Annotated in this window: 50 protein-coding genes, 1 tRNA gene and 2 pseudogenes; 29 read left to right on the top strand and 24 right to left on the bottom strand. The window is 71.6% G+C overall.

Features of this window, described 5'->3' with window-relative positions; translation table 11 throughout:
- Positions 1-300, bottom strand: a pseudogene (locus tag NIE79_RS12970) (chromosome partitioning protein); the annotation flags it as partial.
- 91 nt (positions 301-391) lie between these two features.
- On the bottom strand, positions 392-1,465 hold the full coding sequence (locus NIE79_RS12965) for a diacylglycerol kinase family protein (protein WP_238678777.1): 1,074 nt from the start codon (positions 1,463-1,465) through the stop codon (positions 392-394).
- A 125-nt stretch (positions 1,466-1,590) separates the two neighbouring features.
- Here NIE79_RS12965 and NIE79_RS12960 point away from each other — a divergent pair, with 125 nt between their 5' ends.
- From NIE79_RS12960 to NIE79_RS12945, 4 genes are all read left to right on the top strand, one after another.
- Complete coding sequence (locus tag NIE79_RS12960; protein WP_238678776.1) at positions 1,591-2,880, top strand: adenylosuccinate synthase; 1,290 nt, start codon at positions 1,591-1,593, stop codon at positions 2,878-2,880.
- Positions 2,881-3,056: 176 nt separating this feature from the next.
- Positions 3,057-3,983, top strand: a complete 927-nt coding sequence (locus NIE79_RS12955) for a type IV toxin-antitoxin system AbiEi family antitoxin domain-containing protein (protein WP_238678775.1) — start codon at positions 3,057-3,059, stop codon at positions 3,981-3,983.
- An 83-nt stretch (positions 3,984-4,066) separates the two neighbouring features.
- Positions 4,067-5,317, top strand: a complete 1,251-nt coding sequence (purD, locus tag NIE79_RS12950) for a phosphoribosylamine--glycine ligase (protein WP_238678774.1) — start codon at positions 4,067-4,069, stop codon at positions 5,315-5,317.
- Positions 5,318-5,378: 61 nt separating this feature from the next.
- The gene (locus NIE79_RS12945; RefSeq protein WP_238678773.1) at positions 5,379-5,867 is read left to right on the top strand and encodes a SigE family RNA polymerase sigma factor; all 489 of its coding nucleotides are present in this window, start codon (positions 5,379-5,381) and stop codon (positions 5,865-5,867) included.
- 7 nt (positions 5,868-5,874) lie between these two features.
- On the opposite strand, the gene NIE79_RS12940 is transcribed toward NIE79_RS12945, so the two are convergent.
- The 3 genes from NIE79_RS12940 to NIE79_RS12930 form a co-directional block, all read right to left on the bottom strand.
- The gene (locus tag NIE79_RS12940) at positions 5,875-7,437 is read right to left on the bottom strand and encodes an AMP-binding protein (protein WP_238678792.1); all 1,563 of its coding nucleotides are present in this window, start codon (positions 7,435-7,437) and stop codon (positions 5,875-5,877) included.
- Positions 7,438-7,633: 196 nt separating this feature from the next.
- Entirely contained in the window at positions 7,634-8,848 is a 1,215-nt protein-coding gene (locus NIE79_RS12935; protein ID WP_238678772.1) for an acyl-CoA dehydrogenase family protein, read from the bottom strand.
- Position 8,849: 1 nt separating this feature from the next.
- Positions 8,850-9,302, bottom strand: a complete 453-nt coding sequence (locus NIE79_RS12930) for an SCP2 sterol-binding domain-containing protein (RefSeq protein WP_238678771.1) — start codon at positions 9,300-9,302, stop codon at positions 8,850-8,852.
- 67 nt (positions 9,303-9,369) lie between these two features.
- Between NIE79_RS12930 and NIE79_RS12925 the strand changes: the two genes are divergently transcribed.
- Positions 9,370-10,008, top strand: a complete 639-nt coding sequence (locus NIE79_RS12925) for a TetR/AcrR family transcriptional regulator (RefSeq protein ID WP_238678770.1) — start codon at positions 9,370-9,372, stop codon at positions 10,006-10,008.
- On the opposite strand, the gene NIE79_RS12920 is transcribed toward NIE79_RS12925, so the two are convergent.
- A complete protein-coding gene (locus NIE79_RS12920) occupies positions 9,983-10,648 on the bottom strand; it encodes a DedA family protein (RefSeq protein ID WP_274523993.1) in 666 nt (221 codons plus the stop codon). The two genes, NIE79_RS12925 and NIE79_RS12920, sit on opposite strands and share 26 nt — an antisense overlap.
- 170 nt (positions 10,649-10,818) lie before the next feature.
- On the opposite strand from NIE79_RS12920, the gene NIE79_RS34005 reads away from it, so the two are divergent.
- Both NIE79_RS34005 and NIE79_RS12910 read left to right on the top strand, forming a co-directional pair.
- Positions 10,819-11,970 carry a sensor histidine kinase gene (locus NIE79_RS34005; RefSeq protein WP_238678769.1) on the top strand — a complete coding sequence of 384 codons (1,152 nt, stop codon included), beginning with the start codon at positions 10,819-10,821 and terminating at the stop codon, positions 11,968-11,970.
- On the top strand, positions 11,967-12,608 hold the full coding sequence (locus tag NIE79_RS12910; RefSeq protein ID WP_238678768.1) for a response regulator: 642 nt from the start codon (positions 11,967-11,969) through the stop codon (positions 12,606-12,608). Before NIE79_RS34005 ends, NIE79_RS12910 begins: the two co-directional genes overlap by 4 nt.
- 24 nt (positions 12,609-12,632) lie before the next feature.
- Here NIE79_RS12910 and NIE79_RS12905 read toward each other — a convergent pair whose 3' ends face one another.
- From NIE79_RS12905 to NIE79_RS12875, 7 genes are all read right to left on the bottom strand, one after another.
- Complete coding sequence (locus NIE79_RS12905) at positions 12,633-13,253, bottom strand: DedA family protein (protein ID WP_238678767.1); 621 nt, start codon at positions 13,251-13,253, stop codon at positions 12,633-12,635.
- Between the two features lie 139 nt (positions 13,254-13,392).
- Positions 13,393-14,655, bottom strand: coding sequence for an adenylosuccinate synthetase (locus tag NIE79_RS12900; RefSeq protein WP_238678766.1), 1,263 nt, complete (start codon positions 14,653-14,655; stop codon positions 13,393-13,395).
- Complete coding sequence (locus NIE79_RS12895) at positions 14,652-15,611, bottom strand: hypothetical protein (RefSeq protein WP_238678765.1); 960 nt, start codon at positions 15,609-15,611, stop codon at positions 14,652-14,654. Before NIE79_RS12895 ends, NIE79_RS12900 begins: the two co-directional genes overlap by 4 nt.
- 9 nt (positions 15,612-15,620) lie before the next feature.
- Entirely contained in the window at positions 15,621-16,589 is a 969-nt protein-coding gene (locus tag NIE79_RS12890; RefSeq protein ID WP_238678764.1) for a BUD32 family EKC/KEOPS complex subunit, read from the bottom strand.
- On the bottom strand, positions 16,586-17,338 hold the full coding sequence (locus NIE79_RS12885; RefSeq protein ID WP_238678790.1) for an NUDIX hydrolase: 753 nt from the start codon (positions 17,336-17,338) through the stop codon (positions 16,586-16,588). Before NIE79_RS12885 ends, NIE79_RS12890 begins: the two co-directional genes overlap by 4 nt.
- Positions 17,339-17,466: 128 nt before the next feature.
- The gene (locus tag NIE79_RS12880) at positions 17,467-18,333 is read right to left on the bottom strand and encodes a MaoC/PaaZ C-terminal domain-containing protein (protein ID WP_238678763.1); all 867 of its coding nucleotides are present in this window, start codon (positions 18,331-18,333) and stop codon (positions 17,467-17,469) included.
- Complete coding sequence (locus NIE79_RS12875; protein ID WP_238678762.1) at positions 18,333-19,703, bottom strand: 3-oxoacyl-ACP reductase; 1,371 nt, start codon at positions 19,701-19,703, stop codon at positions 18,333-18,335. Before NIE79_RS12875 ends, NIE79_RS12880 begins: the two co-directional genes overlap by 1 nt.
- 55 nt (positions 19,704-19,758) lie before the next feature.
- On the opposite strand from NIE79_RS12875, the gene NIE79_RS12870 reads away from it, so the two are divergent.
- From NIE79_RS12870 to purB, 5 genes and pseudogenes are all read left to right on the top strand, one after another.
- Positions 19,759-21,051 carry an acetyl-CoA C-acetyltransferase gene (locus tag NIE79_RS12870; RefSeq protein WP_238678761.1) on the top strand — a complete coding sequence of 431 codons (1,293 nt, stop codon included), beginning with the start codon at positions 19,759-19,761 and terminating at the stop codon, positions 21,049-21,051.
- A 334-nt stretch (positions 21,052-21,385) separates the two neighbouring features.
- Positions 21,386-21,580: pseudogene (locus tag NIE79_RS12860) on the top strand (GntR family transcriptional regulator); the annotation flags it as partial.
- 191 nt (positions 21,581-21,771) lie between these two features.
- Positions 21,772-22,803 (top strand): glycosyltransferase family 2 protein, encoded by a 1,032-nt coding sequence (locus tag NIE79_RS12855; protein ID WP_238678758.1) that lies wholly within the window; start codon positions 21,772-21,774, stop codon positions 22,801-22,803.
- Positions 22,796-25,192, top strand: a complete 2,397-nt coding sequence (locus NIE79_RS12850) for a hypothetical protein (protein WP_238678757.1) — start codon at positions 22,796-22,798, stop codon at positions 25,190-25,192. Before NIE79_RS12855 ends, NIE79_RS12850 begins: the two co-directional genes overlap by 8 nt.
- A gap of 71 nt (positions 25,193-25,263) precedes the next feature.
- Complete coding sequence (purB, locus tag NIE79_RS12845; protein WP_238678756.1) at positions 25,264-26,688, top strand: adenylosuccinate lyase; 1,425 nt, start codon at positions 25,264-25,266, stop codon at positions 26,686-26,688.
- Between the two features lie 96 nt (positions 26,689-26,784).
- On the opposite strand, the gene NIE79_RS12840 is transcribed toward purB, so the two are convergent.
- Together NIE79_RS12840 and NIE79_RS12835 are read right to left on the bottom strand one after the other, a co-directional pair.
- A complete protein-coding gene (locus NIE79_RS12840) occupies positions 26,785-27,348 on the bottom strand; it encodes a YbjQ family protein (RefSeq protein WP_238678755.1) in 564 nt (187 codons plus the stop codon).
- A 24-nt stretch (positions 27,349-27,372) separates the two neighbouring features.
- Positions 27,373-28,053, bottom strand: coding sequence for a S1 family peptidase (locus NIE79_RS12835; protein WP_238678754.1), 681 nt, complete (start codon positions 28,051-28,053; stop codon positions 27,373-27,375).
- A gap of 358 nt (positions 28,054-28,411) precedes the next feature.
- On the opposite strand from NIE79_RS12835, the gene purS reads away from it, so the two are divergent.
- From purS to NIE79_RS12815, 4 genes are all read left to right on the top strand, one after another.
- Positions 28,412-28,675: a phosphoribosylformylglycinamidine synthase subunit PurS gene (purS, locus tag NIE79_RS12830; RefSeq protein WP_030491392.1), complete on the top strand. Its 264-nt coding sequence runs from the start codon at positions 28,412-28,414 to the stop codon at positions 28,673-28,675.
- Positions 28,672-29,355 (top strand): phosphoribosylformylglycinamidine synthase subunit PurQ, encoded by a 684-nt coding sequence (gene purQ, locus NIE79_RS12825; protein WP_238678753.1) that lies wholly within the window; start codon positions 28,672-28,674, stop codon positions 29,353-29,355. Before purS ends, purQ begins: the two co-directional genes overlap by 4 nt.
- 67 nt (positions 29,356-29,422) lie before the next feature.
- Complete coding sequence (gene purL, locus NIE79_RS12820; protein WP_238678752.1) at positions 29,423-32,092, top strand: phosphoribosylformylglycinamidine synthase subunit PurL; 2,670 nt, start codon at positions 29,423-29,425, stop codon at positions 32,090-32,092.
- 4 nt (positions 32,093-32,096) lie between these two features.
- Positions 32,097-32,852 carry a 2-phosphosulfolactate phosphatase gene (locus tag NIE79_RS12815; protein ID WP_238678789.1) on the top strand — a complete coding sequence of 252 codons (756 nt, stop codon included), beginning with the start codon at positions 32,097-32,099 and terminating at the stop codon, positions 32,850-32,852.
- A gap of 167 nt (positions 32,853-33,019) precedes the next feature.
- Here the strand turns inward: NIE79_RS12815 and NIE79_RS12810 are convergent, their stop codons facing one another.
- Complete coding sequence (locus NIE79_RS12810; RefSeq protein ID WP_238678751.1) at positions 33,020-35,014, bottom strand: carboxypeptidase-like regulatory domain-containing protein; 1,995 nt, start codon at positions 35,012-35,014, stop codon at positions 33,020-33,022.
- Positions 35,015-35,175: 161 nt separating this feature from the next.
- Between NIE79_RS12810 and NIE79_RS12805 the strand changes: the two genes are divergently transcribed.
- The 5 genes from NIE79_RS12805 to amcA all read left to right on the top strand — a co-directional run bounded on the left by NIE79_RS12805 (position 35,176) and on the right by amcA (position 39,920).
- Complete coding sequence (locus NIE79_RS12805; RefSeq protein ID WP_238678750.1) at positions 35,176-35,529, top strand: sterol carrier family protein; 354 nt, start codon at positions 35,176-35,178, stop codon at positions 35,527-35,529.
- A gap of 168 nt (positions 35,530-35,697) precedes the next feature.
- The gene (gene purF / locus NIE79_RS12800; RefSeq protein WP_238678749.1) at positions 35,698-37,236 is read left to right on the top strand and encodes an amidophosphoribosyltransferase; all 1,539 of its coding nucleotides are present in this window, start codon (positions 35,698-35,700) and stop codon (positions 37,234-37,236) included.
- 57 nt (positions 37,237-37,293) lie between these two features.
- A complete protein-coding gene (gene purM / locus NIE79_RS12795) occupies positions 37,294-38,448 on the top strand; it encodes a phosphoribosylformylglycinamidine cyclo-ligase (protein WP_196920530.1) in 1,155 nt (384 codons plus the stop codon).
- A gap of 172 nt (positions 38,449-38,620) precedes the next feature.
- Positions 38,621-39,724, top strand: a complete 1,104-nt coding sequence (gene amcB, locus NIE79_RS12790; protein WP_308193173.1) for a cyclophane-forming radical SAM peptide maturase AmcB — start codon at positions 38,621-38,623, stop codon at positions 39,722-39,724.
- The gene (amcA, locus tag NIE79_RS12785; protein WP_238678747.1) at positions 39,693-39,920 is read left to right on the top strand and encodes a multiple cyclophane-containing RiPP AmcA; all 228 of its coding nucleotides are present in this window, start codon (positions 39,693-39,695) and stop codon (positions 39,918-39,920) included. Before amcB ends, amcA begins: the two co-directional genes overlap by 32 nt.
- Before the next feature lie 136 nt (positions 39,921-40,056).
- Here the strand turns inward: amcA and NIE79_RS12780 are convergent, their stop codons facing one another.
- Positions 40,057-40,272: a DUF3073 domain-containing protein gene (locus NIE79_RS12780; RefSeq protein ID WP_030332207.1), complete on the bottom strand. Its 216-nt coding sequence runs from the start codon at positions 40,270-40,272 to the stop codon at positions 40,057-40,059.
- 300 nt (positions 40,273-40,572) lie between these two features.
- On the bottom strand, positions 40,573-41,655 hold the full coding sequence (locus NIE79_RS12775; RefSeq protein ID WP_210784156.1) for a Leu/Phe/Val dehydrogenase: 1,083 nt from the start codon (positions 41,653-41,655) through the stop codon (positions 40,573-40,575).
- A 193-nt stretch (positions 41,656-41,848) separates the two neighbouring features.
- Here NIE79_RS12775 and NIE79_RS12770 point away from each other — a divergent pair, with 193 nt between their 5' ends.
- Both NIE79_RS12770 and NIE79_RS12765 read left to right on the top strand, forming a co-directional pair.
- Positions 41,849-42,688 carry a DUF8083 family protein gene (locus NIE79_RS12770; RefSeq protein WP_238678788.1) on the top strand — a complete coding sequence of 280 codons (840 nt, stop codon included), beginning with the start codon at positions 41,849-41,851 and terminating at the stop codon, positions 42,686-42,688.
- A 250-nt stretch (positions 42,689-42,938) separates the two neighbouring features.
- Positions 42,939-43,148 carry a BldC family transcriptional regulator gene (locus tag NIE79_RS12765; protein WP_007073996.1) on the top strand — a complete coding sequence of 70 codons (210 nt, stop codon included), beginning with the start codon at positions 42,939-42,941 and terminating at the stop codon, positions 43,146-43,148.
- 87 nt (positions 43,149-43,235) lie between these two features.
- Here NIE79_RS12765 and NIE79_RS12760 read toward each other — a convergent pair whose 3' ends face one another.
- On the bottom strand, positions 43,236-43,625 hold the full coding sequence (locus NIE79_RS12760) for a PPOX class F420-dependent oxidoreductase (protein WP_238678746.1): 390 nt from the start codon (positions 43,623-43,625) through the stop codon (positions 43,236-43,238).
- A gap of 54 nt (positions 43,626-43,679) precedes the next feature.
- Between NIE79_RS12760 and NIE79_RS12755 the strand changes: the two genes are divergently transcribed.
- On the top strand, positions 43,680-44,459 hold the full coding sequence (locus NIE79_RS12755) for a class I SAM-dependent methyltransferase (RefSeq protein WP_238678745.1): 780 nt from the start codon (positions 43,680-43,682) through the stop codon (positions 44,457-44,459).
- 49 nt (positions 44,460-44,508) lie between these two features.
- Here NIE79_RS12755 and NIE79_RS12750 read toward each other — a convergent pair whose 3' ends face one another.
- Positions 44,509-44,796 (bottom strand): hypothetical protein, encoded by a 288-nt coding sequence (locus NIE79_RS12750; protein WP_238678744.1) that lies wholly within the window; start codon positions 44,794-44,796, stop codon positions 44,509-44,511.
- 177 nt (positions 44,797-44,973) lie between these two features.
- Between NIE79_RS12750 and NIE79_RS12745 the strand changes: the two genes are divergently transcribed.
- Both NIE79_RS12745 and NIE79_RS12740 read left to right on the top strand, forming a co-directional pair.
- Positions 44,974-45,831: a 3-hydroxyacyl-CoA dehydrogenase family protein gene (locus NIE79_RS12745; RefSeq protein WP_238678743.1), complete on the top strand. Its 858-nt coding sequence runs from the start codon at positions 44,974-44,976 to the stop codon at positions 45,829-45,831.
- Positions 45,828-46,571: an enoyl-CoA hydratase/isomerase family protein gene (locus NIE79_RS12740; protein WP_238678742.1), complete on the top strand. Its 744-nt coding sequence runs from the start codon at positions 45,828-45,830 to the stop codon at positions 46,569-46,571. The genes NIE79_RS12745 and NIE79_RS12740 overlap by 4 nt, the downstream gene beginning before the upstream one ends.
- A gap of 67 nt (positions 46,572-46,638) precedes the next feature.
- Here the strand turns inward: NIE79_RS12740 and NIE79_RS12735 are convergent, their stop codons facing one another.
- Positions 46,639-47,982: an ABC transporter substrate-binding protein gene (locus NIE79_RS12735; RefSeq protein ID WP_238678741.1), complete on the bottom strand. Its 1,344-nt coding sequence runs from the start codon at positions 47,980-47,982 to the stop codon at positions 46,639-46,641.
- Positions 47,983-48,138: 156 nt separating this feature from the next.
- On the opposite strand from NIE79_RS12735, the gene NIE79_RS12730 reads away from it, so the two are divergent.
- Positions 48,139-48,528, top strand: coding sequence for a hypothetical protein (locus NIE79_RS12730; RefSeq protein WP_238678740.1), 390 nt, complete (start codon positions 48,139-48,141; stop codon positions 48,526-48,528).
- A 57-nt stretch (positions 48,529-48,585) separates the two neighbouring features.
- Here the strand turns inward: NIE79_RS12730 and NIE79_RS12725 are convergent, their stop codons facing one another.
- Positions 48,586-49,026 (bottom strand): hypothetical protein, encoded by a 441-nt coding sequence (locus NIE79_RS12725; protein ID WP_238678739.1) that lies wholly within the window; start codon positions 49,024-49,026, stop codon positions 48,586-48,588.
- Positions 49,027-49,155: 129 nt separating this feature from the next.
- Between NIE79_RS12725 and NIE79_RS12720 the strand changes: the two genes are divergently transcribed.
- The gene (locus NIE79_RS12720) at positions 49,156-49,860 is read left to right on the top strand and encodes a DUF2786 domain-containing protein (protein ID WP_238678738.1); all 705 of its coding nucleotides are present in this window, start codon (positions 49,156-49,158) and stop codon (positions 49,858-49,860) included.
- Positions 49,861-49,872: 12 nt separating this feature from the next.
- On the opposite strand, the gene NIE79_RS12715 is transcribed toward NIE79_RS12720, so the two are convergent.
- Complete coding sequence (locus NIE79_RS12715; protein ID WP_238678737.1) at positions 49,873-50,400, bottom strand: SRPBCC family protein; 528 nt, start codon at positions 50,398-50,400, stop codon at positions 49,873-49,875.
- Between the two features lie 46 nt (positions 50,401-50,446).
- Between NIE79_RS12715 and NIE79_RS12710 the strand changes: the two genes are divergently transcribed.
- Positions 50,447-51,739, top strand: coding sequence for a hypothetical protein (locus tag NIE79_RS12710; protein ID WP_238678736.1), 1,293 nt, complete (start codon positions 50,447-50,449; stop codon positions 51,737-51,739).
- 252 nt (positions 51,740-51,991) lie between these two features.
- On the opposite strand, the gene NIE79_RS12705 is transcribed toward NIE79_RS12710, so the two are convergent.
- Positions 51,992-52,065 (bottom strand) — tRNA-Phe (locus NIE79_RS12705).
- Between the last annotated feature and the right edge of the window lie 79 nt (positions 52,066-52,144).

Below are 52,144 nucleotides of genomic sequence, written 5' to 3'. Positions count from 1 at the left end.
CCCCCACCCCCCGGGCGCCGGGACGGCGCCGGTGAGCGACGGGTAGTCCGACGGCGAGGGCGGCGACTGGGCCGCGGCGCCGGGCTGGCCGGGGACCGGCGGTCGCCCCGTCGGTGGCGCGGCCACCGGTGGCGTGACCGGTGGCGTGACCGACGACGGCCCACCCCGCTGCTCGGCGACCGCAGCCCACGGCGGCACCGCGCCCCGGTCGCCCGGATCTGGTGGCCAGAGTGGTTCGACGTCCCGCTCCGGCACCGGCTGCTGGCCGGGCACCTGCGCCCGGTCGGCGTTCTCGTCCATTACGGCCCTCCCCAGTCCTCCTGCGAGGATAGGCCCAATCGCCCAACAGGGCCGATCGGTGCAGGCAGGTCGGCTGGTCGGTGCGGTCGAGTCAGATCGACCAGACCGCCCAGGCGCCCGGCTCGACCCACCAGGAACGCTTACGGGTCAGCTCGCCCTCGACACCATCGTCGAGGTACGGCACCTTGCCCTCCCTGGGCAGCACCGACACCGCCCGCCCACGGGCCCGCCGAACTTCGAGGCGTACCCGCTTGCGCCCCCACGCCGAGCGGACGACCACCGGCACGGCCACCGCGACCTCGACCTGGCCGTCGGCCGGGTCCGGCGCGGTCAGCAGCGTCACGTCGTTGAGAGTCGCGTACCCACCGGCGTTGCCAACCGCGCAGGCCATCAGCGGTTCCGCACCGTCGGTGAGGATGGTGTCGTCGACCTCCACCCGGGCCCGCCAGTGCAGTGGCCGGCCGGCGTCGTCGGCCGCGCCGAGGAGCGCGCCGTCCAGGGTCACCGAGCCGCCGTCGTTGCGCAGCAGGTCCAGCCGGCGTGGCGTGCCGTCCAGCACCGCGGCGGCCACCGCCGCCGGGTCGCGGGGCAGCCCGAGCTGCGCGGCCAGGTCCCGGTGGGTGCCGCCACGAGCCGGGTCGAGCGGGAGTACGGCCACCGGCGGCAGGTCGGGCAGGGTCCGGTTGCCGGGCAGATCCGCCGGGCGCTTGCTCGGCGCCGGGGCGTACCGCTTGACCAGCCGGCGCAGCACGGCGCGCAACTGCCCGTCGCTGGCCGTGGCGACGACCAGCCGGATCTTGCTGTCCGGGTCCGGCCAGGTGAGGCCGTCCGGGCGGGCCGGGCCGTCGAGCCGGGCCAACACCGCGTCGATCTCCGCGTCGGAGCGGGCGGTGACCGTCTCCACCCGGGCGCCCCGGGCGTTCAGCGCGTCGGCGCACGCCAGCACCGGCACCCGTGGCCGCTCCGTCGTGCACTGCTCGGTATCGGCCTGGTCGTTGTTGGCCTGGTCGCTGTTGGTCTGGTCGGTGTTGGCCTGGCCGGTGTCGGTCTGGCTCGTCGAGGCGGTGTCGGCCCCGGTCGCGCCGCCGCAGCAGGCCCCTCCGCTGCCACAGCCCCCGGGAGCGTCCCGCTCCGAACCGAGGGTGAGCAGCACCACGTCGTACACGGAAGGAGCCTCCTGCCTCTCGACGCGAACCCCTGCCGGCCGCGCCGTCACTACTTGTTAACCTGACACCCCGGGCTCGCCGAGCGGTCGCCACCTGGCACCCGAGCCTTCTGGAGGCGGAAAAGATGCCAGCGATCGTGCTCATCGGCGCTCAGTGGGGCGACGAGGGCAAGGGCAAGGTTACCGACCTGCTGGGTGAGCGGGTCGACTACGTCGTGCGCTACTCCGGCGGCAACAACGCCGGGCACACCGTGATCACCCCGGACGGCCAGAAGTACGCGCTGCACCTGATGCCGTCCGGCGCGCTCTCACCGAACGCGATGATCGTCATCGGCAACGGTGTGGTGGTCGACCCGAAGGTGCTGCTCGCCGAGATCGACGGCCTGGCGGAGCGCGGCGTCGACGTGTCCCGGCTGCGGATCTCCGGTGACGCGCACCTGATCATGCCGCACCACCGGGCGCTGGACCGGGTCATCGAGCGCTACCTCGGCTCGTCCCGGATCGGCACCACCGGCCGCGGCATCGGCCCGGCGTACGGGGACAAGGTCGCCCGGATCGGCATCCGCCTCCAGGACCTGCTCGACCCGGGTATCCTGCGCAAGAAGCTGGAACTCGCGCTGCGCGAGAAGAACCAGATCCTGTTCAAGGTCTACAACCGCAAGGCGATCGACCTCGAGGCCACCGTCGAGGAGTACCTGGCGTACGCGGAGCGGCTCAAGCCGTACATCGCGGAGACCCGGGCGATGCTCTGGGACGCCCTGGACCGGGGCGAGACGGTGCTGCTGGAGGGTGCCCAGGCCACCATGCTCGACATGGACCACGGCACGTACCCCTTCGTGACCTCGTCCAACCCGACCGCCGGCGGCGCCTGCGTGGGCGCTGGCATCCCGCCGACCGCGATCAACAAGGTCATCGCGGTGAGCAAGGCGTACACCACGCGGGTGGGTGCCGGGCCGTTCCCGACCGAGCTGTTCGACGCCAACGGTGACCACCTGCGCAAGATCGGCGCGGAGTACGGCACCACCACCGGGCGGGAGCGCCGGTGCGGGTGGTTCGACGCTGTCGTCGCCCGGTACGCCTGCCGCCTCAACGGCGTCACCGACCTGGTCATCACCAAGCTGGACGTGCTCACCGGCCTGCCCAAGGTGCCGATCTGCGTCGGCTACGAGATCAACGGCGTCCGGGTCGACGACATGCCGATGAGCCAGACGGACTTCCACCACGCCAAGCCCGTCTTCGAGGAACTCGACGGCTGGTGGGAGGACATCACCAAGGCCCGCACCATCGACGACCTCCCGGAGAACGCCCGCCGCTACATCGCGAGGGTCGAAGAACTCTGCAACACGAAGGTGAGCGTCGTAGGGGTAGGCCCAGGCCGAGAAGAAAACGTGGTCCTCCACCCCCTACTCCCCTAACCCACCTGTCTCGCGCCGCCCCGCGCTCCGCTTCGTCTCGGTGATCATGGGGTTGACGGGCTGTTCGATCTACAGCAGTCCCGCTAACCCCATGATCACTGGGATGATGGGCGCCCTTGTCCACAGGGTTATCCACAGGGCTGGTGGTTGGTTGGTGGAGCAGTCAGCGTGGGCTTGTGGATCGCGCAGAATTTGTTCGCTCGGTTGCTGCCCGACAGGATGACCTGATCACCCGAGCGCAGGCGCTGAGAGCCGGCTTCAGCCGGCACGACATCGATCATCTGCTGGCTGTCGGCCGTTGGCGGCCACTTGCTCGAGCGGTCTATCTGACGCGCGGCCCGGACGGTGACCCGCCTGCTCGCCGGTGCCGCATTCGTGCTGCCGTGCTCTCGCTGGGCCCGGCGGCTCATGCGGTGTTCGGCACCGCGGCTGAGTTGTACGGCATCGCCGGGCTGCCGCGTCGGGACGAGATCCATGTGGCGCTGCCGGGCAGGGCGGCAAGGCTGGCACGGGTGTCGGACCCCGCGATCGTGCTGCACCAGCTCGAACACCCTCTGGGTGCGGTCGCGAAGGTGAACGGGATCGCGGCTACGGAACCACGGCTGACCGTTTCCGAGATAATCCTGCGAGAGTGCCGCTACGCGGCGGTCTCGGTGCTCGATTCCGCCCTCAATCGAGGGCTAGTCACGCCCGAATGCCTAACAACCATTCCAGCGCTGATTCGAGGTCGACGCGGTGCGGTCGCAGCACGCGGCTATCTCGCTGAGGCGGATGGCCGAGCGCAGTCGCCTCTGGAGACCCGTTCTCGACTGCGATGCGTTGACGGGGGAGTTCCACCGGACACGCTGCAGTTGGAGGTTCGTGACGATGACGGCTATCTGCTCGGCATTGGCGACCTGGGCTGGCGCGGCCGAAGGTTGATCGCCGAAGCGGACGGCCGAGACGCGCATGGCACTCCGGAGGCCGCCTACGCCGACCGCCGTCGCCAGAACCGCCTGGTCAACGCCGGCTGGACCATCCTCCGTTTCACCTGGCAGGACACCCTCCACCCCACCTACATCCCCCACACGGTCCGCGCAGCCCTTCATGTCCGTCGATCATGAGGTTGGCGAGCCGGTGGATCACCAAATGGCCCGTCAACCTCATGATCAACGGTGGGGTGGTGGGGGACAGTAGGATCTCGGGCGTGCGGGTTCTCTTGGTGGGTGGTGGCGGGCGGGAGCATGCGCTTGCGCTTGGGCTGGTAGCGGATTCGGGGGTTTCCGCGCTCGTTGCGGCGCCGGGTAATCCGGGGATCGCTGGCGTGGCTGAGCTGCGGACTGTCGCTCCGACAGACCCGGCCGCGGTGGCCGCGTTGGCAGTGGAGGTGGCGGCCGACCTGGTGGTGGTCGGCCCCGAGGCGCCTCTGGTCGCCGGGGTCGCCGATGCGGTACGCGCCAAGGGCATCGCCGTGTTCGGTCCATCCGGTGCTGCCGCGCAGTTGGAGGGTTCCAAGGCGTTCGCCAAGGACGTGATGACCGCCGCCGGCGTGCCGACCGCCCGGGCGTACGTCTGCACGGACGAGGAGAGCACCGCTCGGGCGCTGGACGAGTTCGGCGCGCCGTACGTGGTGAAGGACGACGGTCTCGCCGCCGGCAAGGGAGTGGTGGTGACCGACGACCGGGCCGCCGCGCTGGCGCACGCCAACGAGTGTGGACGTGTCGTGGTCGAGGAGTTCCTCGACGGCCCGGAGGTCAGCCTCTTCGTGGTCACCGACGGCGAGGCGGCGCTGCCGTTGGTGCCGGCACAGGACTTCAAGCGGCTCGGCGACGGCGACACCGGGCCGAACACCGGTGGCATGGGGGCGTACGCGCCGCTGGCCTGGACCCCGTCCGGCCTGGTCGACGACGTGATGCGCGATGTGGTCCACCCGACGCTCGCGGAGATGCGTCGCCGGGGCACCCCGTTCGCCGGCCTGCTCTACGTGGGGCTGGCGATTACCGCCGCCGGCCCTCGGGTGATCGAGTTCAACGCGCGCTTCGGCGACCCGGAGACCCAGGTGGTGCTCGCGTTGCTGGAAACCCCGCTGGGTGGGCTGCTGCACGCGGCGGCCACCGGCTCGTTGGCCGAGCACCCGCCGCTGCGGTGGCGCGACGGCAGCGCCGTGACCGTTGTGGTCGCCTCGGCGGGCTACCCGGTGGCCCCGCGCACCGGCGACGTGATCACCGGCGCGGACGGTCCGGGCATCATCCACGCGGGCACCGCCCGCCGGGCCAGCGACGGCGCGTTGCTCTCCGCCGGCGGCCGGGTCCTCTGCGGTACGGCCACCGGCGCCGACCTGACTGCCGCGCGGGACGCCGCGTACGCGCTGGTGGACGGGGTGGAGCTGGCCGGCTCGCAGCACCGCACCGACATCGCCGCCGCCGCGATCGAGGATCGGATCACGATTCCCGGCTGAACTCGGGCAACCCCCGGCCGTTCCACCGCCGTTTGACCGGTGAGACGAGGGGGTGGCCGGAATGCCGGTCGATGTCGAGGGTTACCGCGACTACGTCGGTGCGCGGCTGGAGCCGTTGCGCCGCACGGCGTACCTGCTCAGCGGTGACTGGCACACGGCCGACGATCTGGTGTCGGCGACGCTGGTCAAGTTGCTCCGGCACTGGTCGCGGGTGTCCGTGCCGATCCAGCTGTCCCGGGGCGGTGATCGTGGCGATCTGGTCATCGGGCTGAGTCCGGCCCTCGGGGCGGTAGCTGGATGCACGTTGGCGATGGATTCGACGAAAGATTGCTCAACAGCTCAGCTCCCGGACGGCACCCAGATGGCGTTGGGCACCGAGGTCGACGCGGCGGCGGGCACCAGCCGCCGCTCTGCGACGGTGCTGCGCCCCGACGGGACGGCGGTGGGGGTCAGCCTGGTTCAGCCCGGTGCGTCACTGGACGAGATGTTGCTGACCGAGGACCAGTTGGTGACCTTTGGCCGGTGGCCGGGTTTCAACCTGTACCCGTGAGCGACCGTCAGCCGTAGTAGCGGCGCAGTTCTCGGGTGAGCACCTTGCCGGTGGCGTTGCGGGGCAGGTACTTCACGAAGATCACGTCCCGGGGGACGCTGAACCGGGCGAGGAAGTGCCGGACGTACTCGCGGACCGCCTCGGGGTCGAGGGTCTCGCCGGGGTGCAGGGCGAGGAACGCGGAGAGGCGCTGGCCGTACTCGGGGTCGGGCACGCCGATCACGGCCGCCTCGCGGACCTGCGGTAGTTGCGCGAGCAGGTCCTCCACCTCGGACGGGAAGACGTTCTCGCCGCCGGAGACGATCATGTCGTCGGCTCGGCCGTCGACGAAGAGCAGCCCGTCGGCGTTCAGCCGGCCGAGGTCACCGGTGTCGAGCAGGCCGTCGCGGGTTTCCCGGTTGGCACCGGAGGTGTAACCCTCGAAGAGCATCTCGTTGCCGACGAAGATCCGCCCGACCCGTCCGTCCGGTACGGCCTGGCCGTCCTCGTCGAGCAGTTCCAGCCGGGTGCCGTGCGGCGGACGACCAGCTGTGGTGGGTGCCTGACGCAGGTCCTGCGGGCCGGCGATGGAGGCCCAGGAGACCTCGGTGGAGCCGTAGAGGTTGTAGAGGACGTCGCCGTAGACGTCCATGAATTTCGGGGCCAGCCCGCCGGGCAGGGCCGAGCCGCTGACCGCGACGACTTTGAGCGGGGGGCGCGGGTCCGGCGGGGGCACCTCCAGCAGTCGCTGCATCATCACCGGTACGGCGAAGAGCGCGTCGCACCGCTGCGCGCTCAGGGCGGCGAGCGTGGCGGCCGGGTCGAAGCGGCGGTGCAGCACGATGGTGGCCCGTAGTGCCAGGCAGACCTGGAGGGCGGCGAATCCCCAGGTGTGGAAGATCGGCGCGGCGATCATCACCCGGTCCCGGGCGTGCAGGGGGATGCGGTCGATGATGGACACCAGTGGGCCGAAGCCGCTGGGCGTCGGTCGGCGAGCGCCCTTGGGCGTGCCGGTGGTGCCGGAGGTGAGCACGATGATCCGGCCGTCGCGCTCGGGCGGGTGCAGGTCACCCGGCAGTGCCCCGGCCACCAACTCCTCACGGGCGCGTTCGTCGAGCCGGGGCAGTTCGGCGGGGAGGCCGAGGACCCGCTCGGCGAACTCGTCGTCGTGCACGAGGAGCCGCAGCCGCTGCTCCTCGGCGACGGTGCCCAGTTGGGCGGCGCTGAGCCCGGTGTTGACCAGTACCGCGTCGACGCCGAGCAGGGTGGCGGCGACGATCGTCTCGATCAGCCCGTGGTGGTTGCGGCAGAGCACGCCGATCCGGTCGCCGGCCTGTACGCCGAGCCCGGCCCGCATCGAGCGGGCCATCCGTTCGGCCCGGTCGAGCAGGTCGTGGTAGGTCAGCTCGACGCCGTTCTCGTCGATGACGGCGGGACGGCCCGGGTCCCGGGCGGCTGCTTGGCGTAGCTCGCCTGCCAGGCTCCACCCCCACGTCCGCAACGCGTTGAGCTGCGAGGCGACCCGGACCGGGCTGCCGGGGGTGAGCAGCCCGCGACGGGTCAGCGTGGCAACGATGAACGGCAGGTCCATGCCGCAGACCTCCTCGGGGTGGTGCGCGGACGGGGCTGTCGCCGGCCCGTCCATCAGGGCTTCTTTCCTTGATCATGCACTGGGCGCGGCTGAAGGCCCAGTTGGCGTCGGCGTGGGGTGACAAAGACGGCACAGATCGTGGGATCCGGGCCACCGTCGGCCCGACCCCGTGGAGAAGGGGCTGGGCCGACGGCGGTCAGCGGATCTGCATCCCGGAGATCGCCCGGGAGATGACCAGTCGTTGGATTTCCGAGGTGCCCTCGAAGATGGTGTAGATCTTGGCGTCCCGGTACCAGCGCTCGACCGGGTGGTCACGCAGGAAGCCGGCTCCGCCGAGCAGTTGCACTGCCTTCTCGGTGACCGACACGGCCACCTCGCCGGCCTTGAGCTTGGACATCGACCCTTCGCCGGCGGTGAACGGGCGGTTGTTGCGGCCCATCCACGAGGCCCGCCAGACCAGCAGCCGCGCCGCGTCGATCTCCATCCGCATGTCGGCCAGCGCGAACGCGACAGCCTGGTTCTCGATGATTGGGCGTCCGAACTGGACGCGGTCCTTCGCGTAGTCGAGGGCGTACTCGTAGGCGGCCCGTGCCACGCCGAGCGCCTGGGCGCCGACGGTGGGTCGGGACAGCTCGAAGGTGCGCATCGCGGCCTGTCCGGTGGCCCGCTGACCGGAGCGGGCCCGGTCCAGGCGTTCCAGCAGGGCTTCCCGTCCGCCGAGCAGGCAGCGGCCGGGGACGCGTACCCCGTCGAGGAAGACATCAGCGGTGTGTGACGCGCGGAGGCCGAGTTTGCGCAGCTTGCGGGTGGCGGCCAGGCCGGGGGTGCCCGGGGGTACGACGAACGCCGCCTGGCCCCGGGAGCCGAGCGCGGGGTCGACGGAGGCGGTGACCACGTGTACTCCGGCGATTCCGCCGTTTGTGGCGTACGCCTTCTGGCCGGTGAGCACCCACTCGTCGCTGGCCTCGTCGTAGTTGGCCCGGGTGCGCATCGCGCCGACATCGGAGCCGGCTTCGGGCTCGCTGGTGCAGAAGGCGGCGACGGCCGGCGAGTCCACGTCGCCGAAGCACTGCGGCACCCACTCGACCATCTGGTCGGGGGTGCCGGCGCCGTAGATGGCGGCGACGGCGAGCGACGTGCCGAAGATGCTCATGCCGATGCCGGCGTCACCCCAGAAGAGTTCTTCGCTGGCGATCGGCAGGGAGAGCCCGGTCGGGTCGGCCCAGCAGGTGGCGAGGAACTCGAAGCCGTAGAGGCCGACCTTGGCGGCTTCCTGGATCACCGGCCACGGGGTGTCCTCGCGCTCGTCCCACTCGGCGGCGGCCGGGCGCACGACCTCGGCGGCGAAGCCGTGCACCCAGTCGCGTAGATCCCGCTGTTCCTCGTTCAGGTCGAGCGAGAACTCAGCCATGTCAGGCCTTGGGGATGTCGAACAGGTTGGCGATGTTGGCGGCGAGGCCGAGGTCGCCCTTCGCCTTCAACTTGCCGGTCATGAACATCATCACCGGGTTGGCGCCACCGGAGACGATCTTCAGGAACTCGACCGGGCCCATGGTGAGGCTCAGCTTCGGGTCGTGCTGCGGGGGCTCGTTCACGACGCAGGTGCCGTCGGCGATGACCACCTCGTAGGTGTCGCTGCCGCCGTCGGGGCGACCGGTGACGACCCAGTGGATGACCGCGTTGGTGGAACCGGCCCGGTCCGCGCGGAACAGCGACGGCATCCGGCCGAACACCTCGCCCAGGACCTTGTCGCGCAGGTCGCCGGACATCACCTGGGCGATCTTGTCGTCCGGGGTGGACTTGACCAGCTGGGCGAACTCCTTGGGGCCCACGTTGGCGAAGGTGGCCGGGTCGAAGTCAGTCATCAGGTGCGCCTTCCGGAAGATTGGCTACTCGCGCGTAACCCTACGCACGAGTAGGTATGCTCGCAAGGTGTCCAGCGTCCCCGCCTTCAAGCGCCTGCCTCGCGCCGTCCGCGAGCAGCAGATGCTCGACGCGGCAGTCAAGGTCTTCTCCCGACGTGGCTTCCACGCCGCCAGCATGGACGAGATCGCCGAGGACGCCGGCATCTCCAAACCCATGGTGTACGCGTACCTCGGCACCAAGGAGGAGCTCTTCGTCGCCTGCCTGCACCGGGAGGGCACCCGGATGATGCAGGCCATCGCCGGGGCGGCGGCCCCCGACCTGCCGGCCGACGAGCGGCTCTGGCGTGGGCTGAGGGCGTTCTTCGGCTTCGTGGGCGCCTACCGGGACGGTTGGGCGGTGCTCTACCGGCAGGCCCGGGGCGAGCAGCCGTTCGCCGGCGAGCTGGCCACCATGCGGGCCCGGCTGGTCGAGGTGGTCGCCGGAATGCTCGACCACGCGCTGCGCGCCGAGGGCCGCGAGATCGCCGCCATCGACCTGGAGGTCGTCGCGTACGCCCTGGTCGGCGCGACCGAGTCGTTGGCCGACTGGCTCGCGGACCACCCGGACGCCGACCCGGAGAAGACTGCCACCCGGATGATGAACGTGGCCTGGCTCGGTGCCGCCCAACTGCTGCACGGCGTCACCTGGCGTCCGCCGGTCGACTGACCGCCCCGGCGGAGAGAGCCTCGGTGCCCGGCTCGCCGGCCCGCGCCGCGCGGCGGCGGTTGCGGAGCCAGCGGACCACCTCGACGACGACAGTCACCGTCAGGGCGAGGCCCAGACCGAGCAGGAGGCCACGCAGCGGGTCCTGCTCGAAGGCCAGCCCTCCGACATAGCCGACCAGCGCGGAGTAGAGCCCCCACGAGCTGGCGGCCAGCGCGTCGAAGGCCAGGAACCGTCGCCGGGGATACCGCACCGCACCCATGGTGAGTGTGACAGCGGTCCGACCGCCCGGAATGTAGCGGGCCACTGTGAGGATCAGACCGCCCCGGGTGGAGATCCCCCGACGGGCCCGGTCGATGGCGGCTCGGCGTCGACCGTCGGGCGGCAGCCGGTCGAGCAGGCGGGTGCCGCCACCCCGCCCGATGGCGTACGAGATGTGGTCACCGACCAGCGCCCCGGCGGCGGCCACCAGGATCACCGCCGGCAGGTACGGCGCTCCGGAGGCCGCGAACACCCCTGCGGTGATCACCGCAGTCTCGCTCGGCACCACCGGGAAGAAGCCGTCGAGCACCGCGATCGCGAAGATCGCCAGGTACACCCAGGGTGAGGACATCGTGTCGTGCAGCAGGTCGAGCAGATCCATGATCCCGATGCTGGTCGGGGCGGCGGCTTCCGACATCGGCCAGTGGTCAGGTGGGCGGCACTACTTAGGTAGCGGCCGGCCCGGACGGCGGGTAGGGGTCATCCCCCAGCTCACCCGGGTCCCGGGGCGCGGGACGGCCCCTTGCGCCCAAAGGGCCCTAGGCTCGCTGCGTGGCCTCCAGCGCCGTCGCCGTCCGACGGGTCGTCCATCGGTACGCCCCGCCGCTGCTCGCCGTCCTGGTCGCCGCGGCCGTGGTGGCCAGCGCGACCGGTGACATCGGGGTCCGTTCACCGCTGCCGGGCGCGGCCGTGCTGCTGATCGCAGCGGGCTCTGCGTGGGCAGCCGGCACGGTCCGGACCCGCCGTTGGCCGTTGTTCCTGGCCGCGGCCGTCGGCTGGTTGGTGCTCGCCGCGGCGGCTGCCGGGGTGCTGGCCTCGTACCAGGCGGGTCTGCGGTTGCGCGGTCGCCAAGTCGCCGGATACCTCGCCGGGGTGGCCCTGGTGCTGACGGGCGGGGTGCTGGTCGGGCTGGCGGTGGGTGGCACACGCCGGATCACCACCGCCACCACCGGCAACGTGTTGCTGCTCGCCGCCTGTCTGGTGGGGCTTCCGCTGGTCTTCGGCCTCTGGGTGCGGGCCCGCCAGGACACGCTCGCCGCTCTGCGGGACCGGGCCGAGCGGCTGGAACGCGAGCAGGAGGCCCGCGCCGACCGGGTCCGTGCCGAGGAGCGGACCCGGATCGCCCGGGAGATGCACGACGTGGTGGCACACCGGGTCTCGCTGATGGTGGTGCACGCCGGGGCGCTGGAGGTGACCGCCGTGGACCCGGCGACCGTCGAGGCCGCGGCGCTGATCCGGACGACCGGCCGGCAGGCGCTCACCGACCTGCGCGAGGTGCTGGGTGTGCTGCGCCAGGCCGGCCCGGTCGTGACACCGGAGCGAGGGCTCGACACGTTGGACGAGTTGATCGGGGAGTCCCGTGCCGCCGGGCTGCGGGTGTCCCGGCAGGACGAGGGCGTGCCAACGGCGCTACCCGCGACGCTGGGGCGTACCGCGTACCGGGTGGTCCGTGAGGCGCTGACCAACGTGCGCAAGCACGCGGCCGACGCCGAGACGACGGTCTGCCTGCGCTATCTGCCCGATGGGCTGGAGGTGCTGGTCCGCAACGGCCCGTCCGAGGGCGGGTCGGCGCTGCCCGGTGCCGGGCAGGGGTTGCTCGGGCTGCGGGAGCGGGTAGAGCTGCTCGGCGGACGGTTGGAGGCGACTCCGGTGGACGGCGGCTTCCTGGTCCGGGCCCTGATCCCGCTGGCGGGTGCGGCGTGATCCGGGTGGTGGTGGTCGACGACGAGCAGCTGGTCCGCGCCGGGCTGCGGCTGATCCTCGAGGCGGCGGAGGACATCACAGTCGTCGGTGAGGCGGCGGACGGCGCCGGCGCGTTGGAGCAGGCCCAGCGGTTACGCCCCGACGTGGTGCTGCTCGACGTGCGGATGCCGGGCATCGACGGGCTGACCGTCGCGCCCGACGTGGTCGCCGCCGGCCCGAAGGTGATCATGTTGACCACCTTCGACCTCGACGAGTACGTGCACCGGGCGCTGCGGGCCGGCGCTGTCGGCTTCCTACTCAAGGACACCCCGCCCCGCGAGTTGGCCGCCGCCGTTCGTACTGTGGCCGCCGGTAACGCGATGCTCGCCCCGACGGTGACCCGGCGCCTGATCAGCTCGTTCGCCGAGCGTGGTCCGGCCCGCCGGGACGCGGCCCGTGAGCGGCTCGCACCGCTGACCGAGCGGGAGCTGGCGATCGTCCGGGAGGTGGCGCGCGGGCATGGCAACGCGGAGATCGCCCGGCGGCTGACGATGAGCGAGGCAACCGTCAAGGCTCACGTCAGCCGCGCGCTGGCGAAACTCCACGCCGGCAACCGGGTGCAGGTGGCCATCCTGGTGCACGACGCCGACCTGCTGTGACCTGTTCCGACGACCCGACCCGGGTCAGTCCCGGGAGGAGGCGTGTCGGCGGGCCCGGCGGCGTAGCCACCGGATCCCCTCCAGCCCGAACGTGACGATCAGCGAGAGCCCGACGCCGACCAGCACGCCCTTGACCGGGTCACGTTCGAAGGCCAGCCCGCCGAAGTAGCCGAGCAGCCCGCAGTACAGCGCCCAGGTGACCGCGCCGATGCTGTCGTACAACAGGAATGACCGGCGGGGATAGCGCACCGCGCCCATGGTGAGGGTGACGGCCGTCCGCCCGCCCGGCACGTACCGGCTGGTGGTCAGAATGATTCCGCCGCGCCGGTCCACGGCCCGGCGGGCCCACTCGGAGCTGGCCCGCCGACGGCTGCCGTCGGGGAGGCGGGCCAGTCGGCGGGCGCCCCCGCCCTGCCCGATGGCGTACGAGACGTGGTCGCCGACCAGCGCGCCGATGGCGGCGCTCACGATCACCAGGGTGAGGCTGGGGTGCCCCCCGCTCGCCGAGAGCACCCCGGCGGTGATCACCGCCGCCTCGCCCGGCACCGCGGGGAAGAACGCGTCGACCGCGGTGAGCCCGAAGATCACCAGGTAGACCCACGGCGACGTGACCGTCCCACGGAGGAGGTCGAGCAGGGCGTCCATGCCCCCATGCTCGCCGGGTGCGACCCGCCCGGTGGCCGAAGCCGCTGGATCACCCCCACCTCTCCCCGCGCCGGTCTTGCACCTTGTGTCCGACCGACGGCCGAAAGTGCAAGATCGACGAGGTTGGGGTGGGGTGTTGTCAGGCCGTTCGGGCCAGGGCCCCTGGGGCTAGCAGCGATCCGTGCGGGGTCTTGTCGTCGGCGGTGGGGCCGTGGGAGGTGAGCACCACCGGGGTGTTCAGCTCCACGCGTACCGCCTCGGCCCAGTCCGTCGGCGGTTCGTCGTACACCGGGCGGGAGCGCAGCAGACGGGCGGTGAGCGCGGCCTGTCGGTCCAGGTCACCGGGCGGGCCCGGGGTGAGCCGGTCGGTGGTGTCGTAGCGGCGGCAGATCCGCAGGTCGGGGCCGGCCACGTCGAGGTGGGTCAACGCCAGGCCGTCCACGCCGCCGGCCGCGGCGAGGGCGTACCGGTGGGCGACCGCGTCGAAGTGGCCGAACCGGAACCGGCCCTGCCACGGGTTCGTGGCGTTGTGCGCGTCGACGAACGGCAGGCTCGGGTCCTCGGTCACCAGCGGGCCGTGCCCGTGCCGGGTGGTGACCACGCGGAGCACCCCGATCCGGGTCACGTCGCCGGGCCGGCCCGCCTCGGCGAGCAGGCTGTCGACGTTGGCGAACGTGGTGGTGCTCCAGGTGGTGTACGGGTGGAAGCCGTGCCACTCGTCGAGCAGCACCCCCTGCGCGCCCTCGAAGACGCAGGTACCGGTGCGCAGCGCCCCGGCGAGCCACCTGCCGTCGACGATGGCGACCCGCCCGGCGAACCCGGTGAACGCGGGCAGGCAGTCCTCGATCGGTGGCGCGTCCAGCGGGCCCAGCTCGGCGGTCAGCCGGTCCCGCAGGGCGGTCAGCCTGCGGCGCAGCAGTGCCGGGTGGTGGCAGTCGGCGACCCTGGGCGCGTCGTCGGGGTGGGCGAGACCGTACGCGACGGCCTCGCCCACCCCCAGCCCGCAGGAGCCGTGCCGGTCGGCTCCCCGGGCGATCTCGCGGGCCCGGTTGGCGGCCCGGTGGTACGGGGTGGCGAGCAGCGCGTCCCCGTCGACGGTCAGCCGGTCGAGCGCGTCGGGCACCCCGACAGTGGCGAGGTGGTCGGCCTCGGCGGCCAACGCCAACGGGTCCACCACCACGTGCCGGGACAGGTGCGTACGCACACCGGGATGGAACGTGCCGGCCCCGAACTGCGCGAACGTGTGGTGCCGCCCGTCGCGCAGCACGACGTTGTGTGCCGCCTGCGCGCCCCCGTTGAAGCGGACCACCGTGTGCACCTGACGGGTGGCGCAGAGCCAGTCCACGACGGTGCCCTTGCCGGCGTCGCCGTAGCCGAGGTCGACCACCGCCACGTGGTTCACAGCCGGGTCACCCCGCTGGCGGTGTCGCGGAACGCCGGCAGGGTCGACACCTCGGCCCGCCGGTCCCGGCCGAGGCGGGCCAGCGCCTTCGACACGGTCCCGGTGGCTCCGGATCCGGCGCGGTCCAGGTCGCGCAGGCCCTCGTCCAGGTTGATGGCCTGTTCGCCGAGGCCGATGGTGAGCGCGATGGTCTCGCAGACCGCGTCGAGGTCGTCGAGCACTACGGCGTTCTGCCCGAGCAGGTCCCGCCAGAAGTCGAGCACCGTGGCGTTGCCGGCGTAGTGGCTGCCGGCGGGGAGCAGGTAGTAGGTGTCCCAGCGGCGGGTCACCTCGTCGACGACCTGCCGCAGCGGCACGTCCTCGGAGAGGTCGTCCCCGATCAGGCCGGCCACCTCCCGGGCCTTCACCCGCTGGTACGCCAACTCGTCGCCGATGATGAACAGGTAGCCGCGCCGGCCGCGCTTCTCCCAGTTGTCGGTGACTGTGTGCCGGGCCATGAAGTACATGGCCAGCTCGTACGACTCGCTCATCTGCCCGCCGCCACCGCCTTCCAGCACGATCCGGCCGAGGTCGTCGTCCATCCGGTTGTCCGACTCGAACTGGCCCACCTGCAACGGCACCCGGTCGCAGGTGGCGTCGCCGATGGCACCGAACATGATCTGCGGGTCGCTGGCGTAGCCCTGCCGTTGCAGCAGCCCGAGCAGCTGCGGCAGCTTGGTCTGGAGGACCCGCGGCACAGTGCGCATCGAGCCGGTCACGTCGAAGAGCACAGCGACGGGCGTCGACCGGGGGTGCTCGTCGGAGTCGCGGCTCTCGCGGGTCGTGTCCCTGGGGTCGAGCGCGGGGTGCACTGTGCGCGCCCCGCTGTCGCTGTAGGAGAAGGCGCTCTTGCCGGTGGACCGGCGGTAGCGGTCGGCGGCGTCGTACACGTCGGTGGACCAGATTCCACTGCCCATGACAGCTCCTTACGGGGTGAGGGTGAAGGGTCGGAAGGTGCGTGGCCCGTAGAGCCGGTCCAGCACCTGGTCGAGTTCGCGCAGCAGGCGCCAGGCGTCGTCGGGCCGGGCGTCCAGGGAACGTTGCCGGCAACCCTGCGCGAAGGTGTGCAGCTCGCGGGGTGCACGTGCCCCCATCAGCCAGCTCATGCAGTGGCTGGCCATCGCGATGTCGGTGCCCGGCCCGCACTGCTGCTTCTTGAGGACCTCCTCCGGGTCCCAGCCGTGGCCTGGCACGACCGCGGGGATCGTGCTCCCGACGGTCGCGGAGAAGCACCAGTCGATCAGCACCACGCCGTGGGCGTCCGGCTCGATCAGCACGTGTCGGGGCAGTACCGCGCCGTGCACCACGCCCGCCCGATGGGCCAGGCCGAGCACCACCAGCAGCCGCCGCCACATCCAGGCCACGTCCCGGGCGTCCAACCCGTCGGGGTACGCGCGCCGCACCTCGTCGAGGTCGTGCAGGCCGGGTGCGGTGGCGAGTACGTTGATCCGCCGCTCCGCGCCGGTGCTGGCGTCGCGGTGCCGGAACTCGTCGACGAGCCGGGGCACGTACGGCAGGTAGCGCGGGTCGCCGTGCTCGGCGATGGTGCGCAGGGCGTGCGCCTCGCGGGCCATCAGGTCGTTGTCGGTGGGCCGTCGGGGGAGCTTGAGCAGCCGGTCGTCGCCGACGTCGTAGAGGTCGGCCAGGTCACCCGAGTGGACCGGCGCGCCGAGCCGGTAGTCGCCGAGGACTGTGAACTGCCGTGCCTGCCACCTGGTGGTGACGTGGATGAACGCGTCGAGGGCTTCGGCGCGTACCGCCGGGTCGGTCGGCAGGCGGTCGGGGTGCAGGGCCGCGACCAGCTCGCGGTAGCGGTGGGCCGGCCGGTCGGCGCCGAACAGGTCCGCGTCGGTGCGGGCGGCCGCGACCAGGCGGATGGCCTCCGCGGCCCTCACCGCACCGTCTCCTCGTGGGCGGGGCGCAGCAGCGCCGGGTGCAGCAGGCGGGCGTCGCCGGCCCGGTAGAGCCGGGCGCGCGGGCCGCCTCGGGCCCCACCGCGCTCGGTGCTGGTGCCGGTGCTCTCCACGAAGCCCGGCACGGAGAGCACCTTGCGGTGGAAGTTGCCGGCGTGCAGCGGGTGCCCCCAGACCGTCTCGTAGACGGCACGCAACTCGCTGATCGTGAACTCGGCGGTGAGGAAGCGGGTGGCGAGCGGGGTGTACTCCAGCTTGGACCGGGCCCGTTCCAACGCGTCGTCGATGATCCGGCCGTGGTCGAAGGCGAGCTGTCGGCTGGTCAACGCTGTCACCGGCAGCCAGATCGCCTCGTCGGCGTCGCTGCCGGCGGCCGGGTTCGGCAGGTCGGGTGCGAACGCGAGGTGGGCGATCGAGACGACCCGCATGCGCGGGTCACGGTCGGGAGCGCCATAGCTGCCCAACTGCTCCAGGTGTACGCGGCGCAGCGCCTCGCCGCCGAGCCCGGTCTCCTCGGCCAGCTCCCGTCGGGCGCCGGCGGTCAGGTCCTCGTCGGGGCGGACGAAACCCCCGGGCAGCGCCCAGTGCCCGGCGAAGGGTGCCTCGCCACGCCGGATCAGCAGCAGGTGCAGTGCGCCGTCGCGGATGGTCAGCGCCACCACGTCGACTGTCACGGCGACCGACGGGTAGGCCCGAGGGTCGTACGCGGCCAGGAACTCCTGCTCGTTCATCACGTCTCTCTCATTCTGAGAACATCTCGCTGTGAGAACAACTTAGCGCAGAAGTGCGCGCCTGCCAAGGGTCGAGTCAGCGCACGACACCGCCGAGTGCGCTCAGCGCGCTAAGCCAGCCGGTGCGCTCAGCGCACGAGACCCGTCAGGTGCGGTCGGCCGCGCGAGTCGTGCACTGCGAACCCGCCGTCGGGCAGGAGCGCGAAGCTCACGGTGCTCGGCAGCGGAATCGGCAGCTTGAAGGCGACCTCGACTGTGTACGCGTCCGGCAGCCGGGCCTCCAGCGCGGCCAGGCAGCGCGCCTTGCTCCACATGCCGTGCGCGATCGGTCGGCGGAAGCCGAACAGCCGCGCCCCGAGTCGGGAGGTGTGGATCGGGTTGTGGTCGCCGGAGACCCGCGCGTACTCCGTACCGACGCGCGGTTCCACACGCCAGCGGGCGGTGGCCGTCGGCGCGGCGGGCCGTTCGCCCGGGTCGCGCCCGCCCGGCTTGCGCTCCCGACCGAGGTACGTCGAGACGCCGCGCCACACCTCCACCCCGGCGACCGAGCCGATGAGCACCACGTCCACCTGCCGCCCGCGGTCGTGGGGACGCAGGTTCTCCGCGTACGTGGTGAAGTCGAGGGTTTCGTCGGCGGTGATCGGGCGGTGCGTGGTGATCCGGTTGCCGACGTGCACCAGGCCGATCAGCGGGATGGGGAAGTCCGGCGCGGTCATCAGGCGCAGGGCCAGCGGAAAGCCCATGACGTGCGGGAACGTCGCGGGCAGTCGATCGCTGAGCCGGAACCCGCAGACCCGGTCGTAGTCGGCCAACTGCGCCCGGTCGACGTTCACCCCGCCCACTGTCAACTCGACCGCAGGCAGGTCGGGCCCGCGCCGCCCACCGCCGAGGCCCGGTAGCGCCCCGAGCAACGCCCGTCGGTGCAGCGCCCCGGCCGCCGGCATCCCTGCCAGTTCGACACGGGTACGGCTGCCCGACTCCGGCATCACGCCCATCACGCCCCCAGCAGGCTCTGGCCGCAGACCCGGACCACGTTTCCGCTCACCGCGCCGCTGGCCGGCCAGGCCAGCCAGCCGATCGTCTCGGCCACGTCGACCGGCAGCCCGCCCTGGGCCAGGCTGTTCATCCGCCGGCCCGCCTCGCGAACCACCAGCGGGATGCGCGCGGTCAGCCGGGTCTCGATGAAGCCGGGGGCCACCGCGTTGACGCTGATCCCGTGCTTTTGCAGGGCCGGTGCGAGTGAGTCGACCAGCCCGATCACGCCGGCCTTGCTGGTGGCGTAGTTGGTCTGCCCCCGGTTGCCGGCGATACCGGCGATCGACGAGACCGAGATGATCCGCCCGCCGGCCGGGATCAGCTCCCGCGCCAGCAGTACGTCGTTGATCCGCTCCTGGCTGGACAGGTTGACGTCGATCACCTGGTCCCACCGGTCGGCGTCCATCCGGCCGAGCGTCTTGTCCCGGGTGATGCCGGCGTTGTGCACCACCACGTCGACCCGGCCGTACCGGCTGGCCAGGTGCTCGGCGAGTCGGGTCGGCGCGTCCGGCGCGGTCAGGTCGAGTTGGACGGCGGTGCCGCCGATGTCGTTGGCCACCGCGGCGAGCGCGTCACCGGCGGCCGGGATGTCCAGGGCCACCACCTGCGCGCCGTCCCGGGCGAGAACCTTCGCCAGCGCCGCGCCGATGCCCCGCGCGGCGCCGGTGACCAGCACGACCTGCCCGTCCAGCGGGCGGTCCCAGTCGGCCGGGACGCTCGCCGCGCCGGGGCCGACCCGGATGACCTGCCCCGACACGTACGCGGACCGGCCGGACAGCAGGAACCGGACTGTCGATTCGAGGCTCGTGATCGTGCCAGCGGAGTGGGCCGGATCGTCCGCCGCGTCACCGCTCACGTAGACGAGCTGCGCGGTGGTGCCCCGGCCGAACTCCTTGCCGATGCTGCGGACCAGCCCTTCGAGGGCGCGCTGGGCGGTCGCCTCGCGGGGTGTCGGGCACTCCTGCGGTGCTGTGCCCAGCACAATCACCCGGCCGCTGGGCAGCACGGCCCGGGCCTGCGGGTGGAAGAAGTCGTAGAGCTGGCGCAGGTCGGTCGAGTCGACGATCCCGGTGGCGTCGAAGAGCAGTGCCCCGTACCGCTGCGGGGTGGTGGCGGTCGGGTCAGCCAGCTCGACCCCGGCGGCGGTCAGGATCCTGGCGATCGGCTCGGCGAGCCGGCCGCCGGTGGCCGCGCCGAGCAGGGCCGGGCCGGGCAGCAGCGGGTCGCCGGGGTGGTGCCGGCGCAGTCGGGGCGGGTCGGGCAGCCCGAGGCGCTTGACCAGCGCGCGGCCGGCGGCCGATTGGACGAAGCTCGCGTACCTGTCGGTCATGGGCGTAGCCTACTGGCGAGTAGGGTTCGAGCAACACATGTCGAGGAGGCGGATCGTGCAGAGCACCCGGCGGGTCGCGGTCATCGGGGGCAACCGCATCCCCTTCGCCCGTTCCAACTCCCGCTACGCGGACGCGTCGAACGCCGACCTGCTCGGCGCGGCGCTCGACGGCCTGATCGCCCGCTACGGGCTGGCCGGGCAGCGCATCGGCGAAGTGGTCACCGGGGCGGTGCTCAAGCACTCCCGCGACTTCAACCTCACCCGCGAGGTGGTCCTCGGCTCCCGGCTCGATCCGCACACCCCGGCGTACGACATCCAGCAGGCCTGCGGCACCGGCCTGGAGGCGGCCATCCTGGTCGCCAACAAGATCGCCCTCGGTCAGCTCGACGTGGGCATCGCCGGTGGTGTCGACACCACCTCCGACGCCCCGCTCGCCGTCAACGAGGAGATGCGCCGCACGCTGCTCAAGCTCAACTCGGCCCGCACGCTGGGCGAACGGCTCAAGATCGCGGCGAAGCTGCGCCCGCTCCAGCCGTTCAAGCCGGAGATCCCGCGCAACGCCGAGCCGCGTACCGGCCTGTCCATGGGCGACCACGCCGCCCGCACCGCCCTGCGCTGGCAGATCGACAGGCGATCCCAGGACGAGCTGGCGCTGCGCTCACACCAGCGACTCGCCGCCGCGTACGACAGGGGTTTCTTCGACGACCTGATGACGCCGTACCTGGGGCTCACCCGGGATCAGAACCTCCGCCCGGACAGCAGCCTGGAGAAGCTCGCCTCGCTGAAGCCGGTCTTCGGCAACCGCGGCCCGGACGCCGAGCAGGCCACCATGACGGCCGGCAACTCGTCACCCCTGACCGACGGCGCGTCCACTGTGCTGCTGGCCAGCGAGGAGTGGGCGGCGGCGCACCACCTGCCCGTGCTGGCCTGGTTCAGCTGGTCGGAGACGGCGGCGGTGGACTTCGTGCACGGCGACGAGGGGCTGCTGATGGCACCCGCGTACGCGGTGCCCCGGATGCTGGCCCGTGCCGGGCTGACGTTGCAGGACTTCGACTACTACGAGATCCATGAGGCGTTCGCGTCGCAGGTGCTGGCCACCCTCGCCGCCTGGGAGTCGCCCGAGTTCGCCAAGGACCGGCTCGGCCTGGACGCGCCGCTGGGCGCGATCGACACCGACCGGCTCAACGTCAACGGCTCGTCGCTGGCCGCCGGGCATCCGTTCGCCGCCACCGGCGGGCGGATCGTGGCCACCCTGGCCAAGCTGCTCGCCGAGCGGGGCAGCGGGCGCGGGCTGATTTCCATCTGCGCGGCGGGCGGCCAGGGTGTGACAGCCATCCTGGAGCGCTGACACAGCGGGCCCACACTCCTCCGCGATCTTGCACTTTCTGTCGCGGCATAGGGGGCATGTCGTGCTTATCGACTACCGAAACTGCAAGATCGGCGAGGGCGTTATACGCCACGGTGTTGATGTCCACCCGGGACCGATCGCGATGGGCGGAACCGGGCCCAGCCGAGGAAGCGGGCGTGCAGGCTGTCGGCGGGGAGGCCAGGCAGGTCGGCTGCCGCGTCCGCCAGGCGCAGGCCCAGGTAGAACGCCAGCGAAAGCCGGTCGTCCGCGTACTCGATGAGCAGCCGGCGCCGACGGTCTGGGCACGGCCACTCCTGTCCACAGCCGGCGCAGCGACCGACTGTCCGTCCGCATGCCGACCACCCAAGAGCTGGAACTCCTGTCGTTGCCACCACAGGTGCCGGTGATCCGCCAGTTTCGGGTGGTTCGCTCGGTGCACGGGCAGCCGGTCGAGGTGTCAGTCCTGATCAAGGGCGGTCACCTGCACGAGCTGAATTACCACCAGCAGGTCCGGCCTGGGAGTGGATAGCCGGCACAGCGTGACAGCCATCCTGGAGCGCTGAATACGAGATCGTCCCTTACCGGGGTGACCGCCAGCAGGCGTTAACGGGCCGTTCAGGAGTTGTCCCGCTGGCAGAGGGTTTACCACGCGAACGTGATCGTTGCCGCGCCTCTGGCGCGTTTCGATCACTCCTGCGTGCGGAACGGGGCCGTATCACCATGGAGTCCGTCGTTCCACGGACGACCACCCTGTCGGTGGTCATCCCGATGTTCAATGAGACAGCTGTCATTCCGGCACTCGTCGCCCGGCTGCGGCCGGTGCTCGACGCGCTCGGCGTCGACTACGAGGTGGTCGCCGTCGACGACGGCAGCCGGGACGACACAGTGTCGGTGCTCTTCGACCACGGCCGGGACTGGCCGCAACTGCGGGTGCTCCGGCTGCGGCGCAACAGCGGCCACCAGGCGGCGTTGACAGCCGGCCTGCACCGGGCCGTCGGCCAGTGGGTGGTCAGCCTGGACGCCGATCTCCAGGATCCGCCGGAGACCATCGCCGAGATGCTCCGCGTGGCCCGCGAGGACGGGGTCGATGTCGTCTACGGCGTTCGCGCCGACCGCAGCACCGACACGGTCTTCAAGCGCAACAGCGCCCGTGGCTACTACTGGGCGATGCGCCGGCTCGTCGGCGTCGACCTGCCCGCGCAGGCCGGCGACTTCCGGTTGCTCAGCCGGGACGTGATCGAGGTCCTGCGCCGGTTGCCCGAACGCTCCCCTGTCTACCGGCTGCTGGTGCCGTCACTCGGGTTCCCCAGCGCCGAGGTGCGCTACGACCGCGAGGCCCGCGCCGCCGGCGAGACGAAGTACCCGCTGCGCCGGATGGTGGCCCTGGCCTGGGAGAGCACTGCGAACTTCTCCGCCTCGCCACTGCGCCTGGCCACCTGGCTGGGGATGTCGAGCTTCCTGCTCTGCCTCGCGCTGATCGTGTTCGGCATGGCCGCCCACGTCTCGGGCACCACCATCCCCGGCTGGACCTCGATGTTCGTCGCGGTACTGCTGCTCAGTGGGGTGCAGCTGGTCTGCCTCGGCCTGCTGGGCGAGTACGTCGGCCGGATCTACGCCACAGTGCAGAACCGGCCCGCGTTCCACATCGGGTTCGACTCCCGGGACGAGGCCCCGGGCGCGGAGCCGGTCACCCGCGGCGATGACCTCTCCCGTACGCCGAGCTTCGATTCGGTGGTCGGCATCCGTGGCTGACACCCTGTTGGCCGAGCGGATCGACGCTCCGGCCCCGACGTCGCGCCGGAACGCTCTCGTGCCGGTCCTCAGCACGCTCCCGTGGGTGCTCGTGATCGCCGCGCTGCTCGTGGTCTGGTCCCGCGGCAGCGTGCCCACCCCGGACCTCGCGCGGTTCTCGGCGTACTGGGTCCTCGCGTTGGTGCTCCCCGGGACCCTGGTGCACCGCGCGCTGCGCGGCAGCCGGGGCAACCTCCCGGAGGATCTCGGCTACGGCGCGGCCACCGGTCTGCTGCTGGAGATCATCGCCTGGGCGTTGGCCGCCGCGACCGGTCAGCAGTCAGTGCTGCGGTGGTGGCCGTTGCCCGTTCTCGTCGCGTTCGTGGCCGTCCCCGGGCTGCGCCGGCACTGGCGGGTAGGCGAGCGCCGTCCGCTGCCACTGGCCTGGCACTGGGGGATGGGCGCTGCGCTGCTGGTGGTGCTCGCCTGGGGATACACCCAGTGGCGGATGGTCCCGCTGCCTCCCGTGTACGGCGGTTACTACCAGGACGTGCTCTACCACCTGGGTCTGGTGCAGGAGCTGACCCGGGCGATGCCGTTCGAGTTGCCGCACGTCGCCGGGGAGGCCCTGCGCTATCACTACCTGTCCGACGCGCACATCGCCAGCGGCAGCATGATCACCGGAGTTCCGCCGGCAGTGGTGCTGCTGCGGCTCTGGCTGGTGCCCGTGATCGGTACCGCGGTGCTGCTCGCGGCCGGGCTCGCCCGCGACCTGAGTGGGGCCGTCTGGGCCGGTCCGGTGGCAGCCCTCGCCGCCTTCATCGGAGCGGGGGTCACGCTCGGTTCTCCGGTGGGGGCGACCGGCGAGATGCCGCTGTCGTACGGCAGCCCCTCCCAGACGTACGTGCTGGTGCCGTTGCTGCTGCTCGCCGGGCTCATCGTCGACGTGGTCCGGGGGCGTTCCCTCGGTCGGGCCTGGCCGCTGGTTCCGGCGCTCGGGCTGGTCTGTGCGGGGGCGAAGTCCAGTGCGTTGCCGCCGGTGATCGCCGGCCTGGGTCTCACCGCCGTCGTGTTCTGGTGGCGGAAGCGGCAGGCTCCGCGACCGGCCCTGCTGGCGCTGGTCTGCCTCGTGGCGGCGATGGCGCTCGGCTTCCGGTTGTTCGCCGGTGGTGGGGCCTCCACGCTGCGCGTGCAGGCGTTGGCGTTGCTGCACTTCATCGCCCCGTACTCGGAGACCCTCGGAACCGGTGACGGAATCTGGCCGAGCGCTCCGCTGCCACCGGGCATCAACGACGGTGGCCTCGTCGGGTGGCTGCTGGCGTTCGCCGTTGTCGCCTGGTGGGTGCTCGGTCAGACGCCCCGGTGGGTGGGCATGAGCCTGCTCGTCGACGGTGGGCACCGGGCCGACCCGGCCGTCTGGCTGCTCGCCGGCACGGTCCTGGCCGGCGCGGCCACCACCTGGGTGTTCCAGCACCCGTCGATCAGTCAGATCTACTTCTGGATGGGCGTCATCCCGGTCGGCGTCGTGCTGACCACCTGGTCCCTCGCCCAGGCCCGAGCGCCCTGGCCGGCGCTGGTGGTGCCGGCCGTGGCCGGCGCGCTGGCGGGGCTCGCCACGGCCGGCACTGTGGTGGGCCTCGCCGTGCCGAGGATCAGCCGTCCCGGCACCCCCACCACCTCGACGGTCGAGGGGTGGCTGCGGGTGCTGGGTCTCTCGGCCGCCCGGTACGTGCTGTTCGTGGCGGTGGCCGCCGCGCTCGCCGTCGGGGTGGCCGCCCTGTGGCGGCGCCGCGTCCCGGTGCCGGCGGCTTCGGCGGCGGGCTCGGGAGGCCGTCGGCGGGCGGCGACGATCGCCCTGGCCGGGGTCACCGCGGCGATGCTCGGTGCCAGCGCCGCCGTCGTCGTGGGCGGGACCGTCCGCTCGGTGCTGACCGAGCCGGTGCCGGCGACCGGGCCGCAGCCGTACGCGCTGACCGCCGACGAGATGCGCGCCGCGCTGTGGCTTGACGACAACGCCGCCGCCGACGACGTGGTCGCCACAAACGTGCACTGCCGGCCGGTGCGCACCACCCCGCACTGCGACGCCCGTGCGTTCTGGGTGACCGGCCTGGGTGGGCACCGCACTGTGGTGGAGAGCTGGGGCTACACCGACGCGGTCGTCGCCGCGCACGGCGTCGAGAACCTCGGGTACGCCCGACAGAGCTTCCCCGACCCGGCGCTGTTGGCACTGAACGACGGGGTGTTCAGCGCGCCGACCCAGGCCGACCTGGATCGGCTCCGCACGGAGCACGGGGTCAGGTGGCTGTTCGCCGACACCAGGGCGGGTGCGATGTCGGCGGAGCTGGCGGCGCTGGCCCAGGTCCGGCTGGTGGCCGGCTCGGTCACCGTCTACGAGCTGAACCGCCCCTGACGGCCTGAGGTTCCGCTGGTCGACCCGGCCCGGTCCCGGTGTCGACCAGCGGGTGCGGGACAATGAGGTACGTGACGACGATCCCCAACGTGCTGGCCAACCGGTACGCCTCGCCCGAACTGGTCGCCCTCTGGTCTCCCGAGGAGAAGGTCCGGATGGAGCGGCGGCTCTGGCTCGCCGTTCTCCGCGCTCAGCGCGACCTGGGCGTGCCGGTGCCGGACGGCGTGGTCGAGGCGTACGAGCGGGTGCTCGACCAGGTCGACCTCGCCTCGATCGCCGAGCGGGAGCGGGTCACCCGGCACGACGTGAAGGCCCGGATCGAGGAGTTCAGCGCGCTCGCCGGGCACGAGCACGTGCACAAGGGGATGACCTCCCGGGACCTCACCGAGAACATCGAGCAGCTCCAGGTGCGCGCCTCGCTGGAGCTGATCCGCGACCGGGTGGTGGCCACCCTCGCCCGGTTGGCCTGGCTGGCCCACGAGCACTCCGAGCTGGTCATGACCGGCCGTTCGCACAACGTGGCGGCGCAGGCCACCACGCTGGGCAAGCGCTTCGCGTCGGCGGCTGAGGAGTTGCTGATCGCGTACGAGCGGCTGGAGGAGTTGATCGCCCGCTACCCGCTGCGGGGGATCAAGGGACCGGTCGGCACGGCCGCCGACCAGCTCGACCTCTTCGACGGCGACGCCGACAAGGTGGCCGAGCTGGAGCGGCGGGTCGCCGAGCACCTGGGCTTCTCCCGGGTGCTGGACAGCGTCGGGCAGGTCTACCCGCGCTCGCTCGACTTCGACGTGCTGGCCGCGCTGGCCCAGACCGCCGCCGCGCCGTCGTCGCTGGCCACCACGATCCGGTTGATGGTCGGCCAGGAGTTGGCGACCGAGGGCTTCAAGCCGGGTCAGGTCGGCTCCAGCGCGATGCCGCACAAGATGAACACCCGCTCCTCGGAGCGGGTGAACGGCTTCGCTGTGATCATCCGGGGTTACCTGTCGATGGTCGGCGAGCTGGCCGGTGACCAGTGGAACGAGGGGGACGTGTCCTGCTCGGTGGTCCGCCGGGTGGCGCTGCCGGACGCGTTCTTCGCCGCCGACGGGCTGTTCCAGACGTTCCTCACAGTGCTTGACGAGTTCGGCTCGTACCCGGCGGTGATCAACCGGGAGCTGGAGCGCTTCCTCCCGTTCCTGGCCACCACGAAGATCCTGGTAGCGGCGGTCCGGCGGGGCGTCGGCCGGGAGGTCGCCCACGAGGTGATCAAGGAGCACGCGGTGGCGGTGGCCCTGGCGATGCGCGAGAAGGGCTCACCGGAGAACGACCTCTTCGACCGCCTGGCGGCGGACGGCCGGCTCGGCCTGTCCCGCGCCGACATCGACACCCTGGTCGCGGACCGCAACGCCTTCGTAGGCGCCGCCCAGGCCCAGGTGGCAGCGGTCACGAGCCGCATCACCAGAGTGGTCACAGCTCACCCGGAGGCCGCCACCTACAGCCCACCCCCCATCCTCTAAACCCACCCCCCTCTCCCGGGTGATCAAGAGGTTTGCGTCATTTTCGATCTCCCTGATGACCGAAATCTCTTGATCAACAGGGGGCAGGGGCGCGGGTTATTCGCCGGTTGGGGTTTCGGCGGCGGTTCTCAGGTTGGGTGCGCTGGCCGGTTCGGCGATGCCGCCGGGCGCCTCCGTGATGCCCGCGACCTCCGCGGTCTCGGCAGCGACCGCCGGCTGGTCGGCCGGCATGACCTCGGGCATCTTGGGTACGGCGACCACTGCCGTCCCGTACGCGCAGATCTCCATCCACATCTCACCGCAGTCCCGGCTGTCGAACCGCATGCCGATCACCGCGTTCGCGCCGAGCCGTAGGGCCTCCTCGCCGAGGCGGGCCACCGAGTCGGTGCGCCACCGGGTCAGGTTGTCCGGGGCCATCGGGTCGTACGCGCCACCGCGCAGGTTCTTCACACCCTCGCGGTACGGGTTGCGCGTCCTGGCCATCGATGACACCACCTCACCGAGAATCTGGCGGATCTCGTAACCGGGCAGTTGCTCTGTCGTCACGACCAGCACGGTTCCGATGCTGTCAGGAGTGGCGCGACCCGATCGTGTGCATTGTTCACCTGATCGGATGCTGCAAAACGACGCGGCGCGGACGGCCGGCACGTGGCCGACCATCCGCGCCGCGCGGGGCGCTAACCGTCAGACACCGGCCACCGAGGTGATCCAGGCCCGGTTGTACGCAACGCTGCCGTAGTTCTGGATGCTCGACCCGTCGGCGGTGGAGGCGACGCCGACCTGCTGACCGTTGTAGAACTGCGGGCCGCCGGAGTCACCGCGCCAGGCGTTGCCGTTGATCCGGGTGCTGCGGATCGCCTGGCCGCCGTACGCGTCGGTGACGCTGTTGCTGGTCACCCGGACGGTGGCGGTCTTCAGCTGGGTGGACGCCGAGCAGCCGCTGTAGCAGGTCATGCCCCAGCCGTAGATCGAGTTCGTCGAGTTGATCGGTGGGTTGCTGTTCGCCAGGGTCACGGTCGAGGTGCTGACGCTGGTGGAGAGCCGCATCAGGGCCAGGTCGCTGCGGGTGTAGGTGGCGCTGACGGTGCGGGTGACCCCGCCCGAGGTGCGGTTGACGCTGCCGATCCGCACCGACATCGTGCCGTTGATGCAGTGCCGGGCGGTGAGCACCCACTGCGCGGCGATGACGCTGCCGGAGCAGGTGAACGAGCCGTTGCTGAGCACCGCGGCGGCCCAGGGGGCGGACGAGACGGTGCCGCCACCGATGATGTTCGGGCTGGGCGGGGAGGCGGACGCGGCGGAGGTGACGCCGAGGGCGCCGACCAGCGCGGTGCTGAGTACGGCGAGCAGGGGGCGGATGCGCATCGGGTGGACTCCTTGGACGGGGCGGGCCCGGGGTCGCCGGGTGCGGATGGGGCCGGGCGGCGGGGGTTTCCGCAGGCGGCCAAATCGACTTACGTCGATGTAGAGTAGGGCCCGGCGCTGTCGTTATCAAGGGAGTGATCGAGGTTGCCCAATGTAACGATTCGGCCACCCGGCGCGCCGTATATGTCCTGCTGAGGCCACCTGTCGCGCCTGGCGGGTCCGCCTGAGCGTCAGTAATGTCGATCACTGCCTGAACTGCACCCGGCCGGTGCGTCCGCGGCGATATCTGCCAGGTACGCTGGCTGCGCTCGCCCATTGTGGGTCGGCACCCAACTGCGTACACAGTCAGGAGTGCCCAGTGCCTCGCGTCGTCGTCGACGTCATGCTCAAGCCCGAGATCCTTGATCCGCAGGGCCAGGCCGTCGCAAACGCGCTGCCCCGACTCGGCGTCGGTGACGTCGCCTCGGTTCGGATCGGCAGGCGGATCGAGATCGAGTTCACCGGTGAACCGGACCTGGACCGCGCTCGGGAGATTGCCGACAAGCTGCTCGCCAACCCGGTCATCGAGGACTTCACCGTCCGCCTGGTCGAGGCCGACGAGACTGCGGACGCCCGCTCGTGACCGCCCGGGTCGGTGTGGTCACCTTCCCCGGCTCGCTCGACGACGGGGACGCGGCCCGGGCCGTCCGGATCGCCGGCGCTGAGCCGGTCCGGCTCTGGCACGGCGACCCGGAGCTGCACGGCGTCGACGCTGTCGTCCTGCCCGGCGGTTTCTCCTACGGTGACTACCTGCGGTGCGGTGCCATCGCCCGGTTCGCCCCGGTGATGGAGACGATCGTGGACGCCGCCCGGGGTGGTCTGCCCGTGCTCGGCATCTGCAACGGCTTCCAGATCCTGTGCGAGGCGCACCTGCTGCCCGGCGCGCTCACCCGCAACCAGCACCTGCACTTCCGCAACCGGGACCAGGTCCTGCGCATCGAGTCGGCCGGAACGGCGTGGACCAACACGTTCCAGCCCGGCCAGGAGGTGCTCATCCCGGTCAAGAACGGCGAGGGCTGCTACGTCGCGGACACCGCGACGCTGGATCAGCTCGAAGCCGAAGGTCGGGTCGTCGCCCGCTACGTCGGCGGCAACCCCAACGGGTCCCAGCGCGACATCGCCGCGATCACCAACGCCGCCGGCAACGTGGTCGGCATCATGCCGCACCCCGAGCACGCGGTGGAGGCGCTCACCGGCCCTTCGCTGGACGGCCTCGGCTTCTTCACGTCGGTCCTCAAGCACCTGGTGGGGGCGCCGGCATGACCGGCGGCACGATCATCGGTCAGCTCAACCGCCGGCCTGGCGGGCACGAGCGCAGCGAGGAGAGGTCATGACCACCCATCCGGACCCGGTACGGGACACACCGGAGGCGTACTCCGCCCCGGCGCAGCCGGCCGAGCCGAGCGCGGCGCAGCCGGTCGCACCGGCGACCGCTCCCGCCCAGCCGGCCGCCGCCGTCTGGACCGAGGGCGTGGACACCGTGCCGCGCGCCGGTGGCACCCCGGGCGAGCTTCAGCCGTACACCGAGCTGGGCCTGCGCGACGACGAGTACGACCGGATCCGGCAGATCCTCGGCCGCCGGCCCACGCAGTCCGAGCTGGCGATGTATTCGATCATGTGGAGCGAGCACTGCTCCTACAAGTCGAGCAAGGTGCACCTGCGCCAGTTCGGCGAGAAGGCCCCGCCCAGCGACCGGATGCTCGCCGGCATCGGTGAGAACGCCGGTGTCGTGCAGATCTCCGACGAGCTGGCGGTGACCTTCAAGGTCGAGTCGCACAACCACCCGAGCTTCGTCGAGCCGTACCAGGGCGCGGCGACCGGCGTCGGTGGCATCGTCCGGGACATCCTCGCCATGGGCGCCCGCCCGGTCGCGGTGATGGACCCGCTGCGCTTCGGTGCCGCGGACCACCCGGACACCGCCCGGGTGCTCACCGGCGTGGTCGCCGGCGTCAGCGGCTACGGCAACTGCCTGGGCCTGCCCAACATCGGTGGCGAGCTGGTCTTCGACCCGTCCTACCAGGGCAACCCGCTGCTCAACGCGCTCTGCCTGGGCGTGCTGCCGGTCAGTCGGCTGCAGAACAAGGCCGCCGCCGGCCCGGGCAACGTTGTCGTGCTGATGGGCGCCAAGACCGGCCGCGACGGCATCGGCGGCGTCTCGGTGCTGGCCAGCGCGACCTTCGACGAGGGCAGCGAGGCGCGCCGCCCCGCCGTGCAGGTCGGCGACCCGTTCACCGAAAAGCTGCTGATCGAGGCCTGCCTCGAGCTGTACGACGGCCAACTTGTCGTCGGCATCCAGGACCTCGGCGGCGCCGGTCTGACCTGCGCGCTCACCGAGACCGCCGCCGCTGCCAGCACCGGCATGCGGGTCTGGCTGGAGCGGGTGCCGCTGCGCGAGCCCTCGATGGACCCGCACGAGATCCTGGCCAGCGAGTCGCAGGAGCGGATGCTGCTGGTCGTCGAGCCGGACAAGCTCGACGCGGTGCTCAAGACCTGCGAGAAGTGGGGCGTCATCGCCACCGCGATCGGTGAGGTCACCGCACCGGAGCCGGACGGCAGCCCGGGCCGCCTGCTGATCACCTGGCAGGACCACCTGGTCGTCGACGTGCCGCCGGGTTCGCTGGTCGACGACGGCCCGGTCTACGCCCGACCGATGCGTGAGCCGGCCGACCTGATCCTGCTCCAGGCAGACCGGGCCGAGACGCTGCCCCGCCCGGCCGACCCGGAGGCGCTGCGGGAGACCGTGCTGCGCATGATCGCGTCGCCCAACCTGGCCGACAAGAGCTGGGTCACCGAGCAGTACGACCGCTACGTGCTGGGCAACACAGTGCTCGCCCAGCCGGAGGACGGCGGCGTGATCCGGATCGACGAGCGGACCGGTCTCGGCGTGGCGCTGTCGGTCGACGGCAACGGCCGGTACGCCCGACTGGACCCGTACAACGGCACCAAGCTGGCCCTGGCCGAGGCGTACCGGAACGTGGCGGTGACCGGCGCGAAGCCGATCGCCGTGACCGACTGCCTCAACTTCGGCTCGCCGGAGGACCCGGGCGTGATGTGGCAGTTCGCCGAGGCCGTGCGCGGCCTGGCGGACGGCTGCCTGGAGCTGGGCATCCCGGTGACCGGCGGCAACGTCAGCTTCTACAACCAGACCGGCGCGGCGGCCATCCACCCGACCCCGGTGGTCGGCGTGCTGGGCGTGCTGGACAACGTCGCCGACCGGGTGCCGATGGGCTTCGTGCCCCGTGCCGGTGGCGACCACGACCAGCTCTACCTGCTCGGCGAGACGAACGTGGAGTTGTCCGGCTCGGAGTGGGCCTGGGTGACGCACGAGCACCTCGGCGGTATTCCGCCGCAGGTCGACCTTCTCCGCGAGAAGGCACTCGCCGAGTTGTTGGCCGAGGCGGCCCGCGTCGGTCACCTGGCCTCCGCGCACGACCTCTCCGACGGTGGGCTCGCCCAGAGCCTGGTCGAGTCCTGCCTGCGTCGCGGCGTCGGTGCCCGGGTCGCGGTGCCGGAGCAGTTCGCCGAGGGCTCGATGCCGTTCGTCTACCTGTTCAGCGAGTCCGCCACGCGGGCGCTGGTCTCGGTGCCGCGCGGCCACGACAAGGCGTTCGCGGCGCTCTGCGCCGAGCGGGGCGTGCCGTTCGAGCTGATCGGCGTCACCGACCCCTCCGGCGGGGCGCTCGAGGTGCACGGTCAGTTCCGGATCGGCCTGGACGAGCTGCGCACCGCGCACACCGAGACGTTGCCGCGCCTCTTCGGGGGCTCGGCGGCCGTCGAGGTGCCCGCGCCGGCTGCCGGTGTGGCGGGTGCTGTCGAGGCCGTCCCGCTGCCGGTCGCGCAGGCCGAGCCGGTCGACGCGGCGGCGGTGGTCTCCGAGCCGATCGCTTCTTCGGGTCCTTCCCCGGAGACCGGCGCTGTCGAGCCGATCGGGTCGGAGCAGCCCGGCGGGGCGTCCGAGTCTGACTCCGGTGTCACCGAGCCGTCGCCTGACGAGCGCTGAGGCGTTGACGGCCGCCGTCTACGGCCAACCCGGATCGGGTGCCCGGTTCGACTGGGGGCTGACCGGGGCGGCCGAACTCGGCCGGGTCTGCGCGGCACTGGTGGTGGTGGACGTTCTGTCGTTCACCACCGCCGTGGAGGTGGCGGTTGCCCGGGGCATGCGGGTGCACCCGTTCCCCTGGGGTGAGCAGGCCGCCGAGTATGCCGTCCGGGTGGGCGCGACAGCTGCGGTCGGGCGGCGGCAGACGACAGCTGAACATCCGTGGTCGCTCTCGCCCGCCGCGCTGAGCAGCGCACCCGTGGTGGCGGACCTCGTGCTGCCCTCTCCGAACGGCTCCGCCATCAGCGCCGCCGCCAGCGCCACCGGCCTGCCGGTGGTCGCGGCGTGCCTGCGCAACGCACGCGCCGTCGGGCATTGGCTGCGCCGCCAGGGGTACGGCACGCTGGACGCCCCGATCGGCGTGATCGCCTCCGGGGAACGGTGGCCGGACGGGTCGCTGCGGCCGTCGGTGGAGGACCAACTCGGCGCCGCCTCGGTGCTGGACGCCCTTTCCGGTGTGCCCGGTGGACTCTCGGTGGAGGCGGCCATGGCGCTCGCCGCGCTGGCGAGCACCCCGGATCTGCCCGCCGCGGTGCGCGGCAGCGTCTCCGGGCGGGAGCTGACCGAGAGTGGCTTCGCCGCTGACGTGGACGTCGCCGTCCGGATCGGCGTGTCGGACGTCGTGCCGGTGCTCCACCAGGGCGTCTTCGCCGCCGCCTGACCCGCCCCTCGATTCCGCGATCTTGCACTTTCTGTCCCGACGTACGGGGCATTCCGCGCGTATAGACGACCGAAACTGCAAGATCGGCGCGGGTCTCGGCTTGGTCCTGTGAGAGCGAAACGGCCACCCGGAGATCCGGGTGGCCGTTTCCGTGCAGTGTGGTGGGGTCAGTCGTCCAGCCAGTCGAGGCGGCGACCGCCGCGCTCGGTCGGCGGCGGCGGCGGGGTGTCCGGTCGGTTCCGCCCGGCGGGCTGGCCGTAGCCGCCCTGGTCGTAGCCCCGGTCGTCGTAGCCGCCGCGCTGCTGCGGGGGCTCCTGGCCGTAGTTGCCGCCCTGGTCGTATCCGCCGGCGGGCTGGCCGTAGCCGCCCTGGTCGTAGCCCCGGTCGTCGTAGCCGCCGCGCTGCTGCGGGGGCTCCTGGCTGTAGGCGCCGCCCTGGTCGTATCCGCCGGCCGGTTGACCGTAGCCGCCCTGGTCGTAGCCGCCAGCCTCCGGAGCGCCGTACCCAGCGGTCGGCTCGGCAGCGCGTCCGCCGTACGGGGCGGGATCGGGCTGGCCGTACCCCTGCCCCTGCTCCGGCTGGTAGACGCCTGTGGCGTACGGGTCGGCCGGGGCCGGGTACTGGGTGTCGCCGGTGTAGCGGCCGGTCGGCTCGTCGAACCGCTCGCCGTAGGCCGCTCCGCCTGCCGGAGCCGGCGGGTAGGCGGCGGTGCCGCCCGGGGCGTCGTAGTCACGACCGCCGTAGCCGCCACCGGAGGCCGGGGCGTTCCCGTAGCCGGCACCGGAGGCCGGAGCATTGCCGTAACCGGCACCGGGCGCGGCACCGTAACCGTCACCGGCCGCACCGGCGCCGTACCCGCCCTCCGGGCCTGCCGGAGCGCCGTAGCCGCCGCCGGAAGCGGGAGCGTTGCCGTAGCCGCCGGCGCCGTACCCAGCGGATGCTGGCTCCTCGCCGTAGCCGGCGCCGCCCCAGCCCTGCTGACCCGCGCCGCCGTACGCCTGGGCAGGCGCGCCGTACGGGTCCGGCGGAACGTCGTCGACCACCGGGCGGTGCATCATCGTCGGCGCCTCGCTCAGCGCCGCGCCGCCGACCATGGTCGGGTCTGCGCCTGGACGACCGCCGACCACCCGGGTCTGGTCGTCCGCACCGCGGAACCCGCCCCGCGAGGGCGGCACCACGCCGCCGCCGGCAGCCGCCGGAGCGTCGTCGTCGCCGCCGTTCTCCCTGCGCTTCATCCAGAGCAGCACGATCGTGCCGACACCTGCGGCGACCAGAAGACCACCGAGCAGAATGATCAGGTACGAGCTGAGGCCGCCGCCGTCCTCGTTGTTCGCGGCGTTCGCCGGAGCGCCCTGGCTGGCCTCCTCGGTGGGCTCCTCCTCGGTGCCCTCCTCGGTCGCCTCCTCGGTCGGGGTGGCCTCGGGGGTGGCGGACGGGGTGGCGCTGGGCGTCACCTCGACCTTGATCGCGAGGCTGAGTCGCTGCCCGGTGATGGCCTGCCCGGCGTTGGCGTTCAAGGTCTTGAACGCCTTGACGTTGTCGAACGACGCGCCCAGGTCGATCCGTCCGGGCGCGATCGGGTTCTGGGTGGTGCCGGTGAACCGGAAGTCGCCGTTGCCGTTGCTGGTGGCGTCGTAGCGGTGACCGGCGGTGTCCTGGAGAACCACGAACGCGTTCGGCACGGCCTTGCCGTCGGCCTGCGCGACCACCTTGCCGGCGACCGACCGCACGGTCTGGTTCTGCGGCGGCGGCGGAGCGGCGGCTGCCTTGACGGTGACGCGGAGAGTGCGGGAGTTGGAGTCCCCCGTTACCGTGATCCTCGCCTGAGTGCCGTTAGCTGCGGGCGCGTTGGCCGCCGCGGTCAGGGTCAGGGTCAGGGTCTTTGGCGCAAGTGGTTGTTCGAAAGTGATCGGGCCGCACCCGCCGCAGGTGACGCCGTCAGGAAGACCAGACACGTCGATGTCTGCGGACTCTTCGCCGACGTCGGGTCTAACAACCACGCTGACTGTGCTGCTCTTGCCAGCATCAATCGTGACGGAGTTGTCAGCTGTGCTGATCTTCGCGGCCATGGCTGGTGTGGCGGGGACGGCGAGCAGAGCGCCGGCAACCAGCGCTACGACCACACCGGCCCGCTGCTTCCAGGCACGTCGGTGTGTTGACACGTCCACCGCCTTCCGGGCTGACTTCCCTCTGACCGGCGGGGCGCCGGGCCGGGGATCATCACGGTACGAATACGCCGTCGGCAACTATGCCTTGTCCGACTGCATGAGCGCGACCCAGGGCCAGCGTCGCGTGTTTGGCCTGGGGGTCGTATCGTCCCGTCGTGTCCTCTCCGCACAGTAAGTCCGCTGCCGTTACTGCCGCGTTGTCGGCGCTCGACGAGGGGCGTACACCCGAACGGCCGGTGTACCGAGAGGCGGTCCGGTCGTTGTTGGCCGTCCTCGCGGAGCGCGCCCCCGGCCGATCGGTGGAGGTGCGCGTCCCACCATACGGGGCGATCCAATGCGTACCGGGGCCTCGACACACCAGGGGAAATCCACCAAACGTGGTCGAGATGGCCCCGAGCACCTGGTTGGAGTTGGCAACCGGCAGGGTTGCCTGGGCCGAGGCGGTTACCGACGGTCGCGTCCAGATGAGCGGTAACCGGGCGGACCTCTCGGCGTATCTGCCCCTCTGATCGCCGCGGTGTCCCACTCGCCGTGACACTGAGCAGGGGAATCGTGACTTTCTGTATTGACGTCGATTCGCGTACACTGTCAGGCGATGACAGTGGTCCCGGCAGAGGAGAGTGGATCCGCCCGTGATCCCCGCCCGGCCGGTCCAGACCAGCATGAGGGAGCGGTAGGTGCCCCGAGGCGACGGCCGGCTGAGCCACGACCTTGACCCCCAACGACCTGGCCCCCAGGATGCCTGCGGCGTCTTCGGCGTCTGGGCCCCCGGCGAAGAGGTTGCCAATCTGACCTACTTCGGCCTCTACGCTCTGCAGCACCGCGGCCAGGAGGCGGCGGGCATCGCGGTGAGCGATGGCTCCGGCGTGGTGGTCTACAAGGACCTCGGCCTGGTGGCGCAGGTCTTCGACGAGCCCACCCTGGCCAGCCTGCGTGGTCACCTGGCGATCGGGCACGCCCGATATTCCACCACCGGCGCGTCCAACTGGGAGAACGCCCAGCCGACGATCCGGTCGACCACCTCCGGCACGACCATCGCGTTGGCCCACAACGGCAACCTGGTCAACACAGCCGAGCTGGAGAAGGAGGTCGCCGAGCGCGGCCTCATCGCGGACGGCTCGACGAACGACACCTCCCTGGTGACGATGCTGCTCGCCAGCCGACCGGATCTGTCGGTCGAGGCGGCCGCGCTGGAGGTGCTGCCGCAGCTGCGCGGCGCGTTCAGCTTCGTCTTCATGGACGAGTCGACCCTCTACGCGGCCCGCGATCCGCACGGCGTCCGCCCGCTGGTGCTCGGCCGCCTGGAGCGCGGCTGGGTCGTCGCCAGCGAGACGGCCGCCCTGGACATCGTCGGCGCCAGCGTGGTGCGCGAGGTCGAGCCGGGCGAGCTGATCGCCATCGACGAGAACGGGCTGCGCTCCACCCGGTTCGCCGCCCCGGAGCCGAAGGGCTGCCTCTTCGAGTACGTCTACATCGCCCGCCCGGATGCCACGATCGCCGGGCGCAACGTCCACTCGGCGCGGGTGCAGATCGGCCGGCAGTTGGCCAAGGAGCACCCGGTCGAGGCCGACCTGGTGATCCCGGTGCCCGAGTCGGGCACCCCGGCCGCCATCGGATACGCGGAGGCGTCCGGCATCACCTACGGCGCCGGCCTGATGAAGAACCCGTACGTGGGTCGTACCTTCATCCAGCCGTCGCAGACCCTGCGTCAGCTCGGCATCCGGCTCAAGCTCAACCCGCTGCGGGAGAACGTCCGCGGCAAGCGGTTGGTGGTAGTGGACGACTCGATCGTGCGCGGCAACACCCAGCGCGCCATCGTGCGGATGTTGCGTGAGGCGGGGGCGCTGGAGGTGCACGTCCGGATCTCCTCCCCGCCGGTCAGCTGGCCGTGCTTCTACGGCATCGACTTCGCCACCCGGGCGGAGCTGCTGGCCAACGGGTTGGACAACGACGGCATCCGGCGCTCCATCGGCGCCGACACGCTGGGCTTCGTTTCCCTTCCTGGCCTGATCGCCGCGACCGAGCAGCCGAAGACCCGGCTGTGTCGGGCGTGTTTCGATGGGGAGTACCCGATCGAGCTGCCGGCCGGCAACCTGATCGGCAAGCACGTGCTCGAAGGGGTGGGCCGACGCGTCGCCAACTCGGCGCCGGAGACCTCGCCCACAAACGGCTCGTCCGTCGCCACTCCGGGTGGCGTTACCGCAAACCGCCCGTAGCACCAACCGGCGCGGCCCGGCTACCGCCGGCGGCACCGAGAACCAAAGGGGAGAACCGTGACGCACGTGTCCGAGCGCAGCGGCGCAGGAAGCAGCCCGACCGGCGCCGGCGGCGACCGCCAGCCGTGGACGGGCGGTGCTGGCCGCCAGGCGCGCAAACGCTCGGTCTCGTACGCCGACGCCGGTGTCTCCATCGACGCGGGTGACCGCGCGGTGGAGCTGCTCAAGTCGAAGGTGCGGCAGACCCGCCGTCCCGAGGTGCTCGGTGACCTCGGTGGCTTCGCCGGCCTGTTCCGCCTGGACACGAAGAAGTACAAGAGCCCGATCCTGGCGTCCTCCACCGACGGGGTGGGCACCAAGCTGGTGATCGCCCAGCAGATGGACATTCACGACACGGTCGGCATCGACCTGGTCGCGATGGTCGTCGACGACCTGGTGGCCTGCGGCGCCGAGCCGCTGTTCCTGCTCGACTACATCGCCACCGGTGAGGTCGTGCCGGACAAGGTCGCCGAGATCGGTGCGGGCATCGCCGACGGCTGCCGCTACGCCGGCTGCGCGCTGCTGGGCGGCGAGACCGCTGAGCACCCCGGCGTGCTGCGCCCGGACGAGTACGACATCTCCGCGACCGGCGTGGGCGTTGTCGAGGAAGCCGACATCCTCAGCCCGGAGCGGGTCGAGGTGGGCGACGTGGTGATCGCCATGCGCTCCTCCGGCCTGCACTCCAACGGGTACTCGCTGGTCCGGCACGTGCTGCTGGGCGCGGCCCGGATGCGTCTGGACATCGTGATCGACGACTTCGGTCGGCAGCGGACCCTCGGCGAGGAGCTGCTCACCCCGACCAAGATCTACGCCAAGGACTGCCTCAAGCTGATCGCCGAGGCCGAGGTGCGGGCGCTGTCCCACATCACCGGCGGCGGCATCCCCGGCAACCTGGTCCGGGTGCTGCCCGAGCACGTCGACGCTGTGGTCAACCGGTCCACCTGGAAGCCGCAGCCGATCTTCGACCTGATCCAGACGAAGGGTCGGATCGACGACCACGACATGGAGTCGACCTTCAACATGGGCGTCGGCATGTTCGCGATCGTGTCGGCCGAGGACGCCGACCGGGCGCTGGCCACTCTGACCGGCCGTGGGGTCGAGGCGTGGCAGGCCGGCGAGATCATCGAGGGCACCGGCAACGTGCAGATGGTTGGTCAGCACACCCGAGGCTGATCACCCTCCGGTGATCGTACGGGCACCTGATCAGGGCTTCACCCGAGTGGCTAATGCCGCCTAGCCTGAAGGGCACCCTTCAGAGATGGTCGGGAAGCCGCGAGGCTTTCCGACCGCCTCTCAGGCTAGGCGGAGGAGGGCGATGGCTGCTCGGGGACAGTCGTTCAGCGGGATGCGCGGTCTGGCCGCCGTCCCGTCGTACGTCGTCATGCAGCCCACCACCCTCTGCAACCTCGACTGCGCGTACTGCTATCTGCCTTTTCGGGCCGCCGACCGCCGGATGCCGGTGGCGGTGGCCGAGGCGGTCGCAGTCGCTGTCAATCAGTGGGCGGCGAACGGTCGGTTCTCCGTCGTGTGGCACGGCGGCGAACCCCTGGCCACCGGTCGAGAGCACCTGGCCGAGCTGATCGCCCCGTTCGGGCCAGAGGTCGAGCACCACGTGCAGACAAACGCCACCCTCATCGACGACGACTGGTGTGATTTCTTCGCCCGGCACGAGATGCGGGTGAGTGTGAGCGTCGACGGGCCCCGGGCGCGCAACGGCGACCGGGTCAACCGGGGTGGTCAGCCGGCGTACGACAGGATCCTGCACGGCATCTCGGTGCTGCGTCGGCGCGGTCTGCCCTTCTCCGCGCTGGCCGTGGTGTCCCGGCCGGAGCCGGGGCTCGCCACCGAGCTGTACGACTACTTCCTCGAGCTGGGCTGCGACGTGCTGGGCATCAACATCGAGGAGACCGAGGGAGTCAACACCCGCGACAACCGCCACGACCCGTCGGCCGTGTCCGCGTTCTGGGCGGAGTTGGTCGGGGCGTGGCGCCGGGAGCCCCGGATCCACCTCCGCGAGATCGAGTGGTCGTTGCGCTACGCCGCGGCGGTGCTCGACAACTCGGCGGACGCGGTGCTGCCCCGCCAACTGGACCCGATCCCGACGATCGGGCACGACGGCTCGGTGATCGTGCTCTCCCCGGAGCTGGCCGGGTTCACCGACCCCCGCTACGGCGACTTCGGCAGCGGCAACGTGCTGACGACCCCGTTGGCGCAGATCCTCGGCAACGCGGCGACCACGCCGTGGGTGGGGGAGTTCCTGGCCGGGGTGGAGGCGTGTCGGGCGTCCTGCTCGTACTTCGGCTTCTGCGGTGGCGGCCATGCCGCCAACCGTTACTTCGAGCTGGGGCGTTTTGACGGTACGGAGACCGAGCACTGCCGCAACAGCAAGATCCGCCTATTGGAGGGAGTGTTGGAGCATGCCCGAGACCACCAGTCACCGGCGGCCTGAGCGCGAAGCGGACAACGGAGTCACCGAACGGGTGCGGGACGCGGCTCCCGCGCTCGTCGCACTGCTCCAGGAGGCCGAGGATGCACGGCGGCTGCGTTCGGAGGTGTCGGGCGGAGAGGGCTCCAGCGCGGTCTGCGCCTGGAACCACTTCGAGAACATCCCGACGTTCTACAACTGGAACAATCGCCCGCGCTGAGGAAACCGTTGTCAGGGGCCTGTCGAGCGGCCGGAGTGGATCCGGTCGGGCCAGGCCCCTGATCGTCGGCGGCTGAACCTGCACGTCACGTGCGTGAGCGCGCGGGGGTTACCGCGTGCTCAGCTGCGTCGAGAGGTCAGCGGGTCGGACGGACCCAGGGATCCGGATCGTCGTCCGCGTGATCCTCATCATCGTCGTCGACGAACTCTTTAGAGTCGTCGTCGAAGTGGTGCTCAGACTTACCAGCACCCGCCAGTTCGCGCTGCAAAGCGGTGAGGTCGGTGTTCGGGGAGTGGTACTTCAACTCCCGCGCCACCTTAGTCTGCTTGGCCTTAGCACGGCCGCGCCCCATGGCTCGACCCCCTCGCACAGAATGCGGGGCAGCCCGAAGGCGGGCCCCGATGACGTCAGGCATCTCTCGTGGCTCTTACGGTACATGGGGATGCCACCGTTCGGCACCTCGGGTTACCGTCAGCCGGCTCTGCGCGTCGCGTCGATCCGGCCGTCACCCAGTGTACCGGGTAAGGAGCGGAACGGTTAGCACCCGTGACACCGGACAAACCGCATCAAATTTGACCCCGGCTCAGCTTACCCAGCGACACCCGACACCGGGGCCCGGAGGCGGATCTCGTCGACCCGCCCCCGGGATCGCTCAGCGCAGGTGGATCGCGCGCAGGCGGCCGACGTCCGCCATCCGCCGCTCCGCCAGCCGGTCGGCGGCCACCGCCGGCGGCACGCCCTCCGCGTCAGCCAGGTGCAGGATCTCGCGGGTGGTGTCGTAGATCCGGGTCGCCCGCAGCTTCGCCCGGTCGAAGTTGAAGCCCTCGATCTCGTCGGCCACCTGGATCACGCCGCCCGCGTTCACCACGTAGTCCGGGGTGTAGAGGATGCCCCGGTCGGCCAGCAGCTTCTCGATGCCCGGGTGGGCGAGTTGGTTGTTCGCCGCCCCGGTGACCACCTTGGCGCGCAACGCCGGCACCGTGTCGTCGTTCAGGGCGCCGCCCAGCGCGCACGGCGCGTACACGTCGATGTCCGCGGCGACCAGCGCGCTGGAGTCGTCGACGAGGGTGACCTGCGGGTGGTTGCTGCGCACCCACGCCAGCGCCTTCGGGTTGACGTCGGTGGCGACCACCTCGGCGCCGTCCTCCAGCAGGTGCCCGGTGAGGTACTTGCCGACCTTGCCCAGGCCGGCCACGCCGACCCGCCGGCCCCGCAGGCTCGGGGTGCCCCACACGTGCTCGGCCGCGGCCCGCATCCCCTGGAAGACACCCCAGGCGGTGAGGATCGACGAGTCGCCGGCGCCGCCGTGCTCCACGCTGCGCCCGGTCACGTAGCGGGTCTCGCGGGCCACGACGTCCATGTCCGCCACGTACGTGCCGACGTCACAGGCGGTGTAGTAGCGGCCGCCCAGCGACTCCACGAAGCGGCCGTACGCGCGCAGCAGCGCCTCGCTCTTGATCTGCTCCGGGTCGCCCCAGATGACGGCCTTGCCGCCGCCCAGGTCCAGACCGGCGAGCGCGTTCTTGTACGCCATCCCGCGGGACAGGTCCAGCACGTCGGCGAGGGCGTCGTCCTCGCTCGCGTACGGGTAGAAGCGGGTGCCGCCGAGCGCCGGGCCCAGCGCTGTGGAGTAGATCCCGATGATCGCCTTCAGGCCGCTCTGCTTGTCCTGGCAGAACACGACCTGTTCGTGACCTGTCGAGACCGGGTCGTCGGTGCTCGCGAATACGCCCATTGTTGGCTCCTACTGTGGTGTGCGTCCTTGTGGGACGCGGACCTGGTGGACCCCGGCGGGGATGCTGCCGGTGTGATCGAGCCTAGTATCGGCCGCCGGGCGGGCGCTCGACGCGCCGCCGCCGTCTCACGGTGCGGCGCGCGTGCTCCGGCCGCTGACCGCGTACGGGCGTGGTTCGTGGGAGGATCGCGCGGTGCCGTCGCTCTTCGCTTCTTACCTGCGCGTGTACGAACCGTTGGCCGCCTTCGATCGAGACCGGCAGAGCTACTGGCGCCGCTACGTCTCGGAGGGGCGCGCTGTCGCCCCGGTCGAGGGGCCCGGTCGGCAGCGGACGGCGGTGATCGAGGCGCTGGGCGCCGGCTGGACCCGGCTGCCGGACCTGCCGGAGGAGGCGTACGTCCTGGAGACGGACGACGGCCTGCTGGTCTGCCCGTGGAACCTGCGCATCCGGGTCGCTGAGGCGGCGCTGAGCGCCCGGGACGGGGTGCCCTCGGTGCTCGCCGACGCCTTCGTGCCGCCGGTGCTCGCCGGGCAGGCCAGGGCGGTGGTGGACGACTGGCGCAGTGGCGCCCGGGTGCTGGAGCACGGTGTGCCCCGGGTGCACGAGCAGATCGCCACCTGGGGCGTACCGCTGCGGTGGTTCGTGCTCTTCGACCCGGCGGAACGGGATCTGGTCACCCAGCCGGGCCGGCGGGCGTTGCGCTACCGCACCGAGATCTCCAAGGCCCGACGTCGCTCGTCGCGGGCGCTGTCGGTGCTGCGCAAGTCGGTGGGCGAGGCGCCGATCACCGAGGCGGTGGAGGAGGCGGCCCGCTGGCTGGAGGAGTTCCATCCGCGGTCCGTGGTGGAGCTGGACTACGGCGGTCTGGTCGACCTGCTCTCCGACGAGACGCTTGCCGCTGACGACTCGCCCGAACTGGTTGCCGGCGGCCTCGCGGGGCTGTCGCGCGGCGAGGCCGAGGAGGCGTCGGCCGCGTACGACAAGTTGGTGGCTCGGTGGCGCGCGGTGCAGCTGTTGGAGCGGTGCAACTAGGGCATATCACCCTAGGAGCGCTCCCAAGGTGAGTTGTGCTCGTAGTTGACGCATCACGAACCGTGATCATGAGTCCGAATAAGGTAGTTCCTGCCGTGTAAAAGTCGTAAAAATCGGGCATGGTTCATCCGTCCGTCTAGGGACCTTCATCCGTTCGGCCCATGTCGGACATCGGGGACTAGCCGGACCATGGGAGACGCGTCGGCCGGCGGGACCCCGGCCGATGTCTATACATGTGGAGGAGTGACCGATGGCATCGCGAACGCACGAACCAGAGCCGCTACTCACGCCGGCCGAGGTGGCGTCGATGTTCCGGGTCGACCCGAAGACGGTGACCCGGTGGGCCAAGGCTGGCAAGCTCAGTGCCATCCGCACCCTGGGTGGCCACCGTCGGTACCGTGAGTCGGAGGTCAGGGCGCTGCTGCAGGGCCAGATCCCGCAGCAGCGGCAGGGCGACTGAGCTGGCGATAGTTTTTTCGGCAGGGGCGGTGGATCTCGATCCGCCGCCCCTTTCGTATGCACCGCCGAGCACGACACCGGCCACGGATCAGCGTCGTGGCTCGGCCAACGTCACACGGATGCCGACAGTGCCGCCCTCGCCGCGACGCAACCGGCTGCCCAGCAGGCTCAGGCGACCGATCAGGCGGTACTTGTGCTTGAGCAGGTCTCGGACCCGACCGGTGTCACCGCCCCCGTAGATCGTCGCGTGGGCCGGCACCTCCGCCCCGTGCGGCCGACCCCGTACGTCGCACGGGGCCACTGTCACCTCGCCGTTGCGGCGGATCCGCTTCACCTTGCCCGAGTCGGCCCGGGTCCAGACCGCCAACGCCTCGCCGTCGCGCACCGCCCAGACCGGGGTCGGCACCGCCCGACCGTCATTGCGGAAGGTCGTGAGCAGGATGTACTTCTCAGCCGACAGCCGGTCCAGCATGGTCACGCCGCCAGGATACGGCCGGTGTGGACCACTGAGTGGCCGGATAGCGTGAACGTCGTGACGGTTGAGCCCCTAATCGGTGACGTGATCGGCGAACTGCTGCGGGACACGCTCGCCGTGGCCACCGGGGTAGGCCCCCGGCCCCTGGTCGGTGGTCGACTGCCGCGACCGGTCATCGAGATCATCGAACGGGACGACGGCCTGATCAACGGCGCCCCGGCCGCGCACTACCTGGACGGGCCGGCGGAGTGGCAGCCGTACGACCACCGCGCGGTGGACCGGGCGCACGGCGAGACGCTGGACATCGGCACCGGAGCCGGCCGGATCGCGCTGCTGCTCCAGGAGCGCGGCGTACCGGTCACCGGGCTGGACACCTCCGCGGGTGCGCTGGAGGTGAGCCGGCGTCGCGGCGTCCGGCGGCTGGTGCACGGCACCGTCGACACGCACGTCGCCGACGGGGCGCAATACGACACGTTCCTGCTGCTCGGCAACAACCTCGGGCTGTTCGAGGGGCGGGAGCGGGCTCCCGAGTTCCTGGCCGCGCTCGCCGCGCTGGCCCGACCGGGAGCGCAGATCATCGCGCAGGGCACCGACCCGTACGGCACCCGCGACCCGCTGCACACCGGTTACCACGAGCGCAACCGTCGGCGCGGCCGGCTCGGTGGTCAGCTGCGGCTACGGCTGCGCTACCGCGAGTTGAGCACCGAGTGGTTCGACTACCTGGTCTGCTCGGCGGACGAGTTCGCCAGCCTGGTGCACGGCACCGGTTGGCGGCTCACCGATGTGGACCACCGGGATGCCCCCTACTACCTGGCCACACTGCGCCTCGCGGACTGAGCGAGGCCCCCACCCTCCGCCGGGCGGAGAGCGGGGGCCGTCGTACGTCTCAGAGCTGGACGGTCGGGGGGAGCTGCTCGGGCGGGAGGCCGCCGTCGCCGTCGACCACCTCGTCCGGTTGGCCGTCCTCGTCGATGTCGACCATGGTGATGTCCACCTTGCCGTCACCGTCGGTGTCGAACTGGAACAGGTCCGCCTTGCCGTCGCCGTCGGTGTCCACCACCCACACGTCGGTCTTGCCGTCGTTGTTGGTGTCGGCGCGCAGCAGTTCGACCCGCTCGTCGCCTCGGGTCTCCACGATCTCCCCGTCGGTGACGCTCTCCGGTGCCTGGCTCATCTCGATGCGGTCCTTCCCTCGGTTGACGGGCCGTCATTACCCGATCCGGCGCTCCCCCACGCATGGGCCGGGTCGTCGCGCTGTCTAGGGTCGCACCATGAGCGAGCGGAGCGGGCGGGACACCCGGGCCGGCGTTGCGGGGACCCCGCGCGTCGGCGGGCGGGACAGGGAGGCGTGATGAGCGATCGTTTCGTGGTCGTCGGTGCCGGCACGATGGGGCTTGGCATCGCGTACGTGGCGGCCGGCGCCGGGCACGCCGTCGAGTTGGTCGAGGTGGACCCCGAGCGGGGCGCGGCCGCGCTGAACCGGCTCGCCGAGCTGTGGGAGCGGGCGGTGCAGCGCGGGAAGCTGAGCGCCGACGAGGCCGCCACCAACCGGCAGCGGGTGACGCTGCGTCCCACCCTCGCCGCTGTCGCCCCGGCCCCCGAGGTGATCGTGGAGGCGGTGCCGGAGCGCCTCGACCTCAAGCGCGCGGTGCTGCGTGACGCCGCCGCGCTGCGCCCGGCGCTGCTGGGCAGCAACACCTCCAGCATCGCCATCGGCGCGCTGGCCGCCGAGCTGGAGGCGCCCGAGCGCTTCGTCGGCCTGCACTTCTTCAACCCGGTCTGGGCGATGGCGCTGCTGGAGATCGTGGTCGGCCCGGCCACCGCCGAGGAGACCACCGCCGCGGCCGTCACGCTCGCCGGCCGGTTGGGCAAGGACCCCGTCGTCGTACGCGACATGCCCGGCTTCGCCACCTCCCGGCTCGGGGTCACCCTCGGGTTGGAGGCGATCCGGATGGTCGCCGACGGGGTGGCCAGCCCGGCGGACATCGACAAGGCCATGGTGCTCGGCTACCGGCATCCGATCGGGCCGTTGGAGCTCACCGACCTGGTCGGCCTCGACGTGCGGCTGGACATCGCCCGAACCCTCCAGGCCGCGTACGGGGACCGCTTCGCGCCGCCGCCCCTGCTGGAGGAGCTGGTGGCCGCCGGGCGGCTGGGTAAGAAGTCCGGGCAGGGCTTCTACCGTTGGGAAGGCGGTGCGAAACAGTGAGCGGGTTGCGGATCGAGGAGCGGCCGGACCGGCTGGTGGTCACCCTGGACCGGCCGGAGAAGCGCAACGCCATCGACGCTGACCTGATCGCCGAGCTGCACCAGGTCTGCGCCGAGTTGGAGGCGCGTCCGCGACTGCTGCTGCTCACCGGTGGCGCGGCGGGCATCTTCGCCGGTGGCGCCGACATCGGTCAGCTCCGCGAACGCGGTCGCACCGACGCTCTCGCCGCGATCAACTCGGCCGCCTTCGCCCGCATCCGGGCGCTGCCGATGCCGACCGTGGCGGCCGTCGACGGCCCGGCGTTGGGCGGTGGCGCGGAGCTGGCGTACGCCTGCGATCTTCGCGTGTGCACGGCGCGGGCGGTCTTCGGCCAACCGGAAGTCCGGTTGGGCATCCTGGCCGGCGCCGGCGCGACCCACCGGCTGCCCGCGTTGATCGGCGAGGGCCGGGCCAAGGAGCTGCTCTTCACCGGCCGGCGGGTGGATGCCACCGAGGCGCTGCGGATCGGCCTGGTGAACCGGGTGGTGGACGAGCCCGGCGAGCTGCTGGCGGTGGCGGACGCGTTGCTGGACGAGATCGCCCTGGGCTCACCGTTGGCGGTGCGGCTGACCAAGCTGGCGGTGGACGCGCCGGCCGCCGCGCACCCGCATCTCGACCTGGTCAGCCAGGCGGTGCTGTTCGAGGACGACGAGAAGCACCGCCGGATGACCGAGTTCCTGGAGCGCCGCCGGCCGCGCTGATTCCCCGCGTACCAGAAACGGCCGCACCGGCGGGAAGCCGGTGCGGCCGTCGTGGTTTCGGTCCTGCCTACTGCCGGATCTGCACCCCGGCGTCGGCCAGGCCGCGGATCACCTGGGCGGACTCACCGAAGCCGATGATCAGTACCGCGTCCGCGCCGAATGCCTTGATCTCCTTCGCGCCGCCGCTGAAGTCGACAGGCGCGGCCTTGGCGTCGGCCGGCGGCTCGTACGTCAACAGCTTGAGCCGGTCGTTGGCGATACCGGCCTTCTCCAGCTCGTCGCGGACGGTGCCCTGGAGGCCCTCACCGTAGGAGTCCTTGCGGGCGACGATGACGATCTTCTGCGACCCGTCGCGAAGGATCACGTCGGCCAGCGCCCGGCCCTGGAGGCTGTCCGGCGGGGCGGTACGGAAGTAGAGACCCTGGTCGTCCACGTCGGTCAGGCTGCTGTCGGTGTTGGACGGGGAGAAGAGGATCTTCCCGGCCTGCACCACGTCCGGCAGAACCGCCCGGGAGATACCCGAACCGCCGGCACCGATGATCACGCTGACGCCGTCCGTCACGTGCTTGGCAACCGTGGCCTTGGCCACCGCCGGGTTGGTGCCGTCGTCGCCGTCCAGCCACGTCACCGGCTTGCCCAGTGCGCCGCCAGCGGCGTTGATCTCTTTGATCGCCAGCGCGGCGCCGGCGGCCATCGGCGGGTACGCGATCGCGAGGTCACCGGTCTTCGGCAGCAGGCCGCCCAGAACCAGCGGCTCCTGGTCGGCGGCGCCACCCGGGCGCTGCTTCTTCGGCCTCGGCGGCGTCTTGGTGCTCGCCGCCGACTCGATGCCCGCGCCAACGAACTCGGTCTTGCCGTCGTTGATCTGCTGCCCGTCGAAGGTCAGCGTGGCGTAGCTCGCGGTGGCCGGCTCACCCTTGTCGGTGAAGCCCGCCCGGGTCAGCGACACGCCGCGGTACTCGATGTCCTGCCCGTTGCGGGCCAGCGCGAGACAACTGGCCGGGTCTTCGCAGCGCTGCCCGTCGTTGGTCACGGCGACGATCTGCTTGGTGATGGCGGCCGGGTCGGTGCTGCCGGCCAACTGGGCGGCGAGCACGGCGATCACCACCGCGTCGTAGGTCTCGGCGGAGTACACGTAGTCCGTCAGCGCCGGATTGACGGCCCGTAGCCGGCCCTTGAAGTCGTCTGGCAGCGGAACGAGGGGCGTGGTGCCCTTCATCCCGTCGACGAGACTCGCCCGTTCCTTCAACTCCGCTGGATAGGAGTTGAGCATGTTGCCGTCCGTGCCGTAGAGGCGCACCTGTTGGGCGCTTGCCTCGTCGGGCTTGTCATCCCCGCAAGCGCTTGTGGCGAGCAGGAGCGTCGCGCAGGCAGCCAGTGTGGCTACCCGCGAGCGGCGTGATTCGAACATGGTCGTCCTTCCTCCGGCGAAGGTCCGCTGCGCACATTAGCGTGCCGAGGCCGGCGGCGGGACCGTGGAGGTGGCGTAATGCGCAGGTAGCTCGCGTTGAACACGGACAGTGACGGTCATGAGGGGTGCTTGACCACCCGTCCTACTGTGCGCTGCGTGACCGACCTACCACAGCAGACGTTCGATGACGCGGCCGCCGTACTCCGTTCGGCGCTGACCGGCGATGGAGAAGCGGTGGTGGGAGCGTTCGACGCGGTGGTCGACCGGGCCGGCCTGGACGGCGCGTACGGCGTCGCCTGGTGCCTGGCCGCGACCATGCTCGGCGACGCGCCAGCGGCCAGTGGGGCGGCGCTCGACTTCCCGGGAATCGATCAGGCCGGGTACGACACCCGCTGGGTCGCCCGCTTCGTCAGTGCGTACGCGAACCGGGATGAACCGACCGGTGAGGCGCTGTTCGGCGCGGCGGCCGCCGACGGTCTGCTCCCCGACTGCCTGCTCACACTCGCGGGCTCGACGATCGCCACCCTGCGCAGCCGCGCCGGGTGACCCGCCGCCGGGTCGCGGCGTCCGTCGGGGGGCGGACGCCGCGACCGCGCGGGCCACTCAGAACGCGTGGTACGCGATCAGCGGTTCGTACTCGTACCGCAGGTTCTCGAAGCGGACCCGGAAGTTGACGCCGTCCCGGACGTTGGTCGCCACCGTGATCCAGCCCGAGTTGGCCGGCAGGTAGGTCCAGTAGTTGCAGGCGCTCGTCTTGTCGACGAAGATCACGCACGCCTCGGTGGCGTACACGCTCGCGTTGCGGACGTTGATGTCGCGACAGCGCGTCGTGGTGCGGTACTGGCCGGCCGAGCCGCCGTAGCGGCCGGTCTCGAAGTACGACCGGACCGCCCCGCCGTAACAGGTGGCCAGCGGGGCGAACGCGTTCGGCCCGGAGCTGACCGGCGCGGTCGGTGTGATCGGCTCCGCCAGCGCGGGTGTACCGACGGAGAGCAGTGCGGTGGCCGTGGCGACGGCGAGCAGACGAGCGGTCGGGGATGGCATCCGTTCGTTCCTCCAAACAGTTGGCTGACCGTCCGTATTGGACTGATCATCTGGCCGTGACGATGATACGTATCGATCGATCGCGGCGCGGCCCCGATGATGTCCGGCCCGTGTGGTAGCTCTGTAGGCATGTCCGAGGCCATGCTCAGCAAGGTGCGCAAGCTGCTGGCCCAGGCCGAGGACCCGGCCTGCACGCCGGCCGAGTCCGCCGCGTTCACCGCCAAGGCAACCGAGTTGATCGCCCGCTACGGCGTCGACCGGGCGCTACTCGCCGCCCGGGATCCGACCACCGACCCGGTCGGCGACCGCGTGCTGGACGTCGTCGCCCCGTACGCCCGAGACAAGGTCGGCCTGCTCGCCGCGGTGGCCGAACCCCTGCGCTGCCGCTGCGTACGCCGTCGGCAGGGCAACGGCTTCGCCCTGCACCTCTTCGGCTTCGCCAGCGACCTGGAACGGGTCGACGTGCTCTTCACCTCACTGCTCGTGCAGGCGGCACACGGCCTGGCCGCCACCGAGGTCCCCGCGGACGACCACCCTGCCGCCTTCCGCCGCTCCTGGCTCGCCGGCTTCGCGGAGGTGGTCGGAGGTCGACTCTGGGCGGCCGAGTCGGCGGCGGCCAGCGAGTCGGGCGCACCGACGATGGCGCTGGTGTTGACCGACCGCTCCGACCGGGTGCAGCGCCGGCTCAGCGAGGAGTACCCACGGCTGCGTACCGCACCGCCACGACGGCTGGGCGGCACCGGCTTCGGCTCGGGGGCCGAGGCCGGCCAACGCGCGAACCTTGGTGGTCGGGACCTCGGCGGCGCCGCTGCCGGTCGGCGGCTCGGCCGCTGACCCGGTGGGTCGTCAGGCCGTCGTGGTGGGGCGGTGGCGCGACACCGTGGCGACGTAGCGGGTGAGCAACTCGTGCCAGCCGGCAGTGAGCGCCTTGCGGTAACCCTCGGCGGCCTCGCCGTGCCGGTCGAAGTGCCGGTGCTCCAGCTCGACCCGGGTGCGTTCCGGCCCCTCGGCATGGAACAGCACCTCGACCTCGCTCGCGCGGGCCGGGTCCGGCACCGGCGCCCGGTCGGGGCCGATCTGCCAGACGAAGACCAGCCGGCGAGGCGGATCCCAGGTGAGCACCCGACCCCAGTCGGCGCGGAAGCCGTACGGGCCCAACTCGTAGAGCATGCCGCCGGCCCGAGGCTCCATGCCCAGCTCAGCCAGCGCGTCCGGGCCCGACCAGGTGTATTCGGTGACCCACCAGTCGGTCAGCTCGTCGGTGAAGACCGCGAACGCGTGCTCGACGGAGCCCGGGACGAGGAGGCTGCACCGGAGAGAGAACTGGCCGACGTCCTGCCGGATGTCGGCCGGATCAGTCAATTCCTGTCCCATAGGCCCGGACCATACCGGCTGATGCCTCGGTGTGCAGCTTCGCGCGGTGCCCGGTTCCAGACAGAGGGTCGTCGAGTCGTCACGGACGGGATGGCCCGCCGGAAAGCGGGTAACCGCGCCCAACGGCTCGGACGACCGGGCCGGTGTGCAGGTGGGGCGGGAGAGCATGGGCGACAGCGGGCAGCAGCGGGAGCCGGACCGGAACGTCGACAGCGGGAACCCGGACGTCCTGCTCGACATTCCGAAGGTCTCCGTCGACTCCATCCGGCTGGCGGTCGACGGTCTGGAGGCCGACCTGTCGCTGCGGGCCCGGGTGGCCAACCTGCTCCAGGTCGACGCCGGCGTACGCGTGCACCTCAACAGCGGCGAGTTGAACATCGACGGGGTGAACGCCGAGGCGCAGCTGCGGGTGCGGTTGGAGCAGCTGACCAGAATCCTGGGACGCGCGCTCGACACGCTCGACCACAACCCACACATCATCGAGGCGCTCGCACGCACGGCCGGCACCGCCTTCGACGACGTGAACCGCAGCGCCCAGCAGTTGGCCGCGGGCGCAGCGGAGATCAAGGCATCGACTCGACGCTCGGACGGCGTACGCGACGAGCCGGGCCGCCAGGTGAGCGCGGCCAGCCCGGTGGCCGACCGCGACCGACTGGCTTCCGATCGACCGGATCCAGGTCTACCGGGCCCCGATCGGCCGGGCCCCGATCGGCCGGGCCCCGATCGGCCGGGCCCCGATCGGCCGGGCCCTGGCCGGCCGGATGGGGGTCGGTCCGGGGCGGGCCCGGTCGGCTCGGACCGAGGTGCTGGAGGACCCGGGGCGCGGGCTGGCGGCCCGGGGTCAGCTGACCAGGCGCACCCGTCGGGCCCGCAGCCGGAGGGTCGGCGTCCTGAGGGTCCGGATGCGCAGGGCCAGCATCCTCAGGGACGGCAGCCAGATGGACGGCAGCCGCAGGGCCGAGGGCCTGAGGTCGGCGCGCCAGGTGGCAACCGCCCGGGAGGCCAGCGGCACGAGGGGCCGCGTCACGACGAGGAGAAGCATCCCGAAGGCTCGGGTGACGGGAAGCGCCCGGGAGGGGCAGGCCGGGACCAGCAGCGCCCCGAGGGACCGGCGGGAGGGGAGACCGCGAACCAGCCCGGTCGATCGGCTGGGCCCGGCCCGAACCCGTCCGGGCACGGCCACGGTGGTCTGCCGGGCGCGGCGCAGAGCGCAGCCCAGAGCGCGGCGCAACTCGCCGAGCAGGCGGGGGAGACGCTGCGAGAGGCCGGACGCAGCGTGTGGGAGGCGATTCAGGGCAGTGTGGCGCAGCACCGCCCGCCGGGCCGTCGCGACCACTGACGCCGCGCCGTCGTGCGTCACTGTCCGCCGCGCAGCCGCAGCCGCCGACATCAGGGCCATCGTGCGTCAGCGTGATCGACTCGGTTTCCTTGAAATCGCGGTGTCGCGAGCGCTGGGATACCCCGACATCAGGGAAGTCGAGTCGATCATGCGGTCCGTGGGGCTGCTCGTTGGCTCCAAGCGCCGGAAACAGCAAGATCCCCACCTGCGTTTCCGCTGGTGGGGACCTCTGTAGCCCGGCGAAAGGCTATGTGGCCAGGGGCGGGGTCGAACCGCCGACCTTCCGATTTTCAGTCGGACGCTCGTACCAACTGAGCTACCTGGCCGTGTCGCTCGGCTCATGTTACCCGGCAACCGGACGAACCGGCGGCAAGGCGACCTGCTCCGATACGCAGAACGCCGCGC

The organism is Micromonospora trifolii (assembly GCF_022229005.1).
GTDB classification, from domain to species: Bacteria; Actinomycetota; Actinomycetes; order Mycobacteriales; family Micromonosporaceae; genus Micromonospora; species Micromonospora trifolii.
This window is presented reverse-complemented; position numbering and strand designations above follow the sequence as displayed.

Excerpts from the sequence above, each read along its gene's own strand:
- NIE79_RS12960 (WP_238678776.1), top strand. The coding sequence starts at position 1,591 with ATGCCAGCGATCGTGCTCATCGGCGCTCAGTGGGGCGACGAGGGCAAG.
- NIE79_RS12945 (WP_238678773.1), top strand. The coding sequence starts at position 5,379 with ATGCCGGTCGATGTCGAGGGTTACCGCGACTACGTCGGTGCGCGGCTG.
- NIE79_RS12940 (WP_238678792.1), bottom strand. The coding sequence starts at position 7,437 with ATGGACCTGCCGTTCATCGTTGCCACGCTGACCCGTCGCGGGCTGCTC.
- NIE79_RS12935 (WP_238678772.1), bottom strand. The coding sequence starts at position 8,848 with ATGGCTGAGTTCTCGCTCGACCTGAACGAGGAACAGCGGGATCTACGC.
- NIE79_RS12930 (WP_238678771.1), bottom strand. The coding sequence starts at position 9,302 with ATGACTGACTTCGACCCGGCCACCTTCGCCAACGTGGGCCCCAAGGAG.
- NIE79_RS12920 (WP_274523993.1), bottom strand. The coding sequence starts at position 10,648 with ATGGATCTGCTCGACCTGCTGCACGACACGATGTCCTCACCCTGGGTG.
- NIE79_RS12905 (WP_238678767.1), bottom strand. The coding sequence starts at position 13,253 with ATGGACGCCCTGCTCGACCTCCTCCGTGGGACGGTCACGTCGCCGTGG.
- NIE79_RS12895 (WP_238678765.1), bottom strand. The coding sequence starts at position 15,611 with ATGGGCAGTGGAATCTGGTCCACCGACGTGTACGACGCCGCCGACCGC.
- NIE79_RS12885 (WP_238678790.1), bottom strand. The coding sequence starts at position 17,338 with ATGAACGAGCAGGAGTTCCTGGCCGCGTACGACCCTCGGGCCTACCCG.
- NIE79_RS12880 (WP_238678763.1), bottom strand. The coding sequence starts at position 18,333 with ATGGGCGTGATGCCGGAGTCGGGCAGCCGTACCCGTGTCGAACTGGCA.
- NIE79_RS12875 (WP_238678762.1), bottom strand. The coding sequence starts at position 19,703 with ATGACCGACAGGTACGCGAGCTTCGTCCAATCGGCCGCCGGCCGCGCG.
- NIE79_RS12855 (WP_238678758.1), top strand. The coding sequence starts at position 21,772 with ATGGAGTCCGTCGTTCCACGGACGACCACCCTGTCGGTGGTCATCCCG.
- NIE79_RS12840 (WP_238678755.1), bottom strand. The coding sequence starts at position 27,348 with ATGGTCGGCCACGTGCCGGCCGTCCGCGCCGCGTCGTTTTGCAGCATC.
- NIE79_RS12835 (WP_238678754.1), bottom strand. The coding sequence starts at position 28,053 with ATGCGCATCCGCCCCCTGCTCGCCGTACTCAGCACCGCGCTGGTCGGC.
- purL (WP_238678752.1), top strand. The coding sequence starts at position 29,423 with ATGACCACCCATCCGGACCCGGTACGGGACACACCGGAGGCGTACTCC.
- amcB (WP_308193173.1), top strand. The coding sequence starts at position 38,621 with ATGCGCGGTCTGGCCGCCGTCCCGTCGTACGTCGTCATGCAGCCCACC.
- amcA (WP_238678747.1), top strand. The coding sequence starts at position 39,693 with ATGCCCGAGACCACCAGTCACCGGCGGCCTGAGCGCGAAGCGGACAAC.
- NIE79_RS12780 (WP_030332207.1), bottom strand. The coding sequence starts at position 40,272 with ATGGGGCGCGGCCGTGCTAAGGCCAAGCAGACTAAGGTGGCGCGGGAG.
- NIE79_RS12775 (WP_210784156.1), bottom strand. The coding sequence starts at position 41,655 with ATGGGCGTATTCGCGAGCACCGACGACCCGGTCTCGACAGGTCACGAA.
- NIE79_RS12765 (WP_007073996.1), top strand. The coding sequence starts at position 42,939 with ATGGCATCGCGAACGCACGAACCAGAGCCGCTACTCACGCCGGCCGAG.
- NIE79_RS12750 (WP_238678744.1), bottom strand. The coding sequence starts at position 44,796 with ATGAGCCAGGCACCGGAGAGCGTCACCGACGGGGAGATCGTGGAGACC.
- NIE79_RS12745 (WP_238678743.1), top strand. The coding sequence starts at position 44,974 with ATGAGCGATCGTTTCGTGGTCGTCGGTGCCGGCACGATGGGGCTTGGC.
- NIE79_RS12735 (WP_238678741.1), bottom strand. The coding sequence starts at position 47,982 with ATGTTCGAATCACGCCGCTCGCGGGTAGCCACACTGGCTGCCTGCGCG.
- NIE79_RS12725 (WP_238678739.1), bottom strand. The coding sequence starts at position 49,026 with ATGCCATCCCCGACCGCTCGTCTGCTCGCCGTCGCCACGGCCACCGCA.
- NIE79_RS12720 (WP_238678738.1), top strand. The coding sequence starts at position 49,156 with ATGTCCGAGGCCATGCTCAGCAAGGTGCGCAAGCTGCTGGCCCAGGCC.
- NIE79_RS12715 (WP_238678737.1), bottom strand. The coding sequence starts at position 50,400 with ATGGGACAGGAATTGACTGATCCGGCCGACATCCGGCAGGACGTCGGC.